Here is a 57,671-nt window from a genome sequence, read left to right on the forward strand (position 1 = left end):
AGCAATTTTACTTTCGGTTTCCTTTAAAATTGTCGCATCAATTAAGCTTCTGTCGTTTTTAACCAAGTCCGGCAAATCCTTTAGAAAATTTCGGTACAATTGAGTTGACGCTTCCATATCTCCAGATTTTTGATAAAGACTGTCTAGTTTTTTTACGCTTTTCTGCGCTTCGATCGTATGGTGTTTCTCGATGGAAATTGTGTAAGATTTTTTGAACAATTGAATTGCTTCTTTAATATCATTTTTTTGGAGATAAATTGCGGCCAACTCCTGGATCTGGTTAGCTTTCTCCTGCGAATTTTCTGCCACGAAATTTTCTTTTAAAACCTTTTCTTTCGTTTCAATTGCTTTGTCGTAATTTTTACTTTCAACATAAAGATCCGTTATTTTCTGATTAATAATTAAGGCTTGAGCTGGTTTGGAAATCCTGGAAATTTCGTACGCATTATTCAGGTTTTCTGCAGCTCCAGTAATATTATTTTCCTGCACATTCACATCTGCAAGATTGGAATAATCCTTTGCCAGGTCGGCGGAACTTGAAGGTTCATTATTGATGGATATATTGCCCTCAATGGCATTTTTTTTCCTCGCTAAAGATTTTGTCGCTACCCTCGAATAATCATTTTGATTCGTTTCTTCCTGCTTTTTAACATTGCTGTAAGATGCAGCTTTCTTATAATTATCTGCAGCACTTTTAATTTTATTAAGGCTTTCCTGAGTTTGCGCTAATTTTCTGGAAACAATCGCCAATCCATTCTTATCAGAGGTTCTTTGATAGATATTTTTAGCTTTCAATAGATTTTCTTCACTCTTCGAAAAATTGTTCTGGTTGTAATAAGTATCTGCAAGAGCGATGTAAATTTCTGCCTGTTTCTTCGTATCGTTGGTTTGAAGGGCGTTTTCCAGTTTAGCGGACTGACTTTTAATTTCAGATGTCATTTCTGAATTCTGGGCACAGAGAAGTCCGCTCGTATAGACAAACATCAGCATTAAAAAATTCCGTAACCATTTCATTAAACAAATATAGAAATATAAACTTTTCAAATGAGACGCTTTCACCAAGTCAAAACCAGCATTCACCAAGTCTGCCGATTTTCAGCCTTAATATCTTCTAATTTTACTTTAGAAATAAAAAACGTTAACTCTTAAAATCAAACTATTATGAAAAAGAATTTTTTAATTACCGGAATTTTGGCAAGCTCTGTAGTGGTATTCGCCGCCGTAAAAATTGGGAAAACGATAGAAATAAACCGGGATTTTCCGGAACCCATCGTTAAACAGCTCGCTCCGCCCATAGATTATGCAGAAAATACCATTCAGGTTGCAATTTTACTCGACACGTCTAACTCGATGGATGGTTTGATCGATCAGGCAAAATCCAGACTCTGGAATATTGTTAATACCTTAACGACGTTAAAATATAACGGCCAAGCGCCAAGGATAGAGATCGCCCTTTATGAATATGGAAATGATGGGATCAGCGATAAAAACTGGATCCGCAAAGTGACGCCTTTAACTCAGGATCTCGATTTGATCTCCGAAAAATTATTCGCGCTGAAAACTAATGGTGGAACTGAATATTGTGGCGCTGTAATCGAGGACGCGACTTCTCAACTGGAGTGGAACAATTCTGAAAAAAGCATGAAACTGGTTTATATCGCCGGAAATGAAGAGTTTGACCAGGAAGGAATTAATTATAAAGAAGCGATCAGAGATGCGAAAAAGAAAAATATTTACATTAATACGATCTTCTGTGGAAATCGCGAAGAAGGCATCCAGACGCTTTGGCAAGATGGCGCAACACAGGGAAATGGAAAATATTTTAATATTGACTCCGATCAAAAAGTAGTATTTATTCCAACGCCTTACGACGACCGAATTTCTGAATGTAATGTAAAATTGAATGATACTTATATTGGTTACGGAAGTACGGGAAACAGCAAAAAAAGTATGCAAATGACCCAAGATCAAAACGCAGAATCAATGTCGAAATCAAACGCAGTCGAAAGAACCGTTGCAAAGTCTAAAAAATCTGCATACCGAAATGATTCCTGGGATCTTGTTGATAAAGCAGAAAGTGATAAAGAGTATTTGGGGAAAATTAAAAATGAGGAACTTCCGGCGGAGCTGAAAGGAAAATCGAAAGTTGATATCGCAAAAATAGTTGACCAAAAAACGAAAGAGCGAACTCAATTACAAAAAGAAATCGCAGATCTGGCTATAAAAAGACAGGATTTCATCGATAAAGAAATGAAACACCGCGGTAATTCTAATGTCGATGATTTAGGAAAAGCCATCGAAAAATCAATCGTAGAAATTGGAACAAAGAAAGGTTATACGCTATAGAATGTTTCTTTAAATCTCCTAGAAAAACCAGATTAATTCTGGTTTTTTTTATTTTTAGATTTTACTATTTGCGAGGGAAGCTGGGATTTCATTTGTTGCGTTTTCCAATAATTTATTTTTTTGCCATAAGCTCGGAATCGTTTATATTTACCCACATTTATTTTGATGAAAAAACTTTTACTTTTTGTATTCTTATTCATAATTTCCGCGAAATTATTCAGTCAAAACCTAAAATCAAATTCCGGGGCTTTTTTCACTGAAAATAAAGGTCAGATCATTGATCAAAACGGAAAGCAAAATTCCGACGTTCAATATCTTTTCAATTCTAATGGCTTAAATGTTCAGATAAAAAAGGAAGGATTTTCCTATGATGTTTTTGAAGTAAAAAAAACTTTAAAAAAGACTTCTAAAAAGAAAGACCAAAATCTTTCCCAAAAAGATCGAAAAGGATCTGAATATGATTTGAAATTCAAATACCATCGTATCGATATCGATTTTGTCAGTGCTAATAAAAACCCAGAGATCATTGCAGTAGGCAGATCCAAAGATTACGAGAACTTTTATAATATTCCTGGAAAGCAAAATGGAATTGAAAACGTTTATCGCTACGAAAAAATAATTTACAAAAATCTTTACGCCAATATTGATCTGGTTTTCTTCAAACCGAAGGATACTTTAAAACCTGTAGAATATAATTTCATCGTAAATCCTGGTGGAAAAATTTCTGATATTCGATTAAAATTCAAGGGTGCAAAAACGTTTTTGAAAGACGGAAAAATTGCCATGAACATGCGTTTTGGGGAAATGCAGGAAAATATTCCACATTCCTGGGAAGAAGTTGGAGACGCAAAAAACACAATTTCAGTTCGATTTAAAGATTTAGGCAATCAAACTTTTGGTTTTAATTCTGATAAAAATATTTCGTATAAAGTAGTGGTTATCGATCCGGTTCCTACGAGAATCTGGGGAAGTTATTTTGGAAATTATATTTATGACAACACCTCAACTTTTATTGAAACTGACCAGTATGATCAGGTTTATTTTGGTGGGATAACAACGAATCAAAATTATATTGCAACGACCGGAGCACACCAAACTACCATTCAGAATGGAACTTATGATAATGGTTTCATCGAAAAATTTAATGAAAATGGACAAAGAATCTGGGGAACATACATCGGAAATTATCTTTATGGAACCAAATTGTATGATGGAATTGTAGGTAATACCGCGATCTATGTGGCAGGTTCCACTTTCGATCAAACCGGTCTCGCCAATAATATTACAACTCCGGGAATACACAAAGAATTTGGTTCTGCAAATACCCGGGAAGCATTCATCATGAAATTAGATCTGGATGGAAAAAGAATTTGGGGAACTTACTACGGTGGAAAAGGATACGAAGATATTTTTGATATCAATTTTGACCAAAACGAAGATCTTTTAGTTTCCGGAGCGACGGATAGTTTTGATCAAATTACTACACCTAGTTCTTTTATACCTACTAAAAACAATGATATCACCGGCTTTTTTGCAAAATTTTCGAAGTCGGGACAGTTGCTTTACGGTTCGTATTTTTACCGACCTGTAAATCATATTACGTCTGATTCACAAAATAATTGCATCATTGCTGGTCAATATTCTAATTTATCATTCTATCCTAATATAGGTACTCCGGGAACTCATCAACCCAATATGACCGGAGGTGCAAATGGATATATCTTAAAATTTGATTCGGCATTTAATAAAATTTGGGGAACCTATTATGGCGGATCGCAACAATCCTATGCAACTAATTCTAATAATTATATTTCTGGATTAAGCACGGATTTTCAAAACAACATTATAATTGCGGGAACAACTACATGTTCCGATTTTATAGCAACACCAGGTTCTCACAAACAATTTCACACCACGAGTGAAGAAAATGGGTTTATTGCCAAATTTCTCCCAGATGGCAAAATCGATTGGGGAACTTATTACGGCAGCGAAGGTTTTTTTGGAAATTACATCAGTACTCTATTTGTTAATGATGCTGGCGAGATATTGGTTGCAGGAGATACAAGAAGTGCGACAGACATTGCAACTCCAAATGGTTATCAACCTACGCGAACGAACAGTGACGATGGATATTTTTCAAAGTTTTCCAGCGGTGGTTCTCAAATTTGGGGGAGTTATTATGCAGATATGGGTCAAGACGAACTTCAAAATATTAGCTACAGAAATAAACATATTTATGTAATTGGTTATACAGGAGGTTACAATTTTACGCATCCATTCGGAACACCGGGAACGTTCATGCCGAATGCTTACACAGGGTATCATTTAGCCAAATTTCGGGATTGTCAAAATAACGTCTCTGCCACAGGAAATTCTACAGTTTGTCAAGGTTCGTCCATTAGATTATTTGCTTCTGGCGGAACTTCTTACAGTTGGACGGGACCAAATGGATTTACTTCTCCAGATCAAAATCCTATAATTCCACTTGCAACTTCTGCAAACAACGGAACTTACATCTGCACCATTACAGGAACTGGCGACTGCGACGGAAATTATTTTGTTAACGTAAAAGTAGAAGATAAAACCGCCCCAATTCCAAACGTTGCAAATTTACCAACAATCACTGGAAACTGTAAAACTGTAGTTACCACAATTCCTACTGCAAACGATAATTGCGCTGGAAATATTATGGGAACGACCACTGATCCGCTTCAATACTCATTGCCTGGAAATTATATGATCCACTGGAGTTATAATGATGGTAACGGAAATATTTCTACTCAAAATCAAAGTGTGGTTATCACGAGCGAACCTTTGCCGACTGGAAATACTATACAAAATTTCTGCTTGATTATTGCGCCCAAAATTTCGGACATTTCAGTCTCCGGAACGGCCATAAAATGGTATGATTCCTCTGGAACGCCCTTAAATTCAAACACCCTTTTAGTCAATGGATCCACTTATTATGCGACTCAAACTTTAAATGGTTGTGAAAGTTCACCATTAGGAGTATTAGTCAATGTAAATGATCCTTTTCCACCCACAGGAAATCTGATTCAGGATTTTTGTTCTGCGCAGAATCCGACGGTTTCAGATATTATCATCAACGGGCAAAACATACGATGGTATGACACCGTTGGAAGTGTTTTAAGCGGATCTACTCCACTTGTTGATGGCCAAACTTATTTTGCAACTCAAACTTTAAACGGTTGTGAAAGCACTAAGAAATTAGGCGTTACCGTTTCAATTCAAAACGGCGGAATTCCCGCCAATGATTTTGCACTACCATTTTGTAATGACACGACTGCGAATTTTAAGATAGAGAACCTCAACACTTACAAAGGAAATTTAGTTCCAATTCCGGCAAATTATACTTTTGAATTCTACGATGCGAACAATCAGATCATTCCAGACCCGGCGAACGTAAATTTAATTATCGGCTCCAATATATTTGAAGTAAAAATTTCAAATCCTCTGGGATGTTTTGTTGTTGTAAAGCTGACTTTAACACTCAATCAAAAACCCATTTTAAATCTTCCCGAAAATGTGGAATTCTGTAATGGTCAAGGTGCCACATTAGATGCAGGAAGTGGTTTTGCGTCTTATGAATGGACGAAAACAGGTGATCCGACAGTGATTTCTAACAATCAGATCTTAATCGTTTCCCAAGCCGGAACATATAATATTAAAGTAACAAACAGTGATTCGTGCGATAATTCCGCGACGGTGATCGCAACACAATCGGTGATCGCGACAATTACCGGCGTTCAGATCATCAATAATAACGCAACCGTGCAAATGTCGGTAGCAGGAGATTTTGAATATTCTCTGGACAATTTAACATGGCAAGATTCAAATATTTTTGAGAATCTGGATAACGGAAATTACACGGTTTACGTAAAAACGCGACTGGGCTGTATTATCGGCTCTTTAAACTTTAGTATTTTTAATGTTACAAACGTCTTTTCTCCAAATGCAGACGGCATTAACGATACCTGGAAAATCCCGGGATTAGAAAATTATGTAAACACCGAGGTACAGATTTTCGACCGTTTTGGAAATAACGTCTTTCAGAAAACAGTTAACGGAATCTTCGAATGGAACGGAACTCTAAATTCCCGTCCACTACCAACAGGAAGTTACTGGTATGTAATTAAAGTCTCAGATGGTCGATTGTTGAACGGCTGGGTTGTCTTAAAAAATAGAAATTAAAGACTGAAATAGCAGTGTATGTAAAACATCTTTATGAAGAATTCAACTCTCATTTTAATTTTATCCGCAGTCGTTATTTTCCACAGTTGTGAGGAAGAGAAAAAGATTTTGCCTGCAAAAAACGATGTAGTTATGCAAACTACGAAAATAGAAAAGGCGCCGATTTCTGAAATAAAGGATGACGAAATTTCAATTCAAATTGAAAAGATCGATTCTGCCGAATTCTATACTGTAAAGGAAAATATAAATTATAAACCAGAAAAATCCGAACGGATTACCGATCTTAAAGTAGCACGCAAAATGCTGAAAGGTAGGGTTGAATTTACATCCTACGATGGTGAAACTGAAATGAATTTGATCAAACAGATCAATTTTAGAAATGGTAAAATTTTGACGAATACCGATGAATTTTCAGAAAGCAGTTTCGCAGCCTATTTCCCGAAAGATGATATTTTATTACTTGAGGGTGGTCATACAACCGATGTTAGTTATAATTTAACAAATGGGGATGAAACAGAAAACGCGGGCAATCCTGATATGATCTCTACATCGCCTCAAAAGGAATACAGACTCAATGGTCATTTTGGTGGACAGGAATGCTCTTCTTATTTTATCCAGAAAAAGGTTGGTGAGGATTATAGAAAGATCATTCAGTTAGATAAAGAGTTTGAAAAAATTACAAAAATTTGGCTATGTATCGTCGGAAATTCTTTTTGGTCTGATGAAAAAACACTTTATCTCATAGAATCGAGCGACTTTACAGAAGATGGAGTTAAAAATAAATATTTTAAGATTATCCTTGAAAATGAATGAGAGTCAGACAATGTTCCAAAAAATGAATGCAATAAAAAAAAATGAATAAAATCAAAAATTTATTTTTATCACTGATTATTACAGCACTTATCTTTTCTAGTTTTTCATTGTGCGCACAGAATTATGAGATCGTAAAAGCTGAAAAAATTTTTATTAATAAAGATATTCCCTTGTTTTCTTCGAAAAGTTTGCTTTTGAAAAAATTAGGGAATGGTGTAAAAATAGTAGAAGAATTTTCTGAATGTGGACCAGTTGTTAAAGTTGAAGGGAAAGAAGTTCCCTTGGAAAGCTATTCAAATGAGGGAATGAACTTTTACGTCTACGACGGCAAGGCTGAATTCGAGAGTATTGCTCTAAAAAATCACCCGAAAAACTTCATCTTATTTGATAAATTTAAAATTTCAGAGAGGACAACTTTAACGGAATTAAAAAAGTATTTTCCGCTTGCGTTTAAAATGTATTTAAAGGAAAAAGACGCATTTTTACTGCGTCTTAAATTTGATAAAAAATATGATGATGAAATTCAGATTATGATCGAAAATGGAAAAGTGAGCAGCGTTTTTTACTGGACGCCATGTTAGAGGAAAAAAAACTTTTAAATATTGTAATAATTAATCTTCGGTAACCAACTTAATTTTATCGTCAGAAATTTCAATCTTTTTGTCTCTGTATAATCCACCGATGGCTTTTTTGAAATTCTTTTTACTCATTTGGAGTTCCTCTTTAATTTCTTCCGGCGTAGATTTGTCGGAAAGATAAAGCAAACCGTAATTCAGATCGAGCTTATCTAAAATGATCTTCTGGAACTCATCAATATTCTCGTAGCCTTCCGGTTGTAAAGAAACATCTATCTTCCCGTCTTCCCGAATGGTTTTAATAAACCCAATTTCTTCAGAAAGAGGAAAGAGCGTTTTATAAACATCCGACGTATAGATCAAGCCGAGAAATTCTTTATTGATCACCACATTCCAACCCAATTCACTTTCACCCGCAAGAATTAAATTCACCTTCTCCCCTCTTTGAAAAGGAAGATTTTCGTAGCTTGGATTTTTCTTGAATCGAGTGGTTCCCGTAATTAATTCTAAAAACTCATCAATATAAACGTAAACCAGATAGCGTTTTCCTTCTACGATTTTCGCGCGTTGTTGTTTGTAGGGTACAAAAAGATCTTTAATAATTCCCCAGTCCATAAAAGCGCCTGCCGGCAAACTTTGAACGCAGGTCATAATAGCAAATTGCCCCACTTCGGCATTCGGTTTTTCGGTGGTTGCTTTCAATTTATCGTCGTCCTGATAAACAAAAACTTCCATTTCGGATCCAATTTCCGCATCTTCTGAGGCAAAAATTTTGGGCAAAAATGCTCGCTCTCCGTCTTCATCTTCCAAAAATAAGCCGGAATAATTTTTTTCTGCGATTTTTAATAACTGAGTTTTGCCGAGATCCATAGGTAAATGCGTAATGATGATAATTGGGTGCAAAGGTAAGAATAAAGGTTTGAAATGCCGTTTCTAAACTGAACTTCTTTCACTCCCAAAATTGAAACCCAACGCAGTTGATCCTGACGTAAAATCGGCTCTATAGTCGAAATTGCTCACCTAAAATTGAAGAAACGTAAAGTCGCATTAAATGACACGGCCACGAATATACGAATCAGCATACTTGCTGTACAGCTATTTCAAAATCGTTTCCTATCTATTGAATAATCATGTAAAATTATTAACAGAAAAATACGGCGAAAAGATATAAAGAAAAAATTTCGTGCATTCGCGGTTTCAAAAACTTCCACAAAAAAAAGAGAAGCCTAAACTTCTCTTTATTTTTAAAATCTTGAAATATAGTCGTTGAGATTCCTTCTTGCACTGTCGAAATCAAAAGCCTCATTAACCATGTAGTAATTCCGGCGATCGACACAGTTTTGGTAGAGCTGCTTTGCGACTTCTAATCTGTTATCATCGAATGACATTACTTTTATCAAAGTCTGCACTTGCATTGCCGAGAAACTTGTATTTCTCGCCATTGAGGAGATCATGGCTATTTTATCTTTGTCGAAACTTGCATTTCTTTTCAACGCAGTAAGAAAAGTACCGAATTCCTGATTGTTCATTACGTTCGTATTGTAATTTCCGTTTCCGTTATTTCCATTCCAATTGCCGTTTTGGTTTCCGTAAGGATTATTCCAGACATCGTCCCACTCATCGATTCCGTAAGACTGATTCTGTACCGGATAATTTCCTAAAAGATATAATCCTTGATTCGGAAAAAAATCCAGCACCAGACGATTATTATTTCTCACGCTGAGCTGCGTTCTGTAAATCAGATAATTGTTTTCATAAATAGAAATCGGAACAGTTCCGGATCTTAATTCAAAAAATCTGAATTTCCCCGTAGGATTACTCATCAGCTGATCCGCAATTTCGACGGTATAATTTCCGATTTGTGGAATTCTAAGAAACACTTCAGAATTTCCGTAGTTATAATTCCAGCGGTAATCAGTGTTTCCAATGGGTTTTGGATTTTTAAAAGTCGGTTTGATCCGGTTATTGGATTGCTCCGAACCTTTGTTGTTGTTGTTGTTGTTGTTGTTGCTTCCGCGAAATCCGTCGTTGCGTTGGGTTTGCATTTCGGTCGTTTTCGCTTCATTTTTCAGAAGTTCTCCGGCTTTTCCTGCCTCTTGCGCAAAAACGCTAAGATTCATTAATAAGACGCCAATAGTAAAGATTGTTTTCATTTTGTAAATTTTAAAGGTTGTTCCGAAACACTACTCTATAATAATGCCAAAAAGTTCGGCTATCACGTTATTTCCTCTAATAATTGCAAATAACTATATTATTCATTAATTGCGTAAAAACCGCTTTAACATTCTGTAAAAATCATTATCAAAGCGAATTCAATACCTCAAATCTTGTTGGCCACGAATGCACGAATTTTTTTTGATTTCTTTCAAGATGTTACTTTCCTACCGAAATTTAAAATATACCTTTTCTCCTTCCTAAAGTGACATCAAAATAAAAGTCCAAAGTAGAAAATTCGTGGTTTCGTGGTTTCAAAGAATTCAAAACAAAAAAAAGAGAAGCAGAAACTTCTCTTATTGACAATTATAATCAATTCCGTTCATATTTTAAATTCGTACTTTCATCCAAAGGTGTTGTTATTGAATCTTTCGGATTATAATATTTCAATTCCGTAGGTTTCACCCACGCCTATTATAATTGAATCCTTCGGATTCTGGAAATGGATTACCTCCGAAATTAAATTTCAAATTTAAAAAAAAGAGAAGCCGAAACTTCTTTTTAATATTGACAATTATAATCAATTCCGTTCATATTTTAAAGTCGTACTTTCACCCAAGGTGTTGTTATTGAATCTTTCGGATTATAATATTTCAATTACGTAGGTTTCACCAACGGCTATTATAAATTGAATCCTTCGGATTCTGAAAATGGATTACCTCCGAAATTAAATTTAAAATTTAAAAAAAAAGAGAAGCCGAAACTTCTCTTTAATATTATTCAATTTGAAAAAACTCAAATACTCAATAATTCAATAACACAATTACTTAAATACTTGGCTCTTTTTACTTTTATCTTGGCTCTTAAAAATGCAGCGCTCTCTTTCCAGTCGCATCCAAAGCCGCTTCTTTCATGGCTTCAGCATAGGTTGGGTGTGCGTGAGACATTCTCGAAATATCTTCAGCACTTGCTCTGTATTCCATTGCTACCACCGCTTCTGCGATTAAATCTGCCGCTCTCGCTCCGATCATGTGAACTCCTAAAATTTCATCCGTTTTTTCGTCAGCGATAATTTTGATGAAACCATCAACATCGCCTGAAGCACGGCTTCTTCCCAAAGCACGCATTGGGAAATTACCTACTTTAATGGCAACACCTTCCGATTTCAATTGCTCTTCTGTTTTACCAACAGCAGCAACTTCCGGCCAAGTATAAACAACACCTGGAATCAAATTATAATTGATATGAGGTTTTTGTCCAGCGATTAATTCAGCAACCATTGTTCCTTCTTCAGAAGCTTTGTGAGCCAACATTGCACCAACGATAACATCACCGATGGCGTAAATATTCGAAACATTGGTTTGTAAATGTTCGTTCACTTTAACTCTTCCTCTTTCGTCTAAATCAACTCCTGCTTTTTCAACAGCAAGTCCGTCAGTGTAAGGTTTTCTACCCACAGCAACCAAAACGTAATCTCCTTCGAAAACTACTTCTTCGCCTTTTTTATCTTTCGCGGTTACTTTTACCGTATCTCCATTTCTTTCAACAGACTGAACTCCTGTAGAAAGGTTGAATTTCATTCCTTGTTTTCTTAGAACTTTGTTCAATTCTTTCGACAATGAAGCATCCATGGTTGGAATAATTTTATCCATAAATTCTACTACCGTTACTTCAGAACCTAATCTTTTGTAAACAGAACCTAATTCCAAACCGATCACACCACCACCGATAACGATCAGGTGTTTCGGAATTTCTTTCAGTTCCAAAGCTTCCGTAGAAGTAATAATTCTTTCCTTGTCCAAAGTAATAAAAGGAAGCGTACTGGGTTTAGAACCCGTCGCGATAATCGTATATTTTGAATCGATGGTTTCCGTAGAACCATCATTTTTCGTCACTTTAATCTGAGTTGCAGATTCGAAACTTCCAACCCCTTCGAAAACAGTGATCTTGTTTTTATCCATCAGGAACTGAATTCCTTTCGTCGTTTGATCTACCACTTCACTTTTGCGCGCAATCATTCGAGACAAGTCTGCCACAGGATCATTGATGATAATTCCGTGGTCTGCAAAGGCGTGTTTGGCGTTATAAAAATGCTCCGAACTGTCCAAAAGCGCTTTACTCGGAATACAACCCACATTGAGGCAAGTCCCGCCAAGAACCGAATATTTCTCAATAATTGCTGTTTTGAAACCCAGTTGCGCACATCTAATTGCCGCAACATAACCACCAGGACCGGAACCGATTACTGTAACATCGAATTGACTCATATTTATCTTTTTATGATTTAATTAAAAGTAGGGCAAATTTACAAAATATTTTCGCTTTGGATGGTGTGGATTTGGAGAGATTTTTTTCAATTGTCATTGCAAGACATGACGAAATTGCTGATTGATTATCTGCAGTGTTAAGAATTAAAATCATCAATGGAAGTTACAAAGCAGATCATCAAACCCGATCGTCATGGAATTCGCCGAATCAAAAGGACAATTCCTCAGAAAGTATCCCAAAGCAGTGGCGACCAATGTAGTCTTCCAATATGAGCGATGCGCTGAAATGCTACATGTGCAGAACGAGGTATATGAATATTGTGAAAAATAAATATATGAGTGAGCAAAGTTATGCGTAGGGAGTGTTTTAAATTTTTATCTTTGATTTTTATACCATTTGATTAAAATAAAATATGATTCCAAGTCACCTATATCATTATACATCATTAGAGGTTTTATTGCTTATTATCCAAAATAATACTATTAGATTTAAGAGACTAGATTTAATGAATGATCCTTCTGAAGGTGAATCTGAACATTATATCAATCTTAGACAAAATGTCTTTTCCTCTTCATGGACAGCTGAAAAAATTGACGCGTTACCAATGTGGAAATTATATTCAGATTTGAAAGGAGTTAGAATAAAACTTCCAATAGATTTATTTAATTTTAAAAAAGATCTGGATTTAACGAAAATTGATCAATTTTTTTTTATTAAATCACATTTAAATAATTCATATTCTATTGAAAGGGAAGAAATATTAAATACAGTCAAATCGAATTTGTTGGACACATTTAATTCAAAAATTGTTTTTGGTCCAAGTAAAATTAAATATGTAAATAGTAAATCGAAATTATATAAAGGAATTGGTATCATCGATAATAGCAATAAAGTACCTTTCTACAGAAGCAATATATATTTAATAGGTCTTCGAAAATTAAGATATTGGAAATTTGAAAAGGAATATAGATATAGGCTTTTTGTCGGAGATTTTGAGGCATTAACAAGTGCTGAAAATATTTTTGGTGACTTTGTCAAACATTTTAATATAAAAACAGAATTTATTGATGTAAATTTTAAGTCTAAAGCTCTTGAAAATATTGAAATTCTTTTAGGACCGCATTTCGATGACACAAAAGTTTTAGAACTTGAAAAATTACTGAAAAATAAGAATATTCTCAAATATAAAATTAAGAAGAGTAAGATAAAAATTATAAAAAGCAATTAATTATCAATTGGAAAATAATGAAAGTATTTACATTACTTTCTACAGAATACCCACGCTGCCGCACAAATCCATTCGAGTTATCGTTTAAATTGAATTCCCAAAGCTAAAATGAAAATCCCCACAATACACGGCTACATCGACAGAAGAATTTTAATCAACTTTACCGCTGATCCAAAATCGATGGAGAAAATAATTTCATTTCCTTTTCGACCAAAAATTTATAAAGACAAAGCCATTGTAGGAATTTGTTTAATCAGACTGAAAGACATTAAACCAAAAGGATTTCCTGACTTCATTGGTGTCAATTCAGAAAACGGAGCACACAGAATTGCCGTTGAATGGGACGAAAATAAAGAAACAAAATCGGGCGTTTACATTCCACGCAGAGACACTTCTCTAAAATTAAACGCATTTGTTGGCGGTCGACTATTTCCAGGCAAACATTATTTAGCAAAATTCAACGTACAAGAAGCAAACGCAAATTATCACATCGACTTTAAAAGTTCAGACGACACCGAAACATCAATTGACGCAACTGAAACTAAGGTATTCAATGATAATTCCATCTTCGAAACATTAGAAAATGCTTCTACCTTTTTTGAAAATGGCGACCTTGGATATTCACCCAACAAAAATAAGTTTGATGGATTAAGATTAAAGGCCTACAATTGGGAAGTTCAACCACTTAAAGTTTCAAATGTGAAATCAAGTTTTTTTGAAAATGAAAAAATCTTTCCAAAAGGCTCTGTCACTTTTGACAATGCTTTACTGATGACCAATATTGAACACGAATGGAAAAGTGAGCAGGAAAAATAAATCATAAGAAAATTAATTTTGACACAAAAAAAGACACAAACAAATGCGTCTTTAATTTTTATTAGTAAAATAACTTTCCTGATAAACCAATTCGCTAATAAATATCTAAATTTTGTAAATTCGTTGTTTACTAAATCACGATATGGCAAAAAGCAGAACATTAAACGTCAAAGAATCAACGATAACGGTTATTCATCAAAATGAAACCGATTATATTAGTTTGACAGATATGACTGCCTCATTCAAAGAAGGTAGCGGATTAATTGGTAAATGGATAACCAATAAAAACACCTTAGAATATTTGGGTGTTTGGGAAAAAATAAACAATCTTAATTTTAATTACCCCGAATTCGGGGTAATTAGGCAAGAAGCGGGAACAAACAGATTTATAATGTCTGTTGGACAATGGATTGACAAAACAAAAGCAATAGGAATGCTTGTAAAAGCAGGACGTTACGGCGGAACTTACGCACACAAAGACATCGCATTTCACTTCGCAATGTGGTTGAGTCCGGAGTTTCAGATTTATTTAATAAATGAATTCCAACGACTAAAAAACGATGAAAATGATCGTCTTCACTTAGAATGGAATTTGCAACGGACTTTAACAAAAATAAATTATCAAATCCACACCGATGCAATCAAAGAAAACCTAATTCCAAAAGAAATTACAAAGCAACAAACGAGTTTTGTTTATGCCAACGAAGCCGATTTATTGAATGTTGCACTTTTCGGAATTACTGCAAAACAATGGAGAGATAACAATCATGACAAAAGCAGAAATATAAGAGATGACTCAACTTTAGAACAATTGGTTGTACTGAGCAATTTGGAAAGTATTAATTCTTTACTCATTCAACAAGGATTATCACAAAGCGAAAGACTGATCCAACTTAACAAAGTTGCAATTACTCAAATGAAATCCTTGACCGACAGTAAAGTGATTAAAAAATTGAAATAAAAAAGACGCAAAAAATTGCGTCTTTTATTCTATAAACTATTTGTTGAGATTGCTTCGTCGCTTCACTTTATTCCACTTCTCGCAAAGACATTACCCACATTTACTATTCCCGCAATTCTTGCAAGTCAAGCAACCTTCCTGATAAACCAATTGGTCAGCATCACAAGTCGAACATTTTTTTCTGAATTGAACTCTGCATTTCTACTTTGCTCAACCAATGTACCTCAATAGAATTCGCTGTGTAATAAGTGAATTGTTAGTTTTAAACTCAAGCGATTTATAGAAAAAGTTACTACTAAATTGAAATAGAATATTTTATTTCAGATCTAATTTTACATTGACAATAGTTTCATCATAAAAAAGATTTAATGAAACAGGTTTTGTTCCCGCTGGTAATTTGAACGTGTTACCTTCTACCGTTTGTGTTTCATCAGCACTTGCACTCACCCCATTATAATTGTCATGCGAAATCTTTGAGCCATTGTCTAAAACCAATCTGAACTTTGAGACATCTAACTGTATATAACCACCTTGTGCGATGGAGTTTTTGTTGGTTAATTCAATACCATACGACATTTCAATACCCGTAACTTTTCCGTCAGGATCAGATAATTCAACTGCTTTTAAGTTGATCAACGTTACCAAAGCCTCTTTGTTCTTTCCAAGAAGAACCGTGTCTGGCGTTGCTGTTACCTGGTACGTTTTCGGTTGAGAACTGGTTGCCGGTGCTGTTTCTTGAGCTGTTTCATTTTTTTCTGTTGAAGCAGCGTCGGTAGTTTGTGTATCCACGGTAGCTTCTTTTTGCTTACAGGAATTAAAAGAAATTAAACCAGATAATAAAATGGATGTAATAAGTGCTTTTTTCATATTGTTTATTTTGCTGTAAATTTAATTTAAATAATTGGGTATTCAGAGCTTTTAAGATTACTATTGTGGAATCTAAACCAAAAGACATTCGTAAATGAACCATGAATTTTTACGGAAACCATTTCCAAAGTTTGATCATCAAACATTTTCAAACCTGTACCCGAAAAATTACCAGAAATAAGATTATTATCGCTTTTAGTTATCGTTATTGGTCCAATATGACTTCTCTCGATTACGTGTTCTTTATCATCATCATATCCAATTTCTATATCAACCGTAAATATTTTTTTGTTTTCTCTGGAAAAACCGTAAGTACCAACTTCTTCAGTAGATAATCCAATTCCAATTACACTGCCGTACTCCTTTTCCCAAGTGATTTGATAATTCAAACTACTCGTATCTATTGCTGAATGATCAAAATAGATCAGGTTTTTCGCAGCATCATCGACATTGTTTTTAAAAACTACTTTTTCATCGTCTACAAAAGCTTCCAGTATTGCGTCATCTTCATTGATTTTATTTGAAGAAATTGCTGATGTTTCAACACCCGCAAGCACTTTTTGTTTTACTTCTTGCTTGCATGTTGCCAAACTGACTAATAAAATAGAACAGAAGAAAATTTCAATTTTTATATTTTTTTTAAAATTTTTCCGAATAATATTGCTGATTACAATACTAGTTTTGTAGGTTTTGAATGCCGATGCAACCAAAATTAAGTTTCGTAAAAGTAAAATCGGTAATGGCATGAATCCTTTGGAGCAGACCTTAATATTTGACAAAAAAAAGACGCATTGCTGCGTCTTTGAATAAATATGAAAAACTTAAGTTTACCCACACTTACTATTCCCGCAATTCTTGCAAGTCAAGCAACCTTCCTGATAAACCACTTGATCCGAACCACAACTCGAACATTTTCCAGCGGCTTCGGTTCCATCGGCGATATAGCGTTTTAAAGCACGCGCAACTCCGGCTTTCCAGTTGTTGATGGATTCTGAATCGAGTTCTAAACGGTTAATTAATTCCACCGCATTTTCAATCGGCATTCCATGCCTTAATGTTCCGGAAATCAATTTTGCATAATTCCAGAATTCTGGTTTGAACTTGTGCGAAAGTCCCTCAATCGTCGTCTTATATCCACGCTGATTTTTAAACTGGAAATCATAGCGTGATTTTCCGTTCTCATCCTGGTTTTTAATAATCACGCCATCATTCACCCAACGTGGAACGGAAATCCCTTCTTCATCTTCAGCTAAACCAGTGAAAATCTCATAAGGTTTTCCTTCAATTAAACCGACAAAAGCAATCCATTTTTCTTTATTATTTTGAAAACGAACTACATCGGCTTCTAAAATATGCGGTCTTTTTGTTGGAAAAACTGACGTAATCATTTCAGGTTTCTCGTCTTTCTTCTCGTCTGCCGAAATCAAAACTCCGGAACGTGAACCGTCGCGATAAACCGTCACGCCTTTGCAACCAACTTCCCACGCTTTGATGTAGAGTTGATTCACCAATTCTTCCGTCGCATAATTCGGCACATTAATCGTCACCGAAATCGAATGATCCACCCATTTCTGAATCGATCCCTGCATTTCTACTTTGCTCAACCAATCCACATCATTAGAAGTCGCTTTGTAATACGGCGATTGCTCAATAATTTTATTCAATTCCTCTTGAGAATAATTTTTTTCGGTATCGATTCCCTGAACTTCCATCCATTCTTTAAAACGGTGGTGGAAAACCAAATATTCTTCCCAGGAATCACCAACTTCATCCACAAAATCCACGCGAATATCCTGATCATTTGGATTCACTTTTCTGCGTCTTTTATAAACCGGCATGAATACAGGTTCAATTCCAGACGAAGTTTGCGACATTAGAGACGTGCTTCCAGTTGGTGCTATTGTCAATAAAGCAATATTACGTCGACCATATTTTTTCAAATCTTCATAGAGTTCCGGATCTGCATCTTTCATTCTTAAAATAAAAGGATTCTTCGCTTCTCTTTTTGCATCATAAATTGCAAATGCTCCTCTTTCTTTCGACATTTCTACCGATGAACGATAAGCCGCCAAAGCCAAAGTTTTGTGCACCGAAGTTGCAAATTCGTTACCCTCTTTACTTCCGTACTGAATACCTAAAGCAGCTAACATATCACCTTCTGCCGTAATTCCAACTCCGGTTCTTCGACCTTCAATTGTTTTGTGACGGATTTTTGTCCAGAGGTTTTTCTCTGTCGCTTTAATTTCATTTCCTTCCGGATCGGATTCAATTTTTAAAAGAATCGCATCGATTTTTTCAATTTCCAGATCGATGATGTCATCCATCATTCTTTGAGCATAGCCAACATGCTCTTTAAATAATTCAAAATTAAATTTTGCTTTTTTCGTAAAGGGATTTTCAACGTAAGAGAAAAGATTTACCGCCAACAATCGGCAAGAATCATACGGACACAAAGGAATCTCACCACATGGATTTGTAGAAACTGTTTCGTAGCCAAAGTCCGCATAGCAATCCGGCAAAGATTCATTAATAATAGTATCCCAGAAAAGAATTCCCGGTTCTGCGGATTTCCAGGCGTTGTGAATAATTTTATCCCAAAGATCAGTCGCTTTTATTTCTTTTTGAAATTTCGGATTTGCACTATGTATAGGATATTTCTGAATATAATTTTCCTTATTGACAACGGCTTTCATAAATTCATCATCAATTCTCACGGAAATATTGGCTCCAGTAATTTTTCCCTGCTCCAATTTTGCATCTACAAAATCTTCAGAATCCGGGTGATTTACAGAAACAGAAAGCATCAAAGCACCTCTTCTTCCATCTTGTGCAACTTCCCGCGTCGAGTTGGAATATCGTTCCATAAAGGGAACCAAACCTGTTGAAGTTAAAGCTGAATTTTTTACCGAAGAACCTTTCGGACGAATGTGGGACAAGTCGTGACCGACTCCACCGCGACGTTTCATTAACTGAACTTGCTCTTCGTCGATTTTCATAATGCTTCCATAGGAATCACTTTGTGTTCCGCTGCCGATTACAAAACAGTTTGAGAGGGAAGCGATTTGAAAATCATTTCCAATTCCAGTCATCGGACTTCCTTGTGGAATAATATATTTAAATTTTTTGATCAGATCGAAAACCTTTTCTTCCGAAAGGGAGTTGGGATATTTCGCTTCAACTCTGGCAATTTCCGATGCGATTCGGTGATGCATATCGTCCGGATTTTGCTCGTAAATATTTCCATCTGAATCTTTTAAGGCGTATTTGCTCACCCAAACTTTGGCGGCTAAATCGTCTCCGTCGAAATATTTTAATGATGATTGAATTGCTTCATCGTGAGTGTAAGTTTGTATTTTTTTTGGAAAGAGTGTTGACTGCATAATTATTTTTTTTGACGAAATAAATATACTGAAGTATCTTTCAATAAAAAAAAGTTTACAAAAATATTAATTTAATATATTGATTATCAAATAAATAAATATTTGAAAAATAATGAAAGTTTACAAAAAGTAAAAATTTTAATATGATTAAAATCATAATTATTTAAATTTTAATTTCTAAAGCTTTAAATGGGATTAAATTTTAAAACCCTTTCAGCCTTTAAAAGGCTGAAAGGGTTGATCGCATATTTCTAAGAAAACATCTTCGTATTTCTTTAAAATAAAATCTTTTGAAAAGCGGTAAGAAATGGAATTTTTGATGGCTTCAGAATAATGAGTCTCCTTAAGAATACTCAATATCTTATCTGCGAATTCTTTGTAGTTTTCGATATTTAAAATCTCACCATTAATTCCAGGTTGAATAATTTCAGAAATTCCGCCCGGACAATTATTTGCCAAAGAATAAGTTCTGCACGCTCCCGCCTCTAATAAAACATTTGGAAAACCTTCATAACGGGAGGAAAGAATAAACAAATCGGCAAATTTTAAAAACTGATAAGGATTTTTCTGCTGTCCGTGAAACATGACATTTTCTAAACCCAAATCATTTTTCATTTGATGAAGCAATTCTTTATCTCTTCCATCTCCTAAAATATGAAGAAGAATCTTTTCATTTTTTAATTGACTGAAAACTTTCAAAAGATTATCAAAACCTTTTCGGGAAGATAGATTTCCGATCGCAACGATATTTTTAAAATCTTCTTTAAAGGATTCGGGTTTAATGGAAATTTTCAGTTTTTCATTAATAAAATCAAAATCAACCGGATTATTGATCTTGATCAATTTTTCTTTTTTAATTTTGAAATTATCAACCAAATCATTTTGCATGTCATCGCTCTGACAAATAATTTTATTATAGTTATTGTAGAACTTGTAAAAGAATCTTATTTCCTTTCGGGTGACATGTTGAGAAACGACATTTGTTTCTCTGGCGATGAATTTCGTCTTCGGGAAAAATTTAATAAATAAAGCCAGATAAGCATTTACTTCTCCAAAACCACTGAAAACAATATCAGGTTTTCTTTTGCGAATTTCCTTTAAAATAGGTCTTAAAGAATGGCGAATTCGTGGCGTTGCAATATCGATGATCTCAACATCATCTTTTAGAAATTCCAGATAACCACCTTCTTTACGCAAGAGCATAATTTTTGGTTCAAACTTATCTCGTGGCAAATGATTCGCAATCGTGGTGACAATTCGCTCTGCACCGCCAGTTTCTAAATCGGGAAGTATAAATAAGATAGCGATTTTCTGCATGCTTAGGATTTAAAAACCGTGTCAAGGTTTGAAACCTTGACACGGTTAACCGCGAATTTACAACAATTCCGGAAAGTCCTGTGAATGGTTATTTACAATGTGATTGATAATAAATTGATTGTCTTTTTGGTCAAAGAATATATACCACGTTGTTCGGTTATTGGCTTTGTATTTTATAAATCTTTTACCGAATTTGTAAAAAGGTTCGGGAGAATTTTTGGAGATGGGAAATCCGATGTTACCTTCTATGAAATCGTAAATTTTATCAATGTAGTTATCTATATCTTCTAAATAACTAAAATATTGTTTCATATAAAGTATCTTGGCAAGATGATCTAATTGGTCAATAAATGACGGTGAATAAATTATTTCCCCCACCATTCTCTAACTTTTATTTTCGATTCTTTTCGAGCATCTTCAGATTTTATTCCCTTCGCAAACCGTTCATCAAAATCATCTTTAACTGCATACTCGGATTTAATATCCGAAACCACCGGTAAAGGTTCGCCCGAATCTATAGATTCAATATGAGCTGCAATATTTTCCATGAGTTCATCGGAGGTCATTCCGGCAGCAAACTGCTCATCATAATCTTCTTTAACGTTAGTTTCAGAATTGATCTCTGAAATTAATGATGATGACTCAATATCATTTTTCAGATCGACTAGCTTTTGAAGGATCTCCAGATCAAAAGTGTTTTCGATCCATTCAATCAAATCATTTTTTATGTCTATCATTGAATTTTCCATGACTCACTATTTAATTTGCAACGTCTGAAATAAATTTAATACGCAACATTCGTACTTCTTCATCACTTAAATCATCACCAAATTCACCCAAAAGAACTTTCATGCTGTCGCTTTCGCTTCCCTTCATAAAATCCATAAATTCCTCCACTACATCTTCATCAAAATTTTCGTCAACATAATAATTGATATTCAGTTTGGTTCCCTGATAAACAATCCTTTCCATTTCTTTCAGCAAATCATCCATCGAGAGATTTTTCGCTTTTGCAATGTCTTCCAGATCGATCTTCTTATCGGTGCTTTGAATAATAAATACTTTGTGCGAAGATTTATTAGCAACCTGTTTCAGCACCATATCCTGCGTTCTTTCAATCGCATTTTCTTCAACATATTTTTTGATGAAATCTGCGAATTCTTTTCCAAATTTTTTCGCTTTTCCTTCTCCTACGCCATAAATCTTTCCCATCTCTTCAATGCTGATGGGATATTGAACCGTCATATCTTCTAAGCTCGGATCCATGAAAACCGTGTAAGGTGGAATTCCCTGCTTTTTCGCAACTGTTTTCCGGAGTTCCTTCAACTGACCAAATAGATTTTCATCCAGGCCTCCACTTTGCTGAACCTGAACCTGATCTGAATCAGCTTTGGTTTGCGCCAGATTATATTCGCGGTCTTCTGCAATCAGGAACGAACTTTGATCTTTTCCGCTGATGACTTTTTGACCTTTCTCAGTAACTTTCAAAACACCGTAGGTTTCGATATCTTTCTGTAAAAAATTCTGAACGGTGGCTTGTCGAATGATGGATTTCCAAAAATTTTCATCCTGCGTTTTTCCAATTCCGAAGTGCTTTGTAGTTTCTAATTTATAGGATTTGGTCACCGGATTTTCTTTTCCAACCAGAACTGAAATCAAATCTTTTGTCCGAAATTTTTCTTCCAGTTCTTTTACTAAACCCACTACCAGTTTGAGTTCTTTTGTTGCATCTTTTAGGATTGGCGGATTTACAAAATTATCGCACATTTGCGCACCATCGCCATTAATTGGATCGAATTGTTCCCCAAAATAACATAAAATATATTGTCGGCGGCTCATTGAAGTCTCAGCGTAACCGACGACTTCATTTAAAAGTTGCAATCCAATTTCCCTTTCGGAAACAGGCTTCTGCGCTAAAAATTTCTCTAATTTTTCGATATCTTTTGGATCGTAGAAAGCCAAACAATATCCTTCACCGCCATCTCGCCCGGCTCTTCCGGTTTCCTGATAGTAACTTTCCAGAGATTTGGGAATATCGTAATGGATAACAAACCGAACATCTGGTTTATCGATTCCCATTCCAAAAGCGATGGTTGCGACAATAATATCTGCATCTTCCATCAGAAATTTATCCTGATTCATCACTCTGGTTTTCTGATCTAAACCTGCGTGATACGGTAGCGCGTTAATTCCATTCACCTGAAGAAGTTGCGCAAATTCCTCCACTTTTCTCCGGCTTAAACAATAAACAATACCTGATCTCCCTTTATATTTATTGACAAATTTTACGATTTCCCTGTCTATATTAACTTTCGGGCGAACTTCATAAAAAAGATTGGGTCTGTTGAAACTTTCCTTAAAAACCAGGGCTTTGGACATGCCCAAAGTTTTCTGAATATCATCCTGTACTTTCGGAGTTGCCGTTGCTGTTAAAGCGATGACCGGAACATCAGCAATTTTATCAATAATAGTTTTAAGGTTCCGGTACTCCGGACGGAAATCATGCCCCCATTCCGAGATACAGTGCGCTTCGTCAATGGCAACAAAAGAAATTTCTACATCACGCAGAAATTCCATATATTCTTCTTTAATTAAGGATTCCGGCGCCACATACAATAACTTCGTTTTACCGGCTCGAATATCATCAAAAACCTGCTTCGTCTGGGTTTTATTAAGGGAAGAATTCAAAACGTGCGCAACTCCTTCCCGGGAAGAAAGTCCATTAACCGCATCTACCTGATTTTTCATGAGTGCAATTAAAGGCGAAACAACGATCGCAGTGCCGTCGCACATTAATGCAGGAAGCTGATAACAGAGAGATTTTCCCCCACCTGTAGGCATTAAAACGAAGATATCTTTACCTTCTAATAAATTTTTGATTATTTCTTCTTGCTGTCCTTTAAATTTTGAAAAGCCGAAATATTTTTTGAGTTCTTTCGATAAATCGGTACTTTTTGTTTTCATCTGTTTTCAATTTTATAGCTTCAATAGCTTCCTCCACATCCATTTTGCAGTACAAATTTTTGGACTTTAGCTTTACATCTAAAATTGTTTATTAAATTTGCATACTACCCAAAGTTAAAGAATTATAATTAAAAAAACAATCTTGAACCTTTAAAATTTTCTGGACATAAAGAAACCTTTATCTCTAATTATAAGAAACAACTTTTTTCTAAATTCTAAAAATGAACCAATCCGAAATCTTACAGTTAGCAAAAAATGCAATTTCTATTGAAATTTCTGAACTGGAAAAATTAAAGAACCGCTTAAACGAAAATTTTCTTAAAGCCGTAGAGATAATAAATTCAGCCCAAGGTAAACTTATCATCGTCGGAATTGGTAAATCTGCACATGTTGGAAATAAAATAGTGGCAACGTTAAATTCAACCGGAACTCCTTCGCAATTTCTGCACGCTTCCGAAGCGCTCCACGGAGATTTGGGGGTGATTCAAAAAACCGACGTTATTCTCTGTATTTCAAACTCTGGAAACTCACCCGAGATCGTAAACCTTTTACCCTTTTTAAAGGATTATTCTTCAGCATTAATAGGAATGACAGGAAATTTAACTTCAAAATTAGCAGAATTTTCAACCGTTGTTTTGGATTCTTCTGTAGAAAAGGAAGCTTGTCCCATAAAATTAGCGCCCACAAGTTCAACGACCGTTCAAATGGCGCTGGGCGATGCTTTGGCAGTTTGTTTGATGGAACTCAACGGTTTTCAGGAAAAAGATTTTGCGAAATTTCATCCGGGTGGCAGCTTGGGGAAAAATCTTACCGCAAAAGTGGAACAGTTTCTTTCTTCCCAAAAACCACAGGTTTCCGAAAATGCCGGGATCCGCGAGATCATCATTTCCATCAGCAGTTCGTCGCACGGAATAACAGTCGTGACCGAACAGGAAAAAATCATTGGTGTCATTACCGATGGTGATTTGCGCAGAATGTTGCTAAGCGATCAGGATGTTTCAAAAATTTCTGCGAAAGACATTATGACTAAAAACCCGAAAAGTATCGACAAATATTCTCTGGCGAAAGAAGCCATGGCAATTCTTAAAGATAAAAACATTGGTCAGCTCATCGTAACCGATAATGGCAAATATTTTGGGATCATCGATATTCACCGATTGCTGGACGAAGGAATTATTTAAAAAAATCTTTTTCTATGGCAGGAAGTACGAAAAATATTATCCGTTGGTTTCTATCATTTTTACTTATAATTCAGTAATTTCGCATCTTTAAAACTATCAATAAAAAGGTTTTAAAACTTAAACTTTAAACATAAATTTCGTGAGCGATAAACAAGAAATGTCTATTTGGGGACACATAGGGGAATTACGAGGTCACTTAACCCGCGCTGTTATCGCGATCATTATATGCGGAATTGTTGTCGGATTTAACGTGAACTGGATCATGGATAATATCTTTTTCGGTCCCACGAGAAACGATTTTTTCACTTTTCGGGTGGTTAATCATTATTCCCGCGAATTGATCGGACACGACAGTATCACCTTACCCGGACATTTTGCCGTGCAGCAGAAAAAACTTTTCCAGCAGTTTAATGTTATGATGGCGGTTTCCGTTTTTGGCGGAATGGTGATGGCTTTTCCTTATATCGTTTGGGAATTATGGCGCTTTATTTCGCCGGCACTTCACCCAAAAGAAAGAAAAAATTCCGTATTCGTTATCAACTTTGTGTGGATGCTTTTTCTCATGGGAATTTTATGCGGCTATTTCCTCATTTTACCTTTTGCTATTAACTTTGGATTGCTTTTCAAAATATCAGATTCCATCACCCAACTTTTTGATCTGAGTGACTATACCACTTTGTTTATGCAGGTTGTTTTGGGAATGGGCGTCGTTTTCCTTTTCCCTGTGATCGTTTATTTTCTGACCACCATCGGAATCTTAACACCCGCTTTCATGAGAAAATACCGTCGCCATGCGGTGGTATTAATTATGGTTGTTGCGGCGATTATTACTCCCGCAGATGTTTTAAGCATGATCATGGCTGCTTTACCACTTCTTTTACTTTATGAATTCAGTATTTTAATGAGTGCGTATACCTTCAAAAAAGTACAGCAACGAAATCAATTGCCCGTAGAAAAACATTAATCAGGAGCAACTGGATTTTACTTCTCTCTCCACGTTTATTCCCGCTTTCACTACTCGCTTCCTGCTGTAAAAAAACATTTTTTTTGCAGCAGGAGAGCTCAAACATGCCGTTCAATCGGGGCTGGAATAGAGTGTATTTCTTCTCCAAAGGAAAAAAATGATCTTCCCTGCATTAAATTTTATATTTATTTAAAGTAAAACCTTCTGCTGATCGTTCTACCATAAATATCATCACAAGAATAAAAAAGTCGGAATGAGAATTATCATCGTCTTAATCGTTATTATCGCAATATTCGCAGCAGCTCTTTCAATTTTTCTTCAGCAGCCCACATTTGGAAAAGCACCTTCTGGAAAGCGTTTAGAAAGAATTCAGAAATCACCCTACTATAAAGATGGAAAATTCGACAACATTAATTTTACGCCACAACTCGCAGAGGACGCCTCAATACCTGGGGTGATTTATCGTTTTATTTTTGGCCAGAATAAGAATTTAATTCCTAAACAGAAATTCAATTTCACCAAAACCGATCTAAAAAATTTAGACCCTCAGGAAAATGTTTACGTCTGGATGGGTCACTCGTCTTACTTCATTCAAATTGATGGTAAAAAGATCCTCGTTGATCCGGTTTTCAGTGGGAATGCGTCGCCAGTTTCTTTCACTACCAAAGCATTCGCCGGAACCGATCTTTATTCCGCAGATGATATTCCAGACTTAGATTATTTAATAATTACCCATGACCATTGGGATCATCTGGATTTTGAAACCGTGAAAAAACTCGATCCAAAAGTAAAGCAAGTAATTACCGGATTAGGAACGGGCGAACATTTAGAATACTGGAATTATGATCCGAAAAAGATCATCGAGCTGGATTGGGGCGAAAGTTTTGATTTAGGAAACGGCTTTAAAGTTCACGCAGAAACAGCGCGACATTTTTCCGGACGTGGATTAAAACGAAATCAAGCGATTTGGGCCAGCTTTGTTTTCGAAACTCCACTTAAAAAGATTTATATCGGCGGCGATTCCGGTTTCGACGATCATTTCGAAAAGATCGGAAATAAATTTGGCGGTTTCGATCTTGCAATTCTCGAAAATGGTCAATACAACCAAGATTGGCGCTACATTCATATGATGCCGGAAGAATTTATCCAGGCATCAAAAAATTTAAAAACCAAAAGAATTATTCCTGTTCACAATTCCAAATTCGCCCTTGCCCTGCATGACTGGAAAGAACCTTTGCAACAAATCTCTGCCTTAAATGAAAAGGAAAATTTACGCATAATCACTCCAAAAATCGGTGAAAAAATAAATTGGGAAGACGATCAGAAGGTGTACAGTAAATGGTGGGAATCCTTAGATTAATCACGAGAAACTCCATTTTCAGACGCAGGTTTTCGAACGTTTTAAACTCGGTGAACGGATTTTTAAAGACCAAAGTCTTTTTTTCTTAAATTTACGATGGTTTAAAAATTCAAAATGAAAAAAACACTACAAATTGCTAATGGCTTCTTCCTGATCTTTACGATCGTCTTTAATTATTTGAGCAATACCGGCATTTTTAATGGTAAAACGATCGGCAATGTTTCAGACCAATATCATAATTTATTTACGCCGGCAGGTTATGCTTTTTCGATCTGGGGTTTTATTTATTTACTTTTAATTGGTTTCGTTTTTTACACGGGCCGAAGTTTATTTAGTTCCTCCAAAAATGAAGCAGACGGTTTCGTAGAAAAAATCGGATGGTGGTTTGTGGTTTCCTGCCTTGCAAACTGCGCCTGGATCGTCACCTGGTTATATGGTTACACAGGAATATCGGTGGTCGTTTTATTAATTTCTTTGATCTCGCTTTCAATAATACTGCTTCAGGCTTTAAAATATAACGATGGTGCTGCACAAAAATGGTTCATCAACTTTCCCTTTCAGATTTACACGGGTTGGGTAAGTGTTGCGTTGATCGCTGCGGCGGCGGCCTGGTTAAAAAAAATAAACTGGAACGGCTGGGGAATTTCAGAAATAACCTGGACGATCATTTTAATCATCATCGCTTCTCTGATTCACTTGTTCATGACCTGGAAAAAGAACGCTCCCATCTTTGCACTGGTTGCAGTTTGGGCTTTAATTGCTATCGCAGTATCAAACAAACAAGCCAGTCCCGAAGTTTATTTAGCAGCCTTGATCGCTGCGGGAATCATCTTTATCAGCAGCGTTGTTAAAATATTCAAAAAAAGCTCCCTTTAACTTTGAAATTAAAGGGAGCTTGATACTATCACTAACTTTTTCCGAAATAATAATTTGAAACTTATCTTGTTAACCAACCTCCATTTTTAACGGTAGCGATAGAAAAAGGGAAGATCCAGAAAAGTCCAAATAAATAAAACACACTGTACGGATACGCCCAAAGCGCATCGATAAAATTATATTTTTTGCTAAAAAACAACATCTGAATACTTGCGAAAATAAATGTTCCGGTAAGCGCTGAACTCAGATATAAAAGAGGATGCGTCATCAAGAAATAGAACATCAAAATTACCAAAGGGAAGGCTACGATCAGGTTTACCCACTGATTAATAAAAATAAATCTTGCGCCTGCTTTATTTTTTTCTCTAAAATCATTAAAAATAAATCGGTTCATCATTAACGTTTCCCGAACATTGCTTCTACCCCATCTTGTAAACATTTTATGTAAGGTCTTGAACGAAGTTGGAGTGTTGGTTAAAACATTTGCATTCCGTTGAAACTGTACATCGAAACCCTGTTTTAAAATAAGATTGGTCATCGCACGGTCTTCACCGATGGTTGCAGCGCGCCCAAAAAACTTTTGATTGATCCACACATCCAGACAATGCAAAACAGCATCTCTTCGGTAAGCGGATAAAGCACCTGGGGTACAAAGTACAAATCCCAGAGAACTCTGTGCAGCACGCATAAATTCGAAACTAAAAACAAAACTCACATTCAGCATCCTTGGGATCATGCCTTGATTCTTGTTTAAAACCTTCACATTTCCGGCAACAGCTCCACAATTTTTATTCACTGCAAAAGGACTCACCAGATTTCTGATGGTATTTTTTTCTACTACAGAGTCGCTGTCGATAGAAATAAATACGTCGCCTTTTCCTGTGGTAAATCCAAGATGTAAAGCATGTCTTTTTCCTCTGTTTACGGGTTGCTTATAAACGGTGACCGTTTTTCCCAAATCTTCATTTGCTTTGTTGATCCAATACCACGTATCATCGCTGCTACCATCATCTACTGCGATCACTTCCATTTTATGAATCGGGAAATCACTCGCCGCGATACTTAGCAGTGTTTCATAAACTAATTTTCCCTCGTTATAAGCCGGAACAATTACGGTACAGCTTGGTAATTCATCATCACTAACAGATTGTACTGCTTTATATTTAAAGAATAAATAAGCGATATAAATTAGAAATGATACTTGAAATACGAGGATCGTGAGCAATGAGAAAGTTAAGATCCGGCCTGAAATAGTCTGCATTCTAACAAAATGAAGTTCTTCAAAATAAGGACTAAAATTATTTACCGCATAAATCGCTCCCAACATAAGAAGTTGAACCGCAATTAAAACACCGAATTCCTTCTTGCTCAACGCTTTTATTTTTGAAAGGGCGCGCAATATTCTACTGCTAAAAAATCCTTTCTTTTGTACCTGAGTTTTCTTCATTTTCCTGATCGTTATTGTTATTAACTAATGTCAGGCACAAAGGAAACGCAAACGGATTTTTTTTCAGGGAAATTGGTGTCGATGTTTGTCGAGAAGTTTGTAGATATTTATCGACGAAGCACGATCTAGATATTGTTGTGGAGTCTGATCAAATCGATCAGATCGACCATAGTATCGACTTTCAGCTTACCGAATATCCTTTTTTTGAAGGTACTTACCGTATTTTGTCGGAGCGATAAAGTGTTTGCGATCTCGAGGTTTCCAAATCCCTTCGCGTACAAAATCGAAATTTCCAGCTCTCTTTCTGTGAGTTGATTTAAGGGATTCAGGAGCGCAATATGCTCGTCGGATAACTGTAACATTTTTTGAGTGAAAGGCGGAAAAGACTTTCCTTTTTCGATCATTTCCAGAATGGCATTTTGAATTTCTGCTTCTTCACTTAACTTGTTCAAATAACCGTCTGCACCTTCATTTATGAATTTCAAAGAATAATTCTCTTCCTCAAAACTGGTGAAGATCAAAATTTTAATTTTGGGTTGAAGCCTTTTGATTTCAGCAATAATAGAAAGCGAATTCCCATCCGGAAACTGTGCATCTAGAACAGCAATATCAAAGATGGTCGACTTAATCTGATTTAAGATCTGCTCCAAACTGGCGGCATGAATAATTTCTGTATTTTCGACAACATCGCCGATAATGAATTGAAGACCTTGCCGAACAATATTGTGATCATCTCCCAATAAAAATTTTATGGATGTATTCATTTTACAATATTCAGATTAATGTCGAAAGATACGGTTGTTCCTTGTCCTAAAGTGCTTTGCGCAGAAATAGTTCCGTGAAAAAGATCGATGATCTCCTTGCACAAATTCAAACCCAAACCTGCACCCAAATTATCAATTTCCGTAGAAACAACGCCCTGAAAATAGGGCTCAAAAATCTTTTTGATATCTGATTTTGAAATTCCCGCGCCTGTATCAGAAATCGTAACATTTAGTTTCAAGACTTTTTCGTTTACCTGATTGGTATTGATGTTCACTTCGATTTTGCCGTCTTCTGTAAACTTATTTGCGTTCCCCAGAATGTTGGTGAAAACCTGATGGATTTTAATGTTTTCTGCAAAAACAACTGTTTTCGGATCGATATTATTCGTTGCTTCGAAGACGTTATTTTTCGATTCGATATAAGGTTCGAATGCGCGCAAAATCGATTCAATTTCATTTCGGAGATTAAATTCGATCGGTCTCAATTCAATTTGTTTTTCCTGATTCTTGGTGTATTCCAGGATTTGATTCGCTTGAATTAATAAGGAATTGTTCGTGAATTTAATCGTTTTAAGGTAATCGGCAATGTTTTCATCGCTGGTTTTTCTGCTGATCCTGTCGATAAAAATATTAATGATCTTCAACGGAGAACGAATTTCATGACTCAACATTCCCAGAATTTTATTTTTGAAATTAAGGTTTTTATTAATTTCTTCGTACGCCAGTTTAAGTTTTTTCTCATCTAAATAAGACTGTCTGTTATAGTACGCAATCACGATTAACACAAAAAACATCAAGATCATTAAACCAATGACGGAATATCTTCGGATTTTGTTATTAATTGAATTTTGTTCGTACAATTCTTTTTCAAGATTTTTACTGAAATCGCTGACCGCAATATTATAAATTCCCATCCAGTTATTGCTGTACACAATGAGTTGATCGTAGATCTTATAAAGATTATCATTCTTATTCTGCGAACTGATGATACTGGTTTCGTACTTTTTTATTTCATTTCCATAATGTTTATTTACGGCATTTACCGTACTGTCCATATCAGTTTTCAGTTGATCCGTATTTACAGAATCCCCGTATTTTGTAGAAATAATGGTTAATTCGCGCTGAACATCTACGTCATTATTTACGGCAGATTTCAGGCGGCCCAAAAGATTTTTTTTCTCCACACTGTCTAAACGGTATTCAATCTTCGTATCCGGTTTTTTAGGAATGCTTTTAACTTCGAAGTCTTTTATTTGAAAAGGGACTTTTTTCGGGGAGGGTTTCTTCGACTGCTTGTAAACAGAATTGATTGATTTTTCAAGATCGGGAAGTTTCGAAAGTTCAGACTTTCGGGAATTGATAAAACTTTTTAAAGAAGGATTTACGTTTTTGTACGTGCTGACGCTGTCTAAATTTTTATTCAGATTTCTCAATGACTGAAAATAAGCCTCTAAAAACTTTTTATCATTATTAAAAACATATTTTTGAAGGTTATCCTGAGCGCCAAGAAGATCTTTCCGGGAGTCTTCCATCAGGTTTTTCAATACATGGGTTTCCTGGATCTGATTCTCGATTACATTTAGCTTTTTTCCGTTAAAATATTCGTTGTAGATGAATATACAAATGATGATCTGGATGCACAAAGTACACGCAATAAGCGAATAATGAATAAGTTGCCGATATGTAGTTTTGTAGATCATTCGGATTTTAAAGGTCAGCAAATAGGCACAAAAGTAACCATTTTCGAAAAAGTTTTTCTCAGATGAGAGCTTGAATTTAAGTTAAGTCTTGACTAAAAGACGGTCCTGATTTTTTTTCGGAAACGAACTTACAAAAAATTGCAGTAATTAAAAACCTCATCAATATTCATTTCGAGAGCAGCATCGAAATTATGTAGTGAAGAAAATCTAAAAAACTAACAGAAAGAAACATTAATCGTAACATTATTCCCCAAATAATAGATTTTGTATTTTTGAGAAAATATTCGTTATGAAATCTAAAAACATTATTTATCTATTTTTAATCCTATTTTCTTTCACCTTAAAATCGCAGGATTTAACGAAACTGCAGCCGTTTGATGCAGAATTAACCACCGTAAATTATCCATTTCCTGTTACTACTAAAACCATTAAAAATCAAGGTCAAGATTTGAAGATGGCTTATATGGATGCAAAACCTGAGAAACCAAATGGTAAGACGGTTGTTCTTTTACACGGAAAGAACTTTAATGGGTTCTACTTTGAGCAAACTGCAAAAGCACTTTTGAAAGAAGGTTTCAGAGTGATTATGCCAGATCAAATCGGCTTCGGAAAATCTTCCAAACCGAAACAATATCAATTTAGTTTCCAACAGTTGGCAGAAAACACAAAGTTAATTCTGGATGATTTAAAGATCAATTCATTTATACTTTTAGGGCACTCGATGGGCGGAATGCTGGCCACGAAAATGGCTGTTATGTATCCCGATAATATTGAAAAACTCATCCTCGAGAATCCAATTGGATTAGAAGATTACCGTAAATTTTCTCCCTATCAAAATATTAATAAGCTATATGCTTCCGAACTAAAAAATACCTATCAATCTTATAAAGACTACCAGCTTAAATTTTATTATGATGGAAAATGGAAACCAGAATATGAACCTTGGCTTAATCTTGTGGCTGGTTGGACGATTTCTAAAGATTTCCCCATCACCGCGTGGGATGCAGCCTTAACATCAGATATGATTTATACACAACCTGTTGTTGATGATTTTGAAAAGATTAATATTCCTACGCTTCTTATAATAGGAACCCGCGACAGAACAGCTATCGGGAAAGCAAATGCACCACAGAAATTGCAACCTCTAATGGGATTGTATCAAAATTTAGGAAAGGAAACCCATCAAAAAATTAAAAATTCCAAATTGATAGAGTTAGAAAATGTGGGACATTCGCCACATATCGAAGTTTTCGATCGTTTTATAAAACCATTATTGGACTTTGTAAAGAACTAATATTTTAAAAGACTTTCAATTATGGAAGTCTTTTTTTATTTTCTTAAATTTACCATCATTAAAAATTATACATGAAAAACGCATATATTATCGACGGAACCCGATCTGCTATCGGGAATTTTAAAGGCAGCTTAGCTGCGATGAGAACGGACGATCTAATGGCTTCGGTCTTAAAAAGTTTGATTGAAAAAAATCCAGATCTTCCTTTAGATAAAATCGACGATGTTATAATCGGTTGTGCTAATCAAGCCGGCGAAGACAATAGAAATGTTGCGAGAATGGCTCTGTTACTTGCTGGAATTCCGGTGAATGTTCCGGGAGAAACCGTGAACAGATTATGTGCTTCGGGAATGAGTTCTATCGTACAAGCCATGAGAGCCATAAAAGCAGGAGAAGGAGATCTTTTTATTGCTGGTGGTGTTGAAGGAATGTCAAGAGCACCCTACGTTTTATCGAAGTCTGAATCAGCCTTTGGAACAGATTCTAAAATGTATGATTCCAGTTTTGGATGGCGTTTTGTGAATTCGAAAATGGAAAAAATGTACGGAATTGATGCAATGGGAAATACGGCAGAAAACTTAGCGCAGCAATATAATATTTCGCGCGAAGAGCAGGATCTGTTTGCTTTAAATTCTCAAATGAAAGCAAAGAAATCCCAGGAATCCGGGCGTTTAGCGGAAGAGATCTCTGATGTTATTATTCCAAAAAGGAAAGGCGATCCAATTGTCGTTAATCAGGATGAATTTATAAAACCCAGTTCCTCTTTAGAAATATTAGGTAAATTGAGACCTGCTTTTCTGAAAGAAAACGGAACCGTCACGGCAGGAAACGCTTCCGGTTTAAATGACGGTGCAGCTGCGGTAATCATCGGTTCCGATGATGCAGTAAAAAACTACGGACTAAAACCGTTGGCTAAAATTGTCTGTTCTGCTGTTGTGGGTGTAGAACCCAGAATTATGGGAATTGGACCGGTTGAAGCGACAAAACTGGCTTTAAAAAGAGCGAATTTAACGTTGGATCAAATTGATATTATTGAACTGAACGAAGCTTTTGCCGCACAAAGTATTGCGTGTTTACAGGAACTGGGAATTGCAAACGACGATCTAAGAGTCAATAATAATGGAGGCGCAATTTCGCTGGGTCATCCGCTTGGAATGAGCGGAACAAGAATCACGTATTCTGCGGCTTTGGAACTGCAAAAATCCGGTAAAAAATATGCCTTGGCAACAATGTGTATCGGCGTTGGACAAGGATATGCGGTAATTTTAGAAAATACAAATTTGTAAGTTTTAACTGCTTATTTAGGAAACCCTTTCAACCTCCGATCCTTTCAGTCTTTGGAAGGCTGAAAAGGTTAATTTGAAAAAAGAACTCAAATTAGATTCTAGCCCCGACTGCAGCGGCATCCTTTTGCGGAACAAAGTGAAGAAAAAGATAGAGCGGAAGGCGGGTTACAATCTTCGAAGGAAGAAAATATGCTGTTGATCCTAAAAAAATTATTCTTGCTGAGCTTTCGCAGGATCGTCATAATTAATCATCCAGTCGATGCCGAATTTATCGCGCCACATCCCGAAATACGCGCCCCAAAAAGTGTCTGCCAAAGGCATTTTCACCTTGCCGCCCTCTGATAATTTGGTGAACAGATCTTCCGTTTCTTCCCGTGAATCTGCGCTGATTGAAACGGAAAAGTTATCGCCGGGTGTAAATCCGGGTGTGCCGGGAAAGATATCGCTTCCATACAAAATCGTTTGTTCAGAAATTTTGATATTGACGTGCATAATCATTTCTTTTTGCAAATCCGTTAGAGGAGGAAGTCCTTCTTGCGGCGGCATATCTCCAAAGCACGAAATCTCCGAAAACTCTTTCCCAAAGGCAGTTTTATAAAAAGTAAAGGCTTCTTTACAATTTCCATCGAACATGAGATAAGGATTTACTGTTGCCATTTTCGTAAATTTAAAGAGTTAATTATGAATTTTTGAAATTGAATTTCTGCTAATTTTTCCAGTTGGTGCGGTAATCTAATTTACCATCGTAACTTTTCCAGTTCCCAATAAACTCGATGAACTGTTGATCTATTTTCTGGCTTTTTTTGTTCCAGATAAAAGTGTAGATGAATTTCCCAGTGAATACGCCGGAATGTGCGCCTTTGTTCTCTTCATCAAAAACGTATTCTCCGAAAACGACACTTCGCTTTTTGCCTTCTTTATATTTTGTGATTTTCAACTTGCCTTCGAACTTCGTGAAGGTTTTTTCTACCAGAGAATATCCAGCGACGAAATATTCCTGATCATTCTTTTTATCCTGCTCGGAAATGTTGATTTTTAATTTCAGCGATACTTTTTCCGGACTTATAACGCCTGTAAATCCTTGGGATTTATTCATCCAAACACTTGAAATATTAGGCATTTGAGCGAAAGCGAATGTGCTGAAAAGTATAAAAAAGAATAAAAGTTTTTTCATCGTTGTGTTTTAAAAAATAAGAGAAGATCTAAACGCCAAATTGCTCCAGATGATGATTCAGGTGTTTTGCAAACATATTATTCCATTCCTGCGCTTTCAATTTTCCAAAAGAGAAGGATTCTTTATCTTCAAAAGCCTCACCTCCTAATTGCTGCGTTTTTTGAATAAAGCCGATCAACCGTTTTTTTTCATCCTCAAAATTTTTCGAATCTTTAATGATAAATTGTGGGGAAGTAGGGGAATTTTTAGGAAATGATTTTTCACCCACGACTTTGGGTTTTACAAATCTTTTTAAAATAAATTTGGCGATTCCTCCGGGCGCTTTATGTTTTAGAGGCTCGTAAACCATTTCGTAGCTTACGTTGCAATGAGCCAACATTTGGTCAACACTCATTTTTCCCCAATTTGCAGGAGTTTCCGGAATTAGTTTGTTAATTCGGTCGATATAATTTTGAGCGTCTTTGGCATTAAAAACATCTTGCATAGTTTGGTATTTTATTCAAATTTAAAAATATTTCAACAATCATTCGTTAATTTTCTTTTGCTAATTAAAATCTTCATGCCTGTTTCTCTTTCATGATTGAAATTAAGATTTACTAAAATTTAATTAATTGCCTATCCGCAGATTAGTGTTTGGAGGATAGAAGTCAGACGCTTTTTGGAGTAAGAAATGTTTCCTATATGTAGGATCAATTTTTTTTGAGTCTAATTTGATAGCAGCAATTATAAATGCTAAATTAAAACTCCTTCGTAAATGCCTGTAATACTGTCGTTTAAAAATACAACAGTTTGTTTTTTTCTTATTACAAATCTGATTTTAAATCTTTATCGTAAGTACATATCATTAACCTTATTAAAATATTATTATGAAAATTCCAAAATTATTTGTAGCTGCATTATTTGCAACTTTATTATTTACAACAAGTTGCAAGAAAAGTGAAACCGTAGAGGCCAATACTATGGACCAACCTGCAATGAATGAAAATCCTGAGGTTGTTGCAGATACTGTACAAAATACAAAAATGGTAGGTGGTGCAGAAATGTTACCAACGAAAAACATTGTAGAAAACGCGATGAACTCTAAAGATCACACTACTTTGGTTGCAGCTGTAAAAGCAGCAGGATTGGTAGAAACATTATCTGGCGCAGGACCTTTTACGGTTTTTGCTCCGACCAATGAAGCGTTTGACATGCTTCCAAAAGAGGCAGTAGCCAATTTATTGAAACCTGAAAATAAAAAAGCATTAACTGGTGTTCTTACTTATCATGTAGTTTCCGGTAAAGTTTCTGCAGAAGATCTGATGAAAATGATAAAAGATGGTAATGGTAAAGCAACATTGAACACTGTCGCAGGAGGAAAACTTACTGCTTCGGAAAAAGATGGTAAAGTTTATTTAACTGATGAAAAAGGAGGTGAAGCAATGGTAACAATTGCAGACGTAGATCAGTCTAATGGAGTGATTCATGTGATTGACCACGTTTTAATGCCGAAATAATTATTAAACTTGAATCTGCAGAGAAATCTTTGCATTTTTTCACGTTAAATTAAAAAGATCGCTTCCAAATTTTGGGAGCGATTTTCTATTACTTTTGATTTTTGTCAAAACTTTACTTTTCGATTTCGACCTTCGTTCTTTCTAATTTTGAGATTGATTTGAAAGATCCTAAAATTATGACGAAGAACGATCTGTCCAAAGAAGAACAGGAAATGATGAATGAGGAGGAAGTTATGAATTCACCAATACTCCTCGTAACCGATGATAAAGAGTTACAAGGTATCAAGCCCACATTAACGACGATTATTATTCTGACCCATAAAGAGTTTGAAGAATATGAAAAGAACAATCGCTCAAAATTGCGTTCACTTGGATATTCACCGCTGTTTAAATGTGACAGTGATAAGGATACTTTTATATTAAGAAAAAGTGGTTCCTATAGCGGCGAAACCTATAAAATCATCCGAACAAAAAAAGGCTGGAAAGTAAAAACAGTTACCTCCTGGATCTCCTAAAAAAAATCCGCTTCGAATTGAAGCGGATTTGGTTAAAAATAATTTTTATGTCGTGGATAAGCCGCGCAAACATATTACTCCACTCTTAGCTTTCAATTTTCCAAAAGAGAAAGATTTTTTATCTCCGAAAGCTTCATTTCCTAACTGTTGCATTTTTTGAATAAATCCAATAATCTCTTTTTTTCATCCTCAAAATTTCTGGAATCTTTAATAAATAAATTGTGGTGCTGTTGGGGAATTTTTAGCTGAACATCAAAGACGATTTGTATCGTTTAATTTTTACAAAAAAAAAGAATTATTTAGGGAGATATTAACGTTTTAAATTTCACTGCGAATTCTGCTCAAAGTTTCCTGAGAGATCCCCAGATAAGTCGCGATCATTCCCAAGGGTGCACGAAGAATGATATTCGGATTCTCATGAATTAATTTTAAATATTTTTCTTTCGCCGTCAGAAATTGCAGAGAAGAAATTCTTTCGGTCAACTGAGTGATAATATTCCCTAAGACAAACCGACTGAAATTGGCGCTTTCTAAAGAAACCGCGCACAATTCTTCGAGTTTTGCGTAGTTGCAAAATTTAACGGTACTTTCCTCCACCGCAGCAAAATTATACCTCGTCGTATTATTCTGAAAAAGGGTGTCGGTATTCGCCATTAATTGTCCTTCTGGATAAAATCTGGTTGTAATTTCCTTTCCGTGTTCGTAATAAAAGGAACGTAACAAACCATCAGTCACAAAATAAACATGTCTGTTGTATTGATCCTGTCTGCTGATTAATTCTCCTTTTTTGAAAATTTTGGTTTGAAAATCCTCCGTTAAAAATTTTACAATATCGGGGTCGGTTTTCATATTTTTCGGAAGCGTATCAATAAGTTCCATGCAAGCTTTTTTGCGAATTTAACGAAAAAGAACGTTCCAAATAGGGAACGTTCTTAATTTACAAAGATTATTGTTTTATTTTTAAACTAGGGTTTTAGAAAATCTGCATTTCTATAAACGGGATCTGGATATTTATAAAAACCTTCGCCTGTTGAAAGTCCGAGTTTATTCTGGTCGATGAAATTTTTCTTTAGAAAATCGACCACTTTTCCAGCAGTTTCGTCTTCAGTTTTCTCGAATTTAATTTGATTGATATTGTATGCGGTGGTTATTCCGACGACATCCAAAATCCCAAAAGGTCCGACTGGAGCGCCAGTTGCGACCATCCAGGCTTTGTCCACTGTTTCGATATCGGCAACGCCGTTGACCAATAATTTTGTGGCTGCATCTAAAAGCGGAACCAGGAGCGAATTTACAACATAGCCGGGTTGTTCTTTGCTAAGCGGCAAAGCAACCATCCCGATATTTTTTGCAAAATCCACCACCTTCTGAAAAACTTCAGGATCAGTTGTAGCATGACCCATAATTTCTGCGGTGTTGTGTAACCAGATCTCATTTGCAAAATGGAGCGCTAAAAATTTTTCCGGTCTTCCTGTAACTTCTGCAAAAGTACTTGGTAACAAGGTTGAAGTGTTGGTTGCAAAGATGGTTTTCTCTGGTGCAAGAGGCGCCAAATTTGTATAAAACTCTGTTTTAATGGTCGGATTTTCCGGAATTGCTTCAATCATTAGATCCGCATCTTTTACGGCCTCTTTTAAATCGGTGGAATAGGAAATTCTACTGAATGCCGATTCAATCTGTCCGTCACTCGCGTTTAAATCTTTTTTAAAATTTTCTGCAAGGATTGTCAAACTTTGTTTTGCTTTATCCAGAACGTCAGTATTAAGATCATAAATTACGACCGAATAACCGTGAAATGCAGACTGAAATGCAATTTGGGAACCTAGAACACCACTTCCCACGATGGTTACATTTGTTATTTTCATTTTTTTAAACTTTTTAGTTAATTATTTATCTGTAAGAAGCCGCTACGGCTTTTGCTAAAACCTCAGGACTTTTCCAATGTTCTGTGACAGGAACTACTTTTTTATCAATATCCAAAAGGGTATAAACTGCAGCTCTTGCTGCTCTTACAGAATACTCTTCGGTGAAAACCATATCTTCAGGAATTTCTACGAACTGGCTGATCATCGCAAAATTGGTAGAATTTGCAGGAACCACTAACGGACGGTCGGTTTTCTTTCTCGGCTGAAAAAGGGAATCGATGTAAGGCATCATGGTTGGAATAACATTGATAACGCTCTCTTTAATTTCATTTTCATATTTTTCAAAATGCAGGTGTTGAATCAACTCTGTTAAAATTTCTTCACCTGTACAGTCGATCATTGGTTTCTTAACGAAATCTCCAATTTTATCAGGATAAAGACCGTAACCCCAGAGAATCGTAGTATTCTCATCCTGTCCTTTGAAATGTGGCTGAGCAGCAACTACAATAGACATGCGCCAGGAAGAATCTGTAAAAGTCATCAAAGCGCCACTACCTGGTTTATTGTCGGAAAACTCTTCAATAAGCTGAAGCATTTTTTTATTTTTAAATGTTGCGGTGAAAGAATACCATTTGGTTTCATCGGGGTTTTTAAAAAACGGATCCGGATCTCCAAGGCCTTCTTTCTTATCTGCAATTTTTCTCCATAATGAATAAGAAGGTGGATCTTCGGGAAGATATTTTGCAGCAGTACTATAATCGCCGTTGTTCGAATTATCGGTAATACAGCCGTTTGTAAAGAAACAAAGATCATCTTCGTCAAGCACCAATTCTTTATCTGCTCCGGTTAAGTCTTTATATTTAAGAGAAGTTACGGTAATTTTTTCATCATCTTTAAAAATAATATCTGTTACGGTATGGTTGGTATGAAACTGTACCTCATATTTTTCCAAATGTTTTTTCAAAGGCATAATTACAGATTCATACTGGTTGTAAGGAGTTCTTGTCACGCCCTCCAAAGTATCAATTCTGGAGAATTCTAAAAGCATACGGTGCATGTATCTTTTGAATTCGAAAATACTGCTCCATTCCTGCCATGCAAAAGTAGTTTGCCACATTAACCAAAAATTAGTGGTGAAAAAATGCTCATCAAACCAGTCACTTATAGTCATATCATCCAGATCATTTTCATCAGCAAAAAATAATTTTACCAATTTCATTCGGTCTTTGATATCAAATCCCATAGAATGAGCATTCAATATTTCGCCGGACTTAGTGATCAGTCTCGCTTTTGCGTTGGTCGGATTTGCGTGGTCAAAAGCTAAAATTTCATCTTTCACAGAAATGTTTGGCATTTCCAGCGAATCAACGCGGCTCATGAGTTCCCAGAAATTTTCATACGTTTCTTCGTTCAGCATTCTTCCGCCACGACAGACGAAACCTTCTGTTTTTTCACCGGCGCCATCATTACTTCCGCCTAAAATAGGAAGCGCTTCTAAGATGTGAATGTTTTCCCCTTTGAAATCTGCATCTTCAATAAGGTACAGCGCACCAGCAAGTGATGCAAGTCCGCCACCGATAAAATAAGCCTTTTTGTTTTGATTTTCTTTTTTCATTTTACTATTTTTTGATTATAATTGATACCCAAATTTCCTGTTATTTAATCACTATTCCTTTGACATATATCAAAAAACGTAAAAAAAGAACGTCCGGAAAAATTTTTCCCGAACGCTCTCAACAAACAAACAGTATGAAAACTGTTATGATTTAAAACTGAAAATTATTCTTCAGAAGAAATTATTTTTGCAAGACTTTCCTCTTCCACATTTTGAGCGATCTTATATTTTTTGAAGAGGAAATGGATTTTAATCTTCAATGCGATCCATCCTAAAATGAAATACACCCAACCAAGAATTAACAAATGAACCAAATATTTCTTAGTCAGAACATCCGAACCTTTTTGCACGAGCATAATTTTCAACGCATCTAAATACGGCGTTAAAGGAATAATAGCGGTAAAATTTTTGATAAATTCCGGCATCGCAAATGATGGCCATGTAAATCCACTGATAATAAAAGCTGGTGATGCCATAACCATTAAAATCTGAGTCGCCTTTAAAGCATCGGGCACTAAAATACTCACAAGAACACCAAGGTTTGTAGCTGCGACCACGAACACCGCAGTGATTAAAAAGAAATTCCAAAGATTCTCGGGCACCGGAATTTTAAAATAAAGACTGCAGAGATAGAAAAATAAAATATTGAAATTAGCAAAGATCCAGATCGGCAGACATTTGATCAACATGACAAAAACTGCATATTTTTCTTTTCCCGCAAAATCTTTGATGAAAGATTCTCTTTTAAATTCTTCGGAGAATGTAACCGCCATCGCAAGCAAAATAACCTGCTGTAAAACCACGGCCATCATTGCGGGCCACATAAAGATGAGGTAATTGCTCGTTGTGTTAAAGAGCGTGATATAATTAGCTTTGAAAGGTTCGTACTGGGTTTTTGCTATTTCAGCATTCATACCTTTCTTCTGCAAAGTTTTAATTTCAGCACCTGCGGAAAATGTACCCAAAGTCAACTGAATGGCTTTCGTAGCAAAATTCGCGGTCAAAACGTTGGAAGTATTCACATAAACATTCACTTCAGGATATTTTTTCTGAAGCATCATGGCTTCGAAACGTTCTGGAATTACGATCACAGCTGCGGCTTCTGTTTTGATGGTTTCATCTTTCAGACTGGCCGGCTCGTGAATATAATTCAGAATTTTTAAGGTTTTGCTGTCCCGCAACATTTCCACGAGTTGATTCGATAAAGGAGTGTTGTCGTGGTTCACTACGATCACGGGAATATTCTCAACCTTCCCGGATTTGTAGGTAAAACCGATCAGCAAAGCGTAGAAAATCGGCGCCAAAAAGAAAACCGATAACATGGTTCTGTTCGTAAAAAACAAACGAAATTCCCTTTTCAATAAATATTTAATCTGTTTCATGATGCGCGATTATTTCAAAGTCACATTAGAATTCACCAAAATATCTTTCGCCGCACTTTGATCTGCCGGAACGACTTTGATCTCATAGATCGCTTCTTCTGGTTCATAATCAGGGAAAGCCGTGGTAATGTCCGCGTATTTTGCCAACTGCTTGATCGCTACGATTTTTCCGGAGAATTCTTTGTTGCTGTAATTCACCAACATTTTCACCGACATTCCTTTTTGGTATTTTGCAATTTTACTTTCAGGAATGGTAAACCGGAAATACGAAGTTTCTGGAATATAACCGGTAAATAAAGGATAACCTGCCGTTGCCAACTCTCCTTTATTTAATGCAATAGTTTCAATTTCCATATCATTTGTTGCGATCACATATCGTTCGGAATTTGCAATATTCGCTTCCTGCAAAGCGCCCATCGCTTGATTTTGCTGACCTTGAGCCATATCGATTTTTTCGTAACGCGTTCCTTGCTGTACATCATGAAGTTCAGCATTTACAGCATCCAACTGTGCTTTTGCGCCTTGGTATTTCGCGAAATATTCATCATAGTTCTGCGGAGAAAGCAAACTGTCACGGTACATATTTTTCGCACGGCTAAAAGATTTCTGCGCATAATTGAATTGCTCTTGCAGGCCTTTCTGTTTTGCCCTCAGCTGTCGAAGCTGATCCGGACTCGCTCCGTTTTTAGCCATTTGTGTCTGTGCTCGGGCTGCAGAAGTTGCGCCTTTTGCCTGGGCTATTTTGGCGGAAACTTCGGGAACATCTAAAATAGCGAGCGTGTCGCCTACTTTTACAGTTTGTCCTTCTTCCACATATATTTTTAGAACTCTGCCCGTCAATTTGGGTGAAAAGGAAACGACTTCTTTCTTCGTTTTTCCGACAATCGCTCTTTCCGGTTTGGAGTCTTTACAGCCAGATAGTGCGAGAACACTTACTAATGCTAAATATTTTATTACAGTATTTTTCATTTTGTTTGTTTGTTATGGTTGGTTTTTATAGAGGTCTTTTTTAACCGTAAAAGAGGCAAAAGTTTAATTTTAATACAAGTGAATCAATAGTTTGCAAAAGAAATATAAAATAGAGAATATATGATTTTGCCTCCTTTTGAAAATCTTTAATCAGCATTTATCTTTTGTCTCTTTTGCGGTTAAACTTAAAGTTTTTCGATCTGTAAATTCTGAGTCGATTTCATCAGTTCGATGGCACTTCTTCTTTGATTAAAGATGGCGTTCTGCAATTCCAGTTCCGCATTTTCCAGATCATTTTCGGCATCGATTAAAGCAGATGAAGTTTTTGTTCCATAACGGAACTCTTTCTCCACTTGTTCTAAACCTTCCTTTGCAATCTCACGAGATTTTTCTTTTAACTTGATTTGAGCCTGAGCAATCGCGTAATTAGTTTGATTATTGGCTAAATTCAAATTTAATTTTTTGGAAGCATCGCGTTTTTTATTCTCTAGAATTTGTTTTTCAATTTTTGCTTTTTCAACCAAATGCTTTCCCTCATTTCCATCAAAAACATCCCATTTGAAACCAACTCCGGCTTGAACTAAAGGCAAGACATTCAAGTTCGCCGGATTCAAATCTAATTTCTTTCCAGTATTTGGCAATAATTCTTTTGAAGTCGAAATATTATTATTGAACAAACCAAAATAACTCACTGAAGTTTGTGCCTGAACTTTCGGAACCCACCATCTTCCTTCGGCTTTAATTTTAAAATCGGTTGCTTTGATGCCATGATCCAAAGCTTGGATCTCTACTCTATTTTCAATATTCTGATCTAAAACTTCATAAGAAATTGTATGCAATTGAGGTTCGATCTGAGCAATTCTTTCCCGCTCAATTCCAGTTAATATTTCGATCTGGGTAATCAGCAATTCTTTTTTTCCTTCGTATTCTACTAATTTCGAATCTAAAGTTGCTTGCGCCAATTCGATTTTCTTTCTGTCGTAAGGCGTAATCAATCCGTAACCCAATGCTTTGTCTGCTGTTTTACGATTGATGTCTAATCTTTTTTTGGCTTCGTCTAAAACCTTTTTCGATTCCTGAACCAAAGCCATTTGATCATAAGCTTTCGAAATTTCGGTGATAATTTCATCACGGCTTTTCTGCATCAATAAATTTTCAGAAATATTCTTTTCTCGGTTGGCTTCCTTCAGGTATTTTACTTTGCCACCAGAATATAAAAGAACACTTGCTTCGGCTTTTGCCATCGTAGAAAATCCCGAAATATTAAGATTATTGGTGATTTGTCCTTCTGGAATTGTCGCGCCAAGAAATATTGGTGGAACAGCAGGAAGATTAATTTCCGGTGACTTGAGATGTGCTGAAGTATATAAATAACCCGCTTTTCCTGATACTTCAACTTTCGGAAGAAAAACATCTTTCAGTTTTTGATCATCAAGTTTGGTATATTTATTTTCAAGCGTTTGTTGGGTTAATGTTCCGTCGTTGATCAAAGCAGAATCAATCAATTCCTGTAAAGTAGGCGCTGATTGTGCAAATGCGAACGCAGGAAAAAAAAGCAGCATTTTGCTGAAATTATTAAAGGTTTTCATTTCTAAGTTTGTTTGTTGATGCAAAGTTGGGGAGAATGGGGATCAAATCCTTTGACATTTGTCAAAAACGTATTTTTTGCTGGAATTTATTCGCAAATAATTATCTTATTATTTCCATGGATTTCATCCACGGTTATTGTTGTTAAATCCTTCGGATTCGTTGAAAATTTATTAAGACTTGGACAAGTCGCGACTTGTCACTACCGACGGAAATGAAAAAATCCGCTTCAAAATTGAAGCGGATTTGGTTAATGTGGTGAATGATTGATTTTTATATTGTGGACAAGTCGCGGCTTGTCCCTACAGAATTATTCGGTGATCGTAACTTTCGTTCCTTTCGTATGCGCATTCATTTGCGGTGCGTAATAATTTTGCAGCGTCGTGATTCCATTGCTAAATGTTCCCGAAGCGTTGCAAATATAATCGTACTCAAAGACGTATTTCCCTTTTCTCATATTCTCGATATAGAAATTGGTAGAAGCATCCTTGGTCGACTGATAATAACCCAAACCGTTTTTCCATTCGTAACCGGAAATCACATTTAAAGGTTCAAATCCTGCAGCACGCATGTCTTTCAGGTGAATGAATTCCATATTTCTATCGGTGTTCAAAATCATTCTGACGGTTACTTTATCGCCAACTTTCAAGGGCGAATTTTCTGCAATTTTTACCAATTCTTCGCCATTCACCGTTTTCACTTTTTTGTACAATTCTTTGGTGATTGAAAGGTAAGATTCAGATGATTTAATTTTATCTAAATCCTCGTAATATTGCCAGAATAAACTACCTTGCACAATTCCGGGACCTGGTTTGGTGACCGTTACTGTTCCTAATTTCTTATCGATGTTTTCTTCTTTCACCGTTGATTTCACGTAACCCGTTGCTTTCGTATCCGGATTTACCAATTCTTTTCCTCCCCAAATTATCGTGGCTTTATCGCTTTCGGAGGTTGTCCAGGATTTTCCAGAATTTAGAATCGTGAAAATAACTTCCGCCGTTCCACGCGAACTTCCCCAGGAATTGACTTCTTTTTGGGTGATGAGCCAAATCTTCATTTCTTCAATGAAAGTTTCATCAGTCGGCGTTAATTTGTTGAACGCGTCTAAAGCTCCGGCGTGATTCACGGTTTTGGAAGAATACCATCCCCAATCGTTGAGATTCTGTTTCCAGTAAACACCTTGAGTTTCGGTGTCCGTGGAAGTTTTTTTAAGATAAGTCAATAATTTTTTAGATAAAACGGGGAGTTTATAATCATCAAAAAGTAAAGCAGCACGGTGCAAACCGAAGAAGGTAAAATCTTTGATCTCGGCTTTTGGCGCTTTTTGAATAACCAGACTTTTCAATTGTGCGCCTTTTCCTTTCAAAGGATATTCTTTTTCCCAATAATTTCGCGTGTCGAGATAATCCAGAACGTAATTATTCCAGACATATTCTTTCTTAACATCCCAATATTTATGAACTTCGGAATCAACATAATTAATGAGTTTTGCCACCATTTCTTTTTGTTCAGAAGATTGATAATCTGCCGTATTTCCTTTGAGCCACTCATTAATCTTTCCTAGATTTTTCAGGATATAAAGAGAGTTGTAATAGGAACTCGGATAACCTTGATACCAGGAAAAGCCGCCATCTGGATTTTGCAATTTCTGCAATTCGCTCCAATCGGTTTGAATTGAATTTCGCATATTATTCGCATCAAATAATCTGGCGAGTTTTTCCATCTGTTCTGTTTCATTTTTCGATTCTAAAACCCAGGGCGTTTCTTCCAGCAGCAATTGTTTCAATTCCTGATTTTTTTCCAGGTTAGAAACCAATAAACCTTTGCTTTGATATTCCTCAAAGACGGCTTTTAATTTCGGATTCGCTTTAAAGATTTCGGAGGCCAAAACATCGGCAAACCATTTGTTGAAGACGACATCGGCAGAATTGTTCGGATCATTTTTTAAACTTGGCAAAGCAAACATGATTTCCCAAATCGGATTGGTTGTTAATTCCAAAGTATTGGAAAAATTAGTCGCTGTAGTCGAAGTGTTTTTTGCTAAATTTTCTAAAGTAAAAGTCTTGGTTTGACCTTCTTTCACAAAGATTGGAACTGCATCCGTAATCAACATTCTGTTCGGTAAAACGGCGATTGCTTTTTGTTCGCCATCAGAAAAGTTTCCCGCTTTTGCCAATACTTTAATAATCATGGAAGAAACATCATTTGGAACTTTCAGTTTCCACTGCACTACTTCATTTCCGTTTTCTTTTAATTCGAAGGATTTTTGAGTTTCATTCAAATTAAATTTAGATGAAATATCTTCATCAGTAAAAGCATCTAAAATTTGCAACTGCGCTACTCCACTCAATTTTTTATCTACCAAACTGGAGAGTTTTGATTGCAAATTCAATTCGTCACCTTCGCGTAAAAATCTTGGATAATTCGGCGTTACAGAAAATTCTTTTTGCGTGACAACTGATTTTTCTAAAGTTGCATAATGCGCATCTTTTGTATGTGCCAAAAACATCAATTTCCATTGTGTCAATGCTTCTGGAGACGTAAATTCAAAAGTGACATTTCCGTCCTTATCGGTCATTAAATTTGGATAGAAAAAGGCAGTTTCGTTAAGGTTTTGACGAACTGGTATTTTTTCGAGTTTTTCAGTTGTAACTACACTTGAAACCACTTTCATTGAAAGTGTTTTCTTTACCATTCTATCTTCTTCTGCAATTAAAGGAGAGGGAGCCGCCATTGCAGAGTCTGACATTACTTCCATTTTTGCAGAAGCCATTCCTCGAATCCTAATTTGATTTGCCGCTCCTAGATTTCCATAAATCCCGGTATCAAACCAATTAAAATCAGGAACATTAATATTCATTGGCTCTAGATACGTAAAGCTTTTATTATAATTTTCCTGAGCCAGATTGTCATTTACATCATAAGAATTCGTGCTGAAATATTTCTGATAAATTTCTTGCCAGGAAAAAGAATTTCCCGCAAACTGATCAAGAGATTTATCATACATATTCGCCAAAACTTCAGCGTTGATCTTCTCTTTATCTTCCCCCAGAACTTTCACCGTCCATTTTTCTTTTTGTCCGGGTTCCAATTTATCGCGGAAAGTAACGGTTTCAATTCGCAGCGGTTTTTTATCAGATTCAATTTGAAGATTGATATTTTCAGTTTCTACATCATTAAAGGCAACCAACTGAAACTGCAGATTGATCTGGTCAATCGTTTCATCTTTCGGAAACGTAATTTCATATTCTAAAACACCATTTTTTAATTTCTTCTGTTCTGTCGTGGTCTCGCCATTTCCGTTTTGAACATAAACATTAACCAAAGCCTCTGGAATAGCGGAATAAACGTAGATCTTCGCTTTCTCATTTCGCTTATATTCCAATTTTGGCTGGATTACTTTTAAATATGGTTTTTGCGAATCCAATAAAAATCGTTTATCATAAACTTCAAAAATTTTTTCTGTTTTTATCGTGTCTTTTCCTTCAATATTATAGAGCTCGAGTTTGTAATTTCCGGCAGAAAGTCTTCCAAGATCAAGAGATTCTTCACTTCGTTTCTCTCCATTCAGAATGACAGATTGCTCTTTCCACTCTTTTTCCTCTTTGGAAAAATAATCGTGAGGGAATTTTTGAATGAATTCAGCTTTTGAAAATTTCGGCAGATCCTGAATTTCATTTTCAAAATTGGTGCGGAAAATTCTCTCTTTTGGTTGAAGTTTCGACAACTTGACCTGATACGATTTTTTTAAATTTTGATCGTTATAATTTTTCGTTTCCACTTTAATTTTAAGAGGTTCATCCGTGAAAGTATCTTTAATGTCATCGGTTTTAATATAATGCGAAACCGACGCGACTTTTACATTTTCTGTGGCAGATTGCGTTTCTCCATTAATATCGGTTACAGATGCATTGATTTCATAGTTATCAACTTGAATTCCTTCTAAAGTTTCGTCCTTTTTTAGATTGATCTTGATGACAAATTCTCCTTTATCATTGGTTTTAACTTCGCCTAAAATTGAATTTTCATTATCACTTCCACGCGGAAACCACCAGAAATATCTCCAGCGGATATTTTGCTTTTTGATCTCGTAATTTACAGTCGCATTGCTCAAAGCCACGCCGGAAAACATCATCGCTTTTCCTTTCAATTCGATGGTTTGTCCGTATTTATACTCTTCTTTTATAGGGTCAAAAGTCACTTCAAATTTCGGACGTTTATACTCTTCAACCTGAAAATATTTTGTAGCATCATCATCTAAATCATTCGAATCAACTTCAAGGGAAAAATTACCATTCAATTTTCCATTGGGTAAAATGAAACTTCCATTGTAAGATCCAAATTCATTGGTTGTGAAATTTTGAGTTGAAATTTCTTCTCCATTTGCATCATTAAGCGTTATTTTTTGTTTGACTCCAACTGCAACAGACTCAGTATCCACCAATAATTTGGTATTGATCACTTTAAAATAAACGGTTTGTCCGGGACGATAAATTCCGCGGTCGATAAATATTTGAGCTAGATTCTGCGCTCCTGTTTGCTTGGGTTCATAATAATTACCGTCGCCATAAACCTGCATTAAATTATAATCATTTGTAGCAGGTTGCTGAACCAAATAATATCGGTAATAGCCATTATTTTTCGAAACAGGGAATTTGAAAATTGCGGATTCATCTGTTTTTGCAGAAACTAAAGTCGCTTTTTTACGGTCTGCGATCTCGAAGATCTTTAAATTTTCGTTCGAGACTGATCTTCCATTTTCCCGGTCGACAAGTTTTAACTGATTATCAACAATTTTTTGCTCATTTTTTTTGTGGAAGATAATCCTGGAATTGGTCGCTATAAAATAGAAATTTTCCTGAATCGAATTTTCAACTACATATTCCACCAAATAAATTCCAGACGGAAGCGCTTTAATTTCTAATGATGTTTTGTGCGTTTTGTGATCTAGTAAATTCTGAATATCAAAAATTTCTTTCCGCACCAAAGATTTTTTAATAGCCGGAAATAATGTTTTGTCATATTGATTGGTAACATATTGCAGGAAACTTTGCTCATCTCCTTTCACCTCATAAATATTTAAAGAAAACTTTGAAACGTTTTTCGCTTCCGCGACCAGGTGAATAGGCTTATTAGGTTGCGTGTGCGTTTCGTAATGAATGTTTAAGCTTGGGTTTAAAATTTGATTTTCCTTATTGATGATATTATTAATAAACTTCGATTTCGGAAACATCTTCGTCGCTTGATCAGCCCAGCTTAGTGCGGACTTATAATCTTCTTTCGAAGTGTAGATCTGCATAATGTCCTCGATGATTTTCACCTGGTAATCATTGGAACCGCTGGTTTTTACCAAATTTTCTAACTGCTGCAACTGGTCTTTACAATTGGTAAAAGCACATTCGTTATTTAATTTTTGATGTTGAAAATAGAGTTTTGAATTTCCAGAGTTTTTAGAAATTAAATCATTATAAATCCCTGAAATTTTTGGTTGGTTTACTTTCAGTTCATTCGGCGTGAAGAGTTGCGCATTTTTTAGATAGTTAATTTGATTGATCTCATTCCAGTCAAATAAGGTGGGGAAATAGTCCAGATCCTCCGTTCGTTCGAAGATTTCTTTATATTTCGACATTTGAATTTTCTGCAAATAAGTTTTCTTCAGATCTAAATCTGCAAAATGTTTCGTTAAGTAGTTTTTAAAATCCAATTTCGACCAGGTTTCAATCTGTGCAAAATCCTGATTGTTCATATTCGTTCGCTGATTGATCCGCCACTGATTCCGATTGTAATAATCGCTGAAAAACTCTCCCAGTAAAACCTGATAAATCAGTTGATCGTCGCCATTTAATTTAGTATCTAAACCTTTTAGTTTTGTAAAAAACTGGGTGGAAGCATCGTTTTTAGTATCGTCTGTCGTCTGATTCACAATACTGAATTCTGCCTTCAGTGAGCGGATCAGTTGAGTAGCGTTGTCGTCTTTCATTGCTTGGTTTTGGATTTCTATAATAAGAGGAAGATTCGATTTAAATTTTCCGGTTTTGTAATTTTCGGCGACTTTTTTCCATTGATCATCGTAGTATTTTTGTGCAAAAACATTGGTAACAGCCAATAAAAAAAGAAGGATTGCGAAAATTTTATTTTTCATAGATTTGTTTTCTTAATTAAAACCTTCAAGGTTTTAGATAATCGTGAAGGTTGGGAAAATGAACAGTTTAAATTTACTAAAAAAATACATAGTCGACAGTCAAATATTTGTTTCCTTAATGGGGACTTTTTTTGCGGTGTTTTTTATGTTCGAGCAGAATATTATCAGAACGCCAACTATTGCGCTGATTTTCATAACCTACTTTAGTGGTTATTTATATACGAAATACCAAAATACCGGAAAATTATTTTCTAAAATACTGGTTTTCAATGTGATCTGCGGAATTATTTCAGCCATATTAATACTTTATAATCACAACGAAAACAGATTGGTCAAATGGGTCATCATTGTTGTTTTAGGTCTTCTTTACGACAGTTCTTTCCTTAAATTTTTTGTGAGAAAAATTCCGCTTTTCAAAATATTTTACGTTGGCCTAACCTGGGCGTTGATCAATTCCTGGCTAATATTACCGGAGTTTAATCTGAAGATCTTCTGGATCAGCTGGCTTTTTATTACTGCTTTGGTTCTGCCTTTCGACATTCGGGATATGAAATCCGATACGGTTGTTACTTTCCCAAGATTAATTGGAGCGCAGAACACCAAATATTTTGCTTATATCCTGGTTTTCCTAAGCTTAATGATTTCCATTTTCTATCTGAAAACTGACTTCGCGCTGGCATTTTTAGTTACTTCATTTTTCACTTTTATCGTAATTTATTTTTCTGAAAACGATAACAAAGATTCCTATTTTTCCTTTTGGGTAGAGAGTTGCAGCGGAATGCCTTTGTTATTTATTGTATTATATTCGCTTATTAATTGATCATCCCTTTTCCGAAATTAAAATCGCCTTGAATTCCAGATTTATTTTTCTTTTTATTCTATTTATATCCTGCATTTCTTTTGTTTCAGCACAGGAGAAAAAGGATTCATTATATTATAAAATAGAAGCATTTTCGGACAAAAGAAAATCAACGAAATTTATTCACCGCTTTATTTTTCGGCGCGAAGCTGATTCGGTTTCCGTAAAATCCAGAACTAAAGAACCGGCTCAGATTTCCTACGACGGAAAAATCATCAGGAATATTAAAATTGAAACGATCGATCCTTTCGGATATAAAGTCTCCGATAAAAATACGAATCCGAAATGGTACGACCGACTCGCAGAACGCATTCATATCGATTCGAAAAAATCAACCATCAATAACTATCTTCTTTTTAAAAAAGGCGAAGAATACAATGCCCAGAAACTGTACGAATCTGAGCGTATTTTGCGGAATACGCAGTTTGTTAGCCGCGTAAATATAAGTATCACCGACAGCACTTCTACGAAAGATTCTATTGATGTTTTGGTGAAAGTACTGGATTCCTGGAGTTTAAAACCGCGCTTTCGATATTCCGGCAGCAAAATTGGCGCAGGAATGAAAGACGAAAATTTTTTGGGTTTAGGACATGAAGTGAATGTTCTGTACACGAATAACTTTAGCAATAAAGAAACTAATCTGTTTGCAAGTTATACCGCGTACAACTTATTTGGAAGTTTTATTAACACAGAAATTTCGGGCGAAAAGGATTTTTACAACAATGAAAGAATTACTTTCGCTGCTACACGGGATTTCTTTTCACCCCTTACAAAATGGGCCGGCGGATTTACTTTCGAATATTTTATGCGAAGGGTTTTGATGCCGATAGAAGATAAATCTGTTTTCCCGGAGGTTCAGATCAAGGTTTACAATCAGGATCTTTGGGGCGGTTACCAGTTCCCTGTTTTTGTTGGTGATAAAGACGAAATTTCGAGAAACATTGCGGTAATGGGACGCATACAGAATTATCAATATAAAGACCGTCCGGCAATTGATGAAGAAGGATTTTTCTCTTCCAGTACCAGTTTTTTAGCTTCCTTAACTTTTATTGAACGCAAATTCTCTGTGAAAAGAAATATTTTTCAATACAATCTTCCCGAAGATATCCCCTACGGAAAAAGCTTTGGAATTACGACTGGATTTATTAATCGAGGAAACCGTGCAGTTCCCTACACCGGCGTTTCTGCAGAAGTAGGAAGTTTTATCAATTGGGGATATTTTACGGCTAAAGCACAATACGGAAGATTTTTTAATGAAAACCGAGAAAACAGCGATTCTTTCCGTTTTGATGGAACCTATTTTACGAATTTGCAAGACTGGAAATTTGCTAAAGTCCGGCATTTCTTTTCTCCCACTTTTGTCTGGGGAAGCCAGTTGTACAACACTTCCTACAAAGAACGCATTAATTTTTCTGCTCGTGAAGATTTTCCGGTGTATAGCGGTGATTTTATCGGAACTAAAAAGTTGATCCTGCGATATCAAACACAATTTTTTATCGATAAAACCTGGAAAAACTTTCACTTTAGTCCATACAGCATTGTCGCTTTGGGTTGGCTTTCTCAATATAATGAAAGCTTATTTCGTGCAAAAGCCAGTTCTAAATTTGGTATCGGTGTTCTGATCAATAATCCTTATTTGGTTTTTAACAGGATTCAGCTGTCTTTTGTTTATTATCCGAAAGTTCCGTTTGATAATAATTCTGTTTACCAGTTTAATGATTACCGCACAGATCTCCTGCCATTAAATAATTTTGGAACCAACCGTCCGCATTTCGTTAACTTTGAAAACTAAAACTCAACGCTCTTTTTGAGGAGGTTCTGAATTGAAATTTTTATCTTTACTGAAATTTAGAAGGATAGAAAATTTCCAGAGTATCAAAAACAAATTAGTCCGTTCGAGCAACGAAATTTCTGACCGAATTTTGATTTCTGAATTGTGGAAAAAAATGAATTTAGAAAAAGAATCGCTGGTTTCCGAATCTCAATATACTGTGTATAAAAAGTGCACCACAACTTTCAGATTTAACATATTGTGGAGTTCTTATTGAAAACGAAATCTATAGAGGAAAATTAATTTTAGATTACTATTTATTGTAAACCGTAAAGTCTGATTTAATAAAGATTTTACTAATTTGGGACACGAGACAAAATCCTGAAAAACTCCAAAATATTTTAGGATCATGATCATCAACAACTTAAAAATTCAAAATTTTAAAAATCATCAGGAAAGAAATTTCGAATTTTCTCCGCAAATCAATTGTTTTGTCGGAAATAACGGCGTCGGAAAAACAAATATTGTGGATGCGCTTCATTATCTGTCGGTTGCAAAAAGCTTTTTAGGAAACACAGACTTGAACAATATTAAAACGGACGAAGATTTTTTCACAATCGAAGGCGAAATTTTCGATGGTGAAAAAGAAAATATCATTAAAATTCAACTACCGAAAGAAGCCAAAAAAATCATCAAAAAAAATGACAAGTCCTACGATAGAATTGCTGATCACATTGGTTTTTTGCCCAGTGTAATCATTTCTCCGTATGATTCTAATTTGATTTCTGACTCGGGGGAAAGTCGCAGGCGTTTTCTAGATGCGATGATCTCTCAAACCGATTCTGAGTATTTATTTAATTTAATTCAATATCAAAAGACGGTTCAGCAACGAAATGCTTTACTGAAAAGCTTCGCTAAAAACCGATATTTCGATGGTGATAATCTGGAGATTTATAACGAACCACTGATCAAATTCGGAACGAAGATTTTTACTAAAAGACAGGAATTTACAGATTCTATTTTGCCTTTAATTCAAAGTTATTACGAGACCATTTCAAACGGAAACGAAAGAGTTACGGTTAATTATCAATCAGATCTGCAGGAAGAATTTGATCAGTCGCAACCGAATAATCGGTTTAGAAATTTGCTGCACCAAAACTTAGAAAAAGACAGAGTTTTGACTTACACCTCAAAAGGAATTCATAAAGATGATCTTCTTTTTGAAATGAATGGAAACTCCTTGAAAAAAATTGGAAGCCAGGGTCAGCAGAAATCTTTTCTCATCGCCTTGAAACTTTCTCAAATGAACAGAATTAGGGAACTGACCGGAAAAACTCCAATCCTGCTTTTAGATGATATTTTCGATAAATTAGACGATTCCAGAGTTTCTCAACTCATTGAACTGGTGAATCAGGAACATTTCGGACAAATATTTATTACCGATACGAGCAAAGAAAGAACAGAAAATGTGGTGAAAAGAATTAATGAGGAAAGTAAAATATTTGAGCTATAGAAAGCGGTTCGGGTTTCGGGTTTCGAGCGATAGGAAAAATTAATTAAACGCCATTAATCTAAAAACTGAAGAAATGAGCTATCGAACTTTAGATATATACAATATTAGTTTTGACCTTTTTATTAGAACGCATCCAGCTTCGTTAAGACTTCCAAAATATGAACTCTACGAATTGGGAAGTCAGTTGAGAAGATCATCCGATTCTATAGTTTCTAATATTATTGAGGGTTATGGACGAAGTGTTTATAAAAAAGAATATGAAAGATTTTTGGTTTTCAGTCATTCAAGTTGCGACGAAACCATTGGACATTTAGAGAAAATAATTCGTTTATATCCAGATTTAAGAAGAGACTTTGAAACCCTTCGGAACTTATACGATTTACTTGGTGGCAAAATTAATAATTATTTAAAATGGGTAAGAATTAACTGAATGATGCGAATACTAAGCCTGAATTTTAAATCAATCACCATAGAACCCAAATCTCGAAACTCAAAACACATAACTTCTAAATGAAAAAGAAAAGAGAATATCAATCATCTGAACTTGTAAAATCGTTTGCAAGAATTTATGGTTTTGAAGATAAATTACTGGCATTTGAAGTGAAGGACTTTCTGCACGAATATTTGAATGATGTGCTTTTCAATGAAATTGAATCGGTAAACCTCAATAAGAAAATTTTAGAACTCAGGATCAAATCTCCACTTTTAAAAAATGATTTCAGAATGAGGAAGACTTTTTTTCTGAATAAATTCCAGGAACAATTTCCCGAGGCTGAATTTACCGATCTTCTGATTTTGTAACCACGGTGTTGTCAACCATCTCTTTTGCGCTAATATCCAAGGTTTCCGACCTAATTGGAAGGAAAAAATGAAATGGATTTCGCATAAAATACTTGAAGATCTCCTTATAAATCTCCCGAACTTCTCCAAAATTCACTTTTCGCGATCGGAACGCCAAGATCATCGATAAGCCAAAACTCACTGCGAAATTGAAGAATCCGATGATAAAAACGGTAATAATCGAGATCCATACGGTGTAAGAATCTACGTCGAAACCTTTACCATAAAATCCTAGAGCCACGTTTCCGGCAGCAAAAGTAATGTGGCGAATATCCAGATCTAAACCTAAGAAAAGACCAATTGGACCGGTAATTCCAAGGAAAACCCCGAACCAAAGATTTGACATTATTCCGGGCCAGTTTCTCGCATAGTAATCCGAAATTCTTTTCGCGGTTTGTTCTCCTAAAAAGTAATTCAAAAACGGGTTTTTAGCGATCCGCTTTGGAATGTGATAAAAGACAGAACTGTTCGCCACGTTCCCGGAAATAATCCCGGATATAAAAAGGAAAAATCCCGCGATACACGCATGAAAAATCGCTTTGGACTCAAACGGATCGTGATCCTGTAAGAGTTTAGTTGCTTTTTCGGCCGCAAAGTTTTGCTGAAAAAGAACATCTAATCCGTAAATGAGCGCCAAAGCTACCGGAAAAGCCAAGGCTACATTTCCCATAAAGGCGATAAATTGGGAACGAAAAAGCTTAGAAACCAAGTGGGCGAAATCAACGTAATTTTTCTGAGTATTCTCTCCTTCCGAAAGGACTTTTGCCATCGTCGCCGCCGTCATTGCAGGTTGTTTTGTCGCTAAGGTGAAATTCATCAGATAAATCATGATGAAACCCATCGCATAATTGAACGAGTATAAGATCGCATGGGAAAAATCACTGCCTTCAAGAGAGCCAAAAAATAATTTCAGCACCACCAGACAACCTACAATAATTCCGCCACCACTCGCTTTCAGAAACATTTTCAAGTAATCTCGACGCGTCGAGGTGATGTAGTGAGTGCCTGTTTCTGCGGTGTGATTCGTAATGAGATGCGACATTAAAGTCGTGCTGTCTAAGACCAGATCGCGTAAATTCGTTTTGTGGGATTTATATTCTAAAATATCAAAAAAAAGTTGCTTACACTTTACCACAACCTCTTCCTGATCATCAATGACCATCACCGCAA

45 protein-coding genes (2 of these 45 only partly in view) are annotated in these 57,671 nt (G+C 35.7%); 20 read left to right on the plus strand and 25 right to left on the minus strand.

Annotated elements, in window-relative coordinates; genetic code table 11:
• On the minus strand, positions 1 to 1,014 hold the 5' portion of the coding sequence (locus ACZ9HT_RS05635) for a histidine kinase (RefSeq protein WP_476039484.1). Its footprint begins 759 nt before the window's first position; the window shows 1,014 of its 1,773 coding nt (coding positions 1–1,014); the start codon lies at positions 1,012 to 1,014; the stop codon falls past the left edge of the window.
• Between the two features lie 147 nt (positions 1,015 to 1,161).
• On the opposite strand from ACZ9HT_RS05635, the gene ACZ9HT_RS05640 reads away from it, so the two are divergent.
• The 4 genes from ACZ9HT_RS05640 to ACZ9HT_RS05655 all read left to right on the plus strand — a co-directional run bounded on the left by ACZ9HT_RS05640 (position 1,162) and on the right by ACZ9HT_RS05655 (position 7,952).
• Complete coding sequence (locus tag ACZ9HT_RS05640; protein WP_476039485.1) at positions 1,162 to 2,346, plus strand: vWA domain-containing protein; 1,185 nt, start codon at positions 1,162 to 1,164, stop codon at positions 2,344 to 2,346.
• Between the two features lie 165 nt (positions 2,347 to 2,511).
• Positions 2,512 to 6,558 (plus strand): DUF7948 domain-containing protein, encoded by a 4,047-nt coding sequence (locus tag ACZ9HT_RS05645; RefSeq protein ID WP_476039486.1) that lies wholly within the window; start codon positions 2,512 to 2,514, stop codon positions 6,556 to 6,558.
• Positions 6,559 to 6,591: 33 nt separating this feature from the next.
• Positions 6,592 to 7,371: a hypothetical protein gene (locus ACZ9HT_RS05650; RefSeq protein ID WP_476039487.1), complete on the plus strand. Its 780-nt coding sequence runs from the start codon at positions 6,592 to 6,594 to the stop codon at positions 7,369 to 7,371.
• 41 nt (positions 7,372 to 7,412) lie between these two features.
• Entirely contained in the window at positions 7,413 to 7,952 is a 540-nt protein-coding gene (locus tag ACZ9HT_RS05655) for a hypothetical protein (RefSeq protein WP_476039488.1), read from the plus strand.
• Between the two features lie 30 nt (positions 7,953 to 7,982).
• Here ACZ9HT_RS05655 and ACZ9HT_RS05660 read toward each other — a convergent pair whose 3' ends face one another.
• The 3 genes from ACZ9HT_RS05660 to lpdA form a co-directional block, all read right to left on the minus strand.
• Positions 7,983 to 8,816 carry a CvfB family protein gene (locus ACZ9HT_RS05660; RefSeq protein ID WP_476039868.1) on the minus strand — a complete coding sequence of 278 codons (834 nt, stop codon included), beginning with the start codon at positions 8,814 to 8,816 and terminating at the stop codon, positions 7,983 to 7,985.
• Positions 8,817 to 9,190: 374 nt separating this feature from the next.
• Positions 9,191 to 10,099: a DUF4476 domain-containing protein gene (locus ACZ9HT_RS05665; protein ID WP_476039489.1), complete on the minus strand. Its 909-nt coding sequence runs from the start codon at positions 10,097 to 10,099 to the stop codon at positions 9,191 to 9,193.
• Positions 10,100 to 10,963: 864 nt separating this feature from the next.
• Positions 10,964 to 12,367: a dihydrolipoyl dehydrogenase gene (lpdA, locus tag ACZ9HT_RS05670; protein ID WP_476039490.1), complete on the minus strand. Its 1,404-nt coding sequence runs from the start codon at positions 12,365 to 12,367 to the stop codon at positions 10,964 to 10,966.
• 413 nt (positions 12,368 to 12,780) lie between these two features.
• On the opposite strand from lpdA, the gene ACZ9HT_RS05675 reads away from it, so the two are divergent.
• The 3 genes from ACZ9HT_RS05675 to ACZ9HT_RS05685 all read left to right on the plus strand — a co-directional run bounded on the left by ACZ9HT_RS05675 (position 12,781) and on the right by ACZ9HT_RS05685 (position 15,373).
• Positions 12,781 to 13,596 carry a hypothetical protein gene (locus tag ACZ9HT_RS05675; RefSeq protein WP_476039491.1) on the plus strand — a complete coding sequence of 272 codons (816 nt, stop codon included), beginning with the start codon at positions 12,781 to 12,783 and terminating at the stop codon, positions 13,594 to 13,596.
• A 108-nt stretch (positions 13,597 to 13,704) separates the two neighbouring features.
• On the plus strand, positions 13,705 to 14,412 hold the full coding sequence (locus tag ACZ9HT_RS05680) for a DUF2071 domain-containing protein (protein WP_476039492.1): 708 nt from the start codon (positions 13,705 to 13,707) through the stop codon (positions 14,410 to 14,412).
• Positions 14,413 to 14,554: 142 nt separating this feature from the next.
• Complete coding sequence (locus ACZ9HT_RS05685) at positions 14,555 to 15,373, plus strand: KilA-N domain-containing protein (RefSeq protein ID WP_476039493.1); 819 nt, start codon at positions 14,555 to 14,557, stop codon at positions 15,371 to 15,373.
• A gap of 315 nt (positions 15,374 to 15,688) precedes the next feature.
• Here ACZ9HT_RS05685 and ACZ9HT_RS05690 read toward each other — a convergent pair whose 3' ends face one another.
• The 7 genes from ACZ9HT_RS05690 to recQ all read right to left on the minus strand — a co-directional run bounded on the left by ACZ9HT_RS05690 (position 15,689) and on the right by recQ (position 23,901).
• Positions 15,689 to 16,240, minus strand: a complete 552-nt coding sequence (locus ACZ9HT_RS05690; protein WP_476039494.1) for a hypothetical protein — start codon at positions 16,238 to 16,240, stop codon at positions 15,689 to 15,691.
• Positions 16,241 to 16,266: 26 nt separating this feature from the next.
• The gene (locus tag ACZ9HT_RS05695; protein WP_476039495.1) at positions 16,267 to 16,986 is read right to left on the minus strand and encodes a hypothetical protein; all 720 of its coding nucleotides are present in this window, start codon (positions 16,984 to 16,986) and stop codon (positions 16,267 to 16,269) included.
• An 81-nt stretch (positions 16,987 to 17,067) separates the two neighbouring features.
• Complete coding sequence (locus ACZ9HT_RS05700; protein ID WP_476039496.1) at positions 17,068 to 19,620, minus strand: adenosylcobalamin-dependent ribonucleoside-diphosphate reductase; 2,553 nt, start codon at positions 19,618 to 19,620, stop codon at positions 17,068 to 17,070.
• Positions 19,621 to 19,833: 213 nt separating this feature from the next.
• Positions 19,834 to 20,937, minus strand: coding sequence for a glycosyltransferase (locus ACZ9HT_RS05705; protein WP_476039497.1), 1,104 nt, complete (start codon positions 20,935 to 20,937; stop codon positions 19,834 to 19,836).
• Between the two features lie 57 nt (positions 20,938 to 20,994).
• The gene (locus tag ACZ9HT_RS05710; protein WP_476039498.1) at positions 20,995 to 21,249 is read right to left on the minus strand and encodes a hypothetical protein; all 255 of its coding nucleotides are present in this window, start codon (positions 21,247 to 21,249) and stop codon (positions 20,995 to 20,997) included.
• 53 nt (positions 21,250 to 21,302) lie between these two features.
• On the minus strand, positions 21,303 to 21,674 hold the full coding sequence (locus ACZ9HT_RS05715) for a hypothetical protein (RefSeq protein ID WP_476039499.1): 372 nt from the start codon (positions 21,672 to 21,674) through the stop codon (positions 21,303 to 21,305).
• Between the two features lie 22 nt (positions 21,675 to 21,696).
• On the minus strand, positions 21,697 to 23,901 hold the full coding sequence (gene recQ, locus ACZ9HT_RS05720) for a DNA helicase RecQ (RefSeq protein WP_476039500.1): 2,205 nt from the start codon (positions 23,899 to 23,901) through the stop codon (positions 21,697 to 21,699).
• A gap of 221 nt (positions 23,902 to 24,122) precedes the next feature.
• Between recQ and ACZ9HT_RS05725 the strand changes: the two genes are divergently transcribed.
• From ACZ9HT_RS05725 to ACZ9HT_RS05740, 4 genes are all read left to right on the plus strand, one after another.
• Positions 24,123 to 25,082 carry a KpsF/GutQ family sugar-phosphate isomerase gene (locus tag ACZ9HT_RS05725; protein WP_476039501.1) on the plus strand — a complete coding sequence of 320 codons (960 nt, stop codon included), beginning with the start codon at positions 24,123 to 24,125 and terminating at the stop codon, positions 25,080 to 25,082.
• A 139-nt stretch (positions 25,083 to 25,221) separates the two neighbouring features.
• The gene (gene tatC, locus ACZ9HT_RS05730) at positions 25,222 to 26,046 is read left to right on the plus strand and encodes a twin-arginine translocase subunit TatC (RefSeq protein WP_476039502.1); all 825 of its coding nucleotides are present in this window, start codon (positions 25,222 to 25,224) and stop codon (positions 26,044 to 26,046) included.
• Between the two features lie 253 nt (positions 26,047 to 26,299).
• Positions 26,300 to 27,406 carry an MBL fold metallo-hydrolase gene (locus ACZ9HT_RS05735; protein ID WP_476039503.1) on the plus strand — a complete coding sequence of 369 codons (1,107 nt, stop codon included), beginning with the start codon at positions 26,300 to 26,302 and terminating at the stop codon, positions 27,404 to 27,406.
• A gap of 114 nt (positions 27,407 to 27,520) precedes the next feature.
• On the plus strand, positions 27,521 to 28,282 hold the full coding sequence (locus ACZ9HT_RS05740; RefSeq protein WP_476039504.1) for a tryptophan-rich sensory protein: 762 nt from the start codon (positions 27,521 to 27,523) through the stop codon (positions 28,280 to 28,282).
• Positions 28,283 to 28,343: 61 nt separating this feature from the next.
• Here the strand turns inward: ACZ9HT_RS05740 and ACZ9HT_RS05745 are convergent, their stop codons facing one another.
• From ACZ9HT_RS05745 to ACZ9HT_RS05755, 3 genes are all read right to left on the minus strand, one after another.
• A complete protein-coding gene (locus ACZ9HT_RS05745) occupies positions 28,344 to 29,729 on the minus strand; it encodes a glycosyltransferase family 2 protein (RefSeq protein ID WP_476039505.1) in 1,386 nt (461 codons plus the stop codon).
• A 125-nt stretch (positions 29,730 to 29,854) separates the two neighbouring features.
• Positions 29,855 to 30,493, minus strand: a complete 639-nt coding sequence (locus ACZ9HT_RS05750; RefSeq protein WP_476039506.1) for a response regulator — start codon at positions 30,491 to 30,493, stop codon at positions 29,855 to 29,857.
• Complete coding sequence (locus ACZ9HT_RS05755; protein WP_476039507.1) at positions 30,490 to 32,193, minus strand: sensor histidine kinase; 1,704 nt, start codon at positions 32,191 to 32,193, stop codon at positions 30,490 to 30,492. Before ACZ9HT_RS05755 ends, ACZ9HT_RS05750 begins: the two co-directional genes overlap by 4 nt.
• A 289-nt stretch (positions 32,194 to 32,482) precedes the next feature.
• On the opposite strand from ACZ9HT_RS05755, the gene ACZ9HT_RS05760 reads away from it, so the two are divergent.
• Positions 32,483 to 33,487, plus strand: a complete 1,005-nt coding sequence (locus ACZ9HT_RS05760) for an alpha/beta fold hydrolase (protein ID WP_476039508.1) — start codon at positions 32,483 to 32,485, stop codon at positions 33,485 to 33,487.
• Positions 33,488 to 33,558: 71 nt separating this feature from the next.
• The gene (locus ACZ9HT_RS05765) at positions 33,559 to 34,773 is read left to right on the plus strand and encodes an acetyl-CoA C-acyltransferase (RefSeq protein ID WP_476039509.1); all 1,215 of its coding nucleotides are present in this window, start codon (positions 33,559 to 33,561) and stop codon (positions 34,771 to 34,773) included.
• 210 nt (positions 34,774 to 34,983) lie between these two features.
• Here the strand turns inward: ACZ9HT_RS05765 and ACZ9HT_RS05770 are convergent, their stop codons facing one another.
• From ACZ9HT_RS05770 to ACZ9HT_RS05780, 3 genes are read right to left on the minus strand one after another with little or no spacing between them, the layout of a single operon-like run.
• A complete protein-coding gene (locus ACZ9HT_RS05770; RefSeq protein WP_476039510.1) occupies positions 34,984 to 35,430 on the minus strand; it encodes a VOC family protein in 447 nt (148 codons plus the stop codon).
• 49 nt (positions 35,431 to 35,479) lie between these two features.
• The gene (locus ACZ9HT_RS05775; RefSeq protein ID WP_476039511.1) at positions 35,480 to 35,947 is read right to left on the minus strand and encodes a hypothetical protein; all 468 of its coding nucleotides are present in this window, start codon (positions 35,945 to 35,947) and stop codon (positions 35,480 to 35,482) included.
• Positions 35,948 to 35,975: 28 nt separating this feature from the next.
• Entirely contained in the window at positions 35,976 to 36,431 is a 456-nt protein-coding gene (locus tag ACZ9HT_RS05780) for a DUF1569 domain-containing protein (protein WP_476039512.1), read from the minus strand.
• Positions 36,432 to 36,906: 475 nt separating this feature from the next.
• Here ACZ9HT_RS05780 and ACZ9HT_RS05785 point away from each other — a divergent pair, with 475 nt between their 5' ends.
• Positions 36,907 to 37,443 (plus strand): fasciclin domain-containing protein, encoded by a 537-nt coding sequence (locus ACZ9HT_RS05785; RefSeq protein WP_476039869.1) that lies wholly within the window; start codon positions 36,907 to 36,909, stop codon positions 37,441 to 37,443.
• A 176-nt stretch (positions 37,444 to 37,619) separates the two neighbouring features.
• A complete protein-coding gene (locus ACZ9HT_RS05790) occupies positions 37,620 to 37,958 on the plus strand; it encodes a hypothetical protein (protein WP_476039513.1) in 339 nt (112 codons plus the stop codon).
• Positions 37,959 to 38,276: 318 nt separating this feature from the next.
• Here the strand turns inward: ACZ9HT_RS05790 and ACZ9HT_RS05795 are convergent, their stop codons facing one another.
• From ACZ9HT_RS05795 to ACZ9HT_RS05825, 7 genes are all read right to left on the minus strand, one after another.
• A complete protein-coding gene (locus ACZ9HT_RS05795) occupies positions 38,277 to 38,837 on the minus strand; it encodes a Crp/Fnr family transcriptional regulator (RefSeq protein ID WP_476039514.1) in 561 nt (186 codons plus the stop codon).
• Positions 38,838 to 38,923: 86 nt separating this feature from the next.
• Positions 38,924 to 39,823: a 3-hydroxyacyl-CoA dehydrogenase gene (locus ACZ9HT_RS05800; protein WP_476039515.1), complete on the minus strand. Its 900-nt coding sequence runs from the start codon at positions 39,821 to 39,823 to the stop codon at positions 38,924 to 38,926.
• A 25-nt stretch (positions 39,824 to 39,848) separates the two neighbouring features.
• The gene (locus tag ACZ9HT_RS05805; protein ID WP_476039516.1) at positions 39,849 to 41,438 is read right to left on the minus strand and encodes an oleate hydratase; all 1,590 of its coding nucleotides are present in this window, start codon (positions 41,436 to 41,438) and stop codon (positions 39,849 to 39,851) included.
• Positions 41,439 to 41,602: 164 nt separating this feature from the next.
• Positions 41,603 to 42,820 (minus strand): ABC transporter permease, encoded by a 1,218-nt coding sequence (locus ACZ9HT_RS05810; RefSeq protein WP_476039517.1) that lies wholly within the window; start codon positions 42,818 to 42,820, stop codon positions 41,603 to 41,605.
• Positions 42,821 to 42,829: 9 nt separating this feature from the next.
• Positions 42,830 to 43,789 (minus strand): HlyD family secretion protein, encoded by a 960-nt coding sequence (locus tag ACZ9HT_RS05815; protein ID WP_476039518.1) that lies wholly within the window; start codon positions 43,787 to 43,789, stop codon positions 42,830 to 42,832.
• Positions 43,790 to 43,974: 185 nt separating this feature from the next.
• Positions 43,975 to 45,378, minus strand: a complete 1,404-nt coding sequence (locus ACZ9HT_RS05820) for a TolC family protein (RefSeq protein WP_476039519.1) — start codon at positions 45,376 to 45,378, stop codon at positions 43,975 to 43,977.
• A gap of 308 nt (positions 45,379 to 45,686) precedes the next feature.
• Positions 45,687 to 51,518, minus strand: coding sequence for an alpha-2-macroglobulin family protein (locus tag ACZ9HT_RS05825; RefSeq protein ID WP_476039520.1), 5,832 nt, complete (start codon positions 51,516 to 51,518; stop codon positions 45,687 to 45,689).
• A gap of 118 nt (positions 51,519 to 51,636) precedes the next feature.
• Here ACZ9HT_RS05825 and ACZ9HT_RS05830 point away from each other — a divergent pair, with 118 nt between their 5' ends.
• The 5 genes from ACZ9HT_RS05830 (at position 51,637) to ACZ9HT_RS05850 (ending at position 56,462) form a co-directional block, all read left to right on the plus strand.
• Positions 51,637 to 52,338, plus strand: coding sequence for a UbiA prenyltransferase family protein (locus tag ACZ9HT_RS05830; protein ID WP_476039521.1), 702 nt, complete (start codon positions 51,637 to 51,639; stop codon positions 52,336 to 52,338).
• Positions 52,339 to 52,366: 28 nt separating this feature from the next.
• Positions 52,367 to 54,169 (plus strand): hypothetical protein, encoded by a 1,803-nt coding sequence (locus ACZ9HT_RS05835; RefSeq protein ID WP_476039522.1) that lies wholly within the window; start codon positions 52,367 to 52,369, stop codon positions 54,167 to 54,169.
• Positions 54,170 to 54,557: 388 nt separating this feature from the next.
• On the plus strand, positions 54,558 to 55,661 hold the full coding sequence (gene recF, locus ACZ9HT_RS05840) for a DNA replication/repair protein RecF (protein WP_476039523.1): 1,104 nt from the start codon (positions 54,558 to 54,560) through the stop codon (positions 55,659 to 55,661).
• Positions 55,662 to 55,734: 73 nt separating this feature from the next.
• Positions 55,735 to 56,091 (plus strand): four helix bundle protein, encoded by a 357-nt coding sequence (locus ACZ9HT_RS05845; RefSeq protein ID WP_476039524.1) that lies wholly within the window; start codon positions 55,735 to 55,737, stop codon positions 56,089 to 56,091.
• 80 nt (positions 56,092 to 56,171) lie between these two features.
• Positions 56,172 to 56,462 (plus strand): hypothetical protein, encoded by a 291-nt coding sequence (locus tag ACZ9HT_RS05850; RefSeq protein ID WP_476039525.1) that lies wholly within the window; start codon positions 56,172 to 56,174, stop codon positions 56,460 to 56,462.
• On the opposite strand, the gene ACZ9HT_RS05855 is transcribed toward ACZ9HT_RS05850, so the two are convergent.
• On the minus strand, positions 56,440 to 57,671 hold the 3' portion of the coding sequence (locus ACZ9HT_RS05855; protein WP_476039526.1) for a recombinase. 808 nt of this gene lie beyond the right edge of the window; 1,232 of the gene's 2,040 nt are visible here — the last part of the coding sequence; the start codon falls outside the window, past its right edge; it ends in the stop codon at positions 56,440 to 56,442. The two genes, ACZ9HT_RS05850 and ACZ9HT_RS05855, sit on opposite strands and share 23 nt — an antisense overlap.

The organism is Chryseobacterium sp. UYP7, from assembly GCF_056279225.1.

Bases quoted from the DNA above. Each gene is read 5' to 3' on its own strand.
- ACZ9HT_RS05640 (WP_476039485.1), top strand. From the start codon at position 1,162: ATGAAAAAGAATTTTTTAATTACCGGAATTTTGGCAAGCTCTGTAGTG.
- ACZ9HT_RS05645 (WP_476039486.1), top strand. From the start codon at position 2,512: ATGAAAAAACTTTTACTTTTTGTATTCTTATTCATAATTTCCGCGAAA.
- ACZ9HT_RS05650 (WP_476039487.1), top strand. From the start codon at position 6,592: ATGAAGAATTCAACTCTCATTTTAATTTTATCCGCAGTCGTTATTTTC.
- ACZ9HT_RS05655 (WP_476039488.1), top strand. From the start codon at position 7,413: ATGAATAAAATCAAAAATTTATTTTTATCACTGATTATTACAGCACTT.
- ACZ9HT_RS05660 (WP_476039868.1), bottom strand. From the start codon at position 8,816: ATGGATCTCGGCAAAACTCAGTTATTAAAAATCGCAGAAAAAAATTAT.
- ACZ9HT_RS05665 (WP_476039489.1), bottom strand. From the start codon at position 10,099: ATGAAAACAATCTTTACTATTGGCGTCTTATTAATGAATCTTAGCGTT.
- lpdA (WP_476039490.1), bottom strand. From the start codon at position 12,367: ATGAGTCAATTCGATGTTACAGTAATCGGTTCCGGTCCTGGTGGTTAT.
- ACZ9HT_RS05675 (WP_476039491.1), top strand. From the start codon at position 12,781: ATGATTCCAAGTCACCTATATCATTATACATCATTAGAGGTTTTATTG.
- ACZ9HT_RS05680 (WP_476039492.1), top strand. From the start codon at position 13,705: ATGAAAATCCCCACAATACACGGCTACATCGACAGAAGAATTTTAATC.
- ACZ9HT_RS05685 (WP_476039493.1), top strand. From the start codon at position 14,555: ATGGCAAAAAGCAGAACATTAAACGTCAAAGAATCAACGATAACGGTT.
- ACZ9HT_RS05690 (WP_476039494.1), bottom strand. From the start codon at position 16,240: ATGAAAAAAGCACTTATTACATCCATTTTATTATCTGGTTTAATTTCT.
- ACZ9HT_RS05695 (WP_476039495.1), bottom strand. From the start codon at position 16,986: ATGCCATTACCGATTTTACTTTTACGAAACTTAATTTTGGTTGCATCG.
- ACZ9HT_RS05700 (WP_476039496.1), bottom strand. From the start codon at position 19,620: ATGCAGTCAACACTCTTTCCAAAAAAAATACAAACTTACACTCACGAT.
- ACZ9HT_RS05705 (WP_476039497.1), bottom strand. From the start codon at position 20,937: ATGCAGAAAATCGCTATCTTATTTATACTTCCCGATTTAGAAACTGGC.
- ACZ9HT_RS05710 (WP_476039498.1), bottom strand. From the start codon at position 21,249: ATGAAACAATATTTTAGTTATTTAGAAGATATAGATAACTACATTGAT.
- ACZ9HT_RS05715 (WP_476039499.1), bottom strand. From the start codon at position 21,674: ATGATAGACATAAAAAATGATTTGATTGAATGGATCGAAAACACTTTT.
- recQ (WP_476039500.1), bottom strand. From the start codon at position 23,901: ATGAAAACAAAAAGTACCGATTTATCGAAAGAACTCAAAAAATATTTC.
- ACZ9HT_RS05725 (WP_476039501.1), top strand. From the start codon at position 24,123: ATGAACCAATCCGAAATCTTACAGTTAGCAAAAAATGCAATTTCTATT.
- ACZ9HT_RS05735 (WP_476039503.1), top strand. From the start codon at position 26,300: ATGAGAATTATCATCGTCTTAATCGTTATTATCGCAATATTCGCAGCA.
- ACZ9HT_RS05740 (WP_476039504.1), top strand. From the start codon at position 27,521: ATGAAAAAAACACTACAAATTGCTAATGGCTTCTTCCTGATCTTTACG.
- ACZ9HT_RS05745 (WP_476039505.1), bottom strand. From the start codon at position 29,729: ATGAAGAAAACTCAGGTACAAAAGAAAGGATTTTTTAGCAGTAGAATA.
- ACZ9HT_RS05750 (WP_476039506.1), bottom strand. From the start codon at position 30,493: ATGAATACATCCATAAAATTTTTATTGGGAGATGATCACAATATTGTT.
- ACZ9HT_RS05755 (WP_476039507.1), bottom strand. From the start codon at position 32,193: ATGATCTACAAAACTACATATCGGCAACTTATTCATTATTCGCTTATT.
- ACZ9HT_RS05760 (WP_476039508.1), top strand. From the start codon at position 32,483: ATGAAATCTAAAAACATTATTTATCTATTTTTAATCCTATTTTCTTTC.
- ACZ9HT_RS05765 (WP_476039509.1), top strand. From the start codon at position 33,559: ATGAAAAACGCATATATTATCGACGGAACCCGATCTGCTATCGGGAAT.
- ACZ9HT_RS05770 (WP_476039510.1), bottom strand. From the start codon at position 35,430: ATGGCAACAGTAAATCCTTATCTCATGTTCGATGGAAATTGTAAAGAA.
- ACZ9HT_RS05775 (WP_476039511.1), bottom strand. From the start codon at position 35,947: ATGAAAAAACTTTTATTCTTTTTTATACTTTTCAGCACATTCGCTTTC.
- ACZ9HT_RS05780 (WP_476039512.1), bottom strand. From the start codon at position 36,431: ATGCAAGATGTTTTTAATGCCAAAGACGCTCAAAATTATATCGACCGA.
- ACZ9HT_RS05785 (WP_476039869.1), top strand. From the start codon at position 36,907: ATGGACCAACCTGCAATGAATGAAAATCCTGAGGTTGTTGCAGATACT.
- ACZ9HT_RS05790 (WP_476039513.1), top strand. From the start codon at position 37,620: ATGACGAAGAACGATCTGTCCAAAGAAGAACAGGAAATGATGAATGAG.
- ACZ9HT_RS05795 (WP_476039514.1), bottom strand. From the start codon at position 38,837: ATGGAACTTATTGATACGCTTCCGAAAAATATGAAAACCGACCCCGAT.
- ACZ9HT_RS05800 (WP_476039515.1), bottom strand. From the start codon at position 39,823: ATGAAAATAACAAATGTAACCATCGTGGGAAGTGGTGTTCTAGGTTCC.
- ACZ9HT_RS05805 (WP_476039516.1), bottom strand. From the start codon at position 41,438: ATGAAAAAAGAAAATCAAAACAAAAAGGCTTATTTTATCGGTGGCGGA.
- ACZ9HT_RS05810 (WP_476039517.1), bottom strand. From the start codon at position 42,820: ATGAAACAGATTAAATATTTATTGAAAAGGGAATTTCGTTTGTTTTTT.
- ACZ9HT_RS05815 (WP_476039518.1), bottom strand. From the start codon at position 43,789: ATGAAAAATACTGTAATAAAATATTTAGCATTAGTAAGTGTTCTCGCA.
- ACZ9HT_RS05820 (WP_476039519.1), bottom strand. From the start codon at position 45,378: ATGAAAACCTTTAATAATTTCAGCAAAATGCTGCTTTTTTTTCCTGCG.
- ACZ9HT_RS05825 (WP_476039520.1), bottom strand. From the start codon at position 51,518: ATGAAAAATAAAATTTTCGCAATCCTTCTTTTTTTATTGGCTGTTACC.
- ACZ9HT_RS05830 (WP_476039521.1), top strand. From the start codon at position 51,637: ATGGGGACTTTTTTTGCGGTGTTTTTTATGTTCGAGCAGAATATTATC.
- recF (WP_476039523.1), top strand. From the start codon at position 54,558: ATGATCATCAACAACTTAAAAATTCAAAATTTTAAAAATCATCAGGAA.
- ACZ9HT_RS05845 (WP_476039524.1), top strand. From the start codon at position 55,735: ATGAGCTATCGAACTTTAGATATATACAATATTAGTTTTGACCTTTTT.
- ACZ9HT_RS05850 (WP_476039525.1), top strand. From the start codon at position 56,172: ATGAAAAAGAAAAGAGAATATCAATCATCTGAACTTGTAAAATCGTTT.